The organism is Streptococcus sp. CM6 (assembly GCF_000526095.1).
Taxonomy (GTDB): domain Bacteria; phylum Bacillota; class Bacilli; order Lactobacillales; family Streptococcaceae; genus Streptococcus; species Streptococcus oralis_BW.
Genome location: NZ_JATS01000006.1, coordinates 114,769 through 172,439 on the forward strand (window position 1 = coordinate 114,769; position 57,671 = coordinate 172,439).

A 57,671-nucleotide genomic window follows, 5' to 3' on the forward strand; every position below is an offset into this window, starting at 1 on the left:
ATACCTTCTGACTCAGCCAGTAATTCCTGCATTTTTTGGACAAAAGTTAAGTTACGCAGACCTAGAAAATCCATTTTTAAAAGGCCATTAGCTTCAACTGCATGTGCATCATATTGAGTGATCAGCATATCCTCACCGTATTTAAGTGGAATATAGTCTGTCAGGTCTTGGTCACTCATAACAACTCCTGCCGCATGGATAGAGGTCTGACGAGGATAACCTTCAATCTTTCGAGCAATCTCAAAAGCTTTTTGGTATTCAATCTTGCTATTGATAATCTGCCTAAACTGCAAATTCTTTTCATAGGCTGTCGTTAGCGTATCTCGGAAACTGATTTTTTTCGTAATATTTGTTAATTCGTACTCTGGAACGCCATAGCGTTTAAAAACATCACGAATTGCCTGTTTTGCTCCAAAGGTCGAATAAGTGACAATCTGTGCCACGTGTTGACTACCATACCGATCACGAACATAGCGAATGAACTCTGGTCTATAGAGGTCAGGAATGTCGATATCGATATCAGGCATGGTGTAGCGCTCACGATTTAAAAAGCGCTCGAAAATCAAGTTCTTTTCAACCGGATCAATCCCTGTGATATCCAGTGAGTAAGCCACTAGACTACCAACCGCAGAACCACGCCCCATTCCCATATAATATCCTTGGGAACGTCCAAAACGGAGCAAATCCCAAACTACAAGGAAATAGTCGTCAAAGCCCATATCATGAATCACAGCTAATTCCTCATTCAATCGCTCATGATAAATAGCTGAGGTTAGCCCCTTGTCACTCAAACCTTGCTTAGCCCTCTCTCGAAGTTCTTCTACTGCTGGTCTTTCAGGATTAAAGCGAGGAAGTTTTAAACTTGGGTCAACTTGATAGCTTACATTCTCTATCAAACCTTGAAGATTGGCAAGTGCCTGAGAGAAGCGATTTTTAAACCGAGCTTCTAAATCTGAGGCAGGTAAAAAAATCCCTTGTTGTGAATGCACATCCACTTCCCTAAGACTGACATTGTCCTTGACTGCCGACAAGATTTGCAAAACCTGTATATCTTCTTTTTCAAAAGAGTTGACTTGATAGAGTGGAAGAATGGATCTAGTAAAGACTTCTTGAGGAGTATCTGGACTGACACCGATATAATAGTCATAGCCTAAATCTAACTGTTCGACCCCATTAAAATAGGGAACAATAATAGCAACATCTTCGAGGTGGGAGGTGAAGTCAGACCAATTTTTCCGTCCAGTCATTTTTAAAGTGGATAACTTCATCAACTCTTGATAGCCTTTAGTAGATAGAGCTAGAAAGCGGAGAAGAATACTCTTCTCATCTTTGATCAAGGTCATTTCAAGACCAATTAAAGGTTGGATTCCATGCTTACGAGTTGCTTCTAGAAAATGATAGGCTCCATAGAGATTATCCACATCCATAATAGCAAGGTGAGAATAGCCATACTCTTTAGCCGTTTGAACGTATTTTTCAATCGAAACCACACTTTCCATAAAACTGTAAACAGTCTTGGTGTCGAGCTGCGCAATCATTTCTTCTCCTCCTTGCTTTCGTTTTACTACTATTATACCATTTTAAGTTGGATATTGAAGCAACTCGGATGCTTTCTTTTCAACATCAGCATTTACAACCTCTCCGTCTTTCTTCCCTTTAATTTTTAATATTATAAGATGGATTTGAATGTCATTTTAGACATTTTTATACTAAGTAAAGTATAATAAAGCCGGACTCTATATGCAATTTCACATATAAAAAATTCTAAGAAAAGGCTTTTTATTATAGTATTTATTCACTATTTTATAATAACTTACTAAATAGGTATTCCGCTTCACGAAATTTCTTGCATTAAAGTTTATTTATTCCATTTTTCCTTATTTTTTGATATAATAAATTCAGTCTGTTTTCAAAGGAGAGAACCATGCGTTTTAATCAATTTAGCTATCTTCCGACCTCTAGTTCTCAACAATTAGATGAATTAGCAAGTCTTGGTCTGGAATTGTCCCCTCAACTGCCCTTAAAAAAGCAATTTGAAGACTTCATCCGCTGGAGTTTTTTCACTTATTCTAACACGGATTATGTCTTATCCACTTTGGCTGCGGATAACGAAACAGATCTATTAACTTTTTTTCAATCAGAGCGTGATTTAACTGCTGATGTTTTCTACACGGTAGTTTTTCAACTTTTAGGGTTTAACTATCTTGTTGACTTTGAGGACGCCGAACAATTCCGTAAAGAAACTGGATTTCCTATTGTTTATGGAGATCTCATCGAAAATCTTTATCAGTTACTCAATACGCGAACGAAAAAAGGAAATACGCTCATCGACCAACTTGTTAGTGACGGACTCATTTCAGAAGACAATCACTACCACTACTTTAACGGTAAGAGCTTGGCAACCTTCTCTACTCATGATGTCATTCGTGAAGTCGTGTATGTCGAGAGCCGTGTGGATACTGATAAAGACGGTCTCCCTGACTTAGTCAAGGTCAGCATTATTCGCCCGTGTTATGATGGACAAATTCCTTCAGTTATGACTGCCAGCCCTTATCACCAAGGGACCAACGGCAAAGCTAGCGATAAAGCTCTCTACAAAATGGAAGGGGAGCTTGAGGTCAAACCTGCCCACACCATTCAGCTTGAGGAGCCCAAGCTGAATTTAGTCGAGCCTATCGGCCAAGCTGAACTCGTCTCTGAAGCTGAAGAAAAGTTAGCTCATATCAATAGCTCATACACCCTCAACGACTACTTCCTCCCACGAGGATTTGCCAATCTCTATGTATCGGGTGTTGGAACTAAAGATTCTCAAGGTCTCATGACCAATGGGGACTACCAGCAGATTGAGGCCTATAAAAATGTCATTGATTGGCTCAATGGCCGTTGTCGTGCTTTCACCGACCACACGCTCAAACGCCAAGTCAAAGCTGACTGGTCAAACGGCAAAGTCGCAACAACAGGTATTTCCTATCTAGGTACCATGTCCAATGGTCTCGCCACCACTGGTGTTGATGGCTTAGAAGTCATCATCGCGGAAGCAGGTATTTCCTCTTGGTACAACTACTATCGGGAAAATGGTCTAGTGACCAGCCCAGGGGGCTATCCAGGTGAGGATTTTGACTCACTTGCTGAGCTGACCTACTCTCGCAACCTCCAAGCCGGTGACTATATTCGTGGCAATGAAGCTCATCAAACAGACTTAGAAAAGGTTAAAGAGAAACTCGATCGCAAGACTGGTGACTACAATCAGTTTTGGCATGACCGCAACTATCTGCTCAATGCTCACAAGGTTCAAGCTGAGGTCGTCTTTACGCATGGTTCCCAGGATTGGAACGTCAAACCTCTTCATGTTTACCAGATGTTTCATGCCCTTCCTAGCCATATCAATAAGCACCTCTTTTTCCATCATGGTGCCCATGTTTATATGAATAACTGGCAGTCGATCGACTTCCGCGAGTCCATGAATGCCTTGTTAAGTAAGAAATTGTTAGGACTTGACTCAGGCTATCAACTTCCGACTGTCATCTGGCAGGACAATATCGCACCGCAAACATGGCAGAGACTTGATAACTTTGGCAAACAGGACGAACTGCATACCTTCTCTCTTGGAACTGAAGAAAAAGTGATTCAAAACCAGTATGATCAAAAAGATTTTGAACGTTATGGAAAGACTTACCAGACCTTCAACACTGAACTTTACCAAGGAAAAGCTAATCAGATCACCATTGACCTTCCAGTAAGTCAAGACATTCACTTAAATGGTCGAGTGGAGCTGAAACTTCGTGTCAAATCAAGTACGAATAAGGGATTATTATCTGCTCAAGTCCTCCAACTAGGACAACAGAAGTACCTTCAACCCTATCCAGCGGTTCAATCAGTCCGAACCATTGATAATGGTCGTTACCACATGTTAGAAAATCTCTGTGAACTGCCATTCAATCCAAGTTCCCAACGTGTCATCACCAAAGGCTACCTCAATCTTCAAAACCGAAATGATCTCTTGACAATCGAAGAAATTCAACCAAATGAATGGATGGACTTCAAGCTAGAGCTCCAACCAACTATCTACAAACTTAAAGAAGGAGACACTCTCCGCTTGGTTCTCTACACAACAGACTTTGAGATTACAATTCGAGATAATACAGACTATCACTTGACTGTTGATTTAGCACAGTCTACTATCACTATTCCCTCATAAAAGGAGCTATTAACACTTATGAACAAATCTGAACACAGACACCAACTTATTCGTGCCCTCGTTTCAAAAAACAAAATCCATACCCAAGCTGAATTACAAGCTTTGTTAGCCGAAAACGATATCCAAGTTACTCAGGCTACCTTATCACGCGATATCAAAACCATGAACCTTTCAAAAGTACGAGAAGAAGATAATTCTTACTACGTGTTAAATACAGGCTCTATCTCCAAGTGGGAAAAACGTCTCGAAAATTATATGGAAGATGCTCTTGTTATGTTGCGTCCTGTCCAACACCAAGTTATTTTGAAAACTTTACCCGGTTTAGCCCAATCATTTGGATCTGTAATTGATTCCTTGGACTTTCCAGATGTCATTGCAACGCTTTGTGGAGATGATGTCTGCATGATTATCTGTGAAGATGCTACAAAAGCGCAAGCTTGTTTTGAAAACCTTAAAAAATACGCACCACCATTTTTCTTTGGCGAATAACACAAATCCCGTGATCAAAAGATCACGGGAATTTTTTATTTCTTGGACTGTGTCTCTTCTTTCTTTGTACGTGCCAATCGAAGGGCACGTTTAGGGTTAAGACGATTAAATAATTCTTCTAGTTTCTTTTCATTCCATACGTCTGCTGCAGAAACAAAATTCCCATCTGCATCTCGGAATGATATCGGTTTATCTCCCATATCAATCTCCTAGTCTACAAATTCAAACTCAAATTTACCGATTCGGACCAAATCGCCATCTTTAGCTCCACGCGCACGAAGGGCTTCGTCAACCCCCATACCACGAAGCTGGCGGGCAAATTTCATAACTGATTCGTCACGGTCAAAGTTGGTCATGTTAAAGAGTTTCATGAGCTTCTCACCAGAAAGTACCCATGTCGCATCATCATCACGACTAATCTCAAAGACTTTTTCTTCCTCGTCAAAGCCGTAGTACGCCTCTTCTTCCATATCGGATTCATCATAAATCGGAAATTCTGGAGTCTTGTCTAACAATTCAGCTGTCGCATCCAAAAGAGTTGCCAAACCTTGCTTGGTCAATCCAGAAATAGGGAAGATGGCTGGAAGTTCCTCAAACTCGTCGTAGTTTACTGCCAACTTTTCCTTGAAAGTTTTAAGATTTTCCTGACTTTCAGGCATATCCATCTTGTTGGCTACGATGATCTGCGGACGCTCCATCAGACGAAGGTTATAAGATTCTAATTCCTTATTGATAGCAAGGTAGTCCTCATAAGGATCACGTCCTTCACTAGCTGACATATCGATGACATGGAGGATAACTCGTGTACGTTCAATATGACGAAGAAACTGGGTTCCAAGACCAACACCTTGACTAGCCCCTTCAATCAAACCTGGAAGATCTGCTACTGCAAAAGATTCACCTGACTGCGTACGAACCATTCCCAAATTAGGGACAATCGTCGTAAAGTGGTAAGCACCGATCTTAGGTTTAGCTGAAGTGATGACACTAAGCAAAGTTGACTTTCCGACAGATGGGAAACCGACTAGACCAACATCCGCTAGAATCTTCAATTCCAGTTGTAACTCACGTTCTTGACCTGGCTCTCCATTCTCAGAGATTTCAGGCGCAGGATTTTTTGGTGTTGCAAAACGGATATTCCCACGACCACCTCGACCGCCGTGAGCCACGATAAATTCTTGACCATGTGCAATCAAGTCTGTAATGACTTTACCTGTTTCTGCATCACGTACAGTAGTTCCCTGTGGCACACGAACACGAAGGTCTTCTGCACCACGTCCGTGCATTCCTTTGGTCATTCCTTTTTCACCGGAATCAGCCTTGAAATGACGGTTATAGCGGAAATCCATCAAGGTACGTAATCCTTCGTCTACCACGAAAACAACGTTACCTCCATGTCCACCATCACCACCCCACGGACCGCCATTAGGGACATATTTTTCACGACGAAAGGCAACCATGCCATCGCCACCATTACCAGCCTTGACCTTGATCTTGGCTGTATCTAAAAACATACTCATATTTTCTTCTCACTTTAAAAAGGCTGGGGAGAACCCAGTCATTAGTTATTGTTTCTATCCTCGTAGCTTGCTTAGAATCTGCTAAAAGCTCCAAGCGCAGTTGCAAAGATACCAGCAAGGGTTACAAACAACATGATGAGCACGACAACAAGTGTCACTTTCTCAAACAATGTTTTTTTACGTTTTCCATTATCTCCAAAAGCCATAACTTCTCCTTTTCACTTTATAATTCTAAATTAATAGTCTGTCGAAACCGGTGCAACCACCCATAAAATGATGTAAGCAAGGATTCCTGCTCCATAACAAAATGCAAGAACACCCCAAACAACACGAACAATTGTTGGGTCAATATCAAAATAGTGGGCAACACCTGCGCAAACTCCAGCAATTTTCTGGTCTTTTCCACTTCGCATTAATTTTTTCATAGTATTTTCCTCTTATTCTATTATTTGAATTCATCTTTCCAATAATCTCTGATGCTGGATAATTGCTTCCGAGAAGCCCGCAAAATACGCTTAGACTCTTTTACTGGGCTTGTAACAGCCTGTTGGGGTAGATATAAAATCGTTTTCAAAAAGCGCTGACTAACAGGTTTCCCATCATGTAATTCATGTTCAAAGTTATTGGAGATAATGGCATCAAGGTAAAACTCATGTACTCGTTTTCCAAAGTTTTCAGCCGAAATTTCGTACAACTTATCCGCCAACTTTTGTTCAGACATATCCGGAGTAGCGATTAAGGCTTCAAGGATGGCCCCTGCTAACTCCTGTTCTCCATAGTAGAGGGTTCCAAACATTTTGTCACTGATCAGGTTATCAAGATAAGGATTGCCATGAGCAATGACGGGTGTTCCACTGGCTAAACTCTCTAGATAAGTTAATCCTTGGGTTTCACTAGTAGAGGCAGAGATGAAGAAATCTGCAGCCTTATAGTATAAAGCTGTCTCACTTGGAGCAATCATCCCTGTAAAAATCACATGTTTTTGCAGGTTTAATTTCACTGCTTGCTCTTTCAGACTGTCCAGATAAGGACCATCTCCAGCAACGACCAGCTTTACTTTATCTTCTTCTTTCAATACTTCAGCAAAAGCATCTAGAACTGCTTGGATATTCTTCTCGTAAGAAATACGCGAAAGGCTCAGTAGCATTTTCTCGTCTTCCTGAATACCTAACTTCGAACGAAGTTCTTGCAAGTTTTCCTCTTTAATCTCAGGTCGTTCAAACTTAGCTAGCTCAATTCCGGTTGGAATGACACGTTTTTCAACCTTCACTTTGTATTTAGATAAAAGGTCCCGGACAATCTCGCTAGGACAGATTACTCCATCTACATCACGAAGGAAACCACGTACCAGATATTTTACCATACTAGGTCGAATTAACATCCCCTTAGCAATATAATGCACATAGTCTTCGTACTGGGTATGGTAAGTATGGATAACAGGAATTCTCAATTCTCGTGCAATCCAAATTCCTAATAATCCAAGTGAAAATTCTGTCTGGGTGTGAATGATATCGAGTTGATACTGCTTGGCGATTTCAAGTGCCTTTGTAAAACCTCGATAGGCAAATCGTCGATCCTTAAATGCAAAGAAAGGGACACTCGGAATTCGAATGATTTGCCAATCCTCGTAGCGGTTCACATCTTTATCTGTTGTTGTAAAGATAAAAACTGCATGGCCTTGCTTCTCAAGCTCTGTCTTCAAGGTTCGAATACTGGTCGCAACCCCGGAAACCTGAGGAAAATAGGTGTCTGTAAATAAACCAATTCGCATAGATTACCTCACTTTTTACCTAGAGCAGCCTGTTCCCGATAAAATTTTAACCAAATTCCCAGTAAACGCTCTTCTGAATACTGCTTGGATATCCTTTTAGCTTTTTCTTTCAATTCTTTCAACGCTTCAGGATTTTCTTTATATTCTAGGATTGCTTCTCTCATCTCAGAGACATCACTTGTAGCACGATAATCTCCCTCAAGAATGACCTTATACAGATCCAAATCCCTTAACATAATAGGAGCCTCGCAACTAGCTGCCTCTAAGATGGTCATAGGGAATAGTTCATTATAGCTAGGTAGTAAGAACAAATCAGCTAAAGCATACAGTTCCCGCATCCTCTCCGGTGACACAATACCTGGGAAAATTAGATTTTTAGGTGGATTGTCCATAATCTTCTTATAGCGTTCATAACCATCTGTTATTCCACCAAATGAAAAACCACCAGCCCAGATAAAGGTAATTTCTGGCAATTCTTCAGCAAGACGGATAAAGTCATCTATCCCTTTTCGTTTCTGAACCTGACCCGCACCAACCACGACAAACTGATCTTTGGCGAGATCCATTTCTTCACGAAGTTGTGCAACTTGTTCAGCTGGTAATGGATGCCATTTTTCTTTGTTTACAAAATTGGGAATATAAGTTATTTTTTCTCGTGGAATACCCGCAGCAACTAGATCCTCTATAAACATGGGATTAACCACAACCAGGTGTTCCATTCGGTTGTAAAAGGAAAAAACATAGCGTTTGACAATTCCTTTTAAGAAAAATGGAATCTTCAAACTCCCCTCAAGCGTATCAGGCAAAAAATGCACATAGCCAATTTTTCTCCCAGAGCGTTTCTTTTGGAAAGTAGATAAATAATAGGGGAAATCAATGGTATGAAAGTGGGTTACATCTGCCTCTACAGGAAGATTCTCCGTAACAATCAACTGATTTTTGGCATCACGATGAAGGAGACTCACCAATTCACGGTAGGCTCCTGACACTCCTTGACCAGCCACCTTTTCACTTGAACTTAGCATATTAATACGCAATTTTTTGTTTTCCATACTACTCATTATACCATTTTATTTCAAGAAAATCAGTAAAAGAAAGAAGAGACCAGAGGAAAATGGAGGAGCCCCTCTCTTTTCCAATCGTCTCTCGCAATTTTCCAATCGATTACTTAATTCCTAGGGCGATACGCGCATAGCGACTCATTTTTTCAACCGTCCATGCTGGATACCAGACCAATTTGACTTCGATATTGGTTACCTCAGGAACCTCTGTCATCGCATCGTGTATCTGGTCTGTTAAGAGGTCAGCCAGCGGGCACCCCATAGTTGTCAAGGTCATATCAATTTCCGTGTGACCTGTTTCACCATCAAAACGAATCTCATAAATCAAACCTAAGTTGACAATATCAATCCCCAACTCAGGGTCGATGACTTCTTCCAAGGCATTTAAAATGCGTGTTTTGATCGTTTCAATTTGCTCTTCTGTATAAGCCATGTTATTCCTCACTCTTAGTCTTCAATAAAATCACGAAGCGGTTTGCTGCGACTTGGTTGACGCAATTTTCTCAAAGCCTTAGCCTCAATCTGACGGATACGCTCACGAGTCACGTTAAAGACTTTACCAACATCTTCAAGAGTACGCATTTTTCCATCATCTAGCCCGAAGCGCAAGCGCAAGACGTTTTCTTCACGGTCTGTTAGAGTATCCAAGACTTCATCCAACTGCTCACGCAAAACGATTCGAGTTGTGTAGTCTACTGGATTTTCAATCACTTCGTCTTCGATAAAGTCCCCAAGATGGCTATCGTCCTCTTCACCAATCGGTGTTTCAAGCGATACTGGTTCTTGGGCGATTTTCAAGATTTCGCGAACCTTGTCAGGTGTCATATCCATACGCTCAGCGATTTGTTCAGGAGTCGGATCTTGCCCCAATTCTTGAAGGAGATTCCGCTGTTCACGGACAAGCTTGTTAATGGTTTCTACCATGTGAACAGGGATACGAATGGTGCGGGCTTGGTCAGCGATGGCACGAGTGATTGCCTGACGAATCCACCAAGTTGCATACGTAGAAAACTTAAATCCTTTTGAATAGTCAAACTTGTCAACAGCCTTCATCAAGCCCATGTTTCCTTCTTGGATCAAGTCAAGAAACTGCATGCCACGCCCTACGTAGCGCTTAGCGATAGAAACCACCAAACGAAGGTTGGCTTCTGCAAGACGTTGTTTGGCTTCGATATCACCAGCTTCAACTGCTAGGGCCAATTCTTTTTCCTCTTCGTTGGTCAAGAGAGGAACAACCCCGATTTCCTTCAAATACATACGGACTGGGTCATTAACCTTGGCAGAAGTTGAGCCAATCAAGTCCTCATCACTGAGTTCTGGTTCTTCTTCTGCACTAAGCACACGCGCACTTGGATTTCCTTCATTATCTGTGATAGAAATTCCAGCATCCTGAATCCGTTGCAAAAGGTCTTCAATGCCGTCTGCATCGAGGGTGAAAGGAATAACCAGACTTGAATTGATTTCGTCATCTGTTGCTGTTCCTGTTTTTTTGTGGTTACGGATAAAGTCTGCTACTTGCACATCAAATGTGGTTACTTCTTTTTGTTTTGTTGCCATTATTACTCCATTCTTCTCTTTTGGGAAATCAATCGTTGCAATTCTTCCAAGGCTGTGTCTGTATCTCCTACATGACTAGCTTCCTGCACTTTCTTTTTAATTCTTAAGTTATCCTTGCTGAGGAGGGCACGGTTTCGAGTCGCTTCGACTTCCGCTAGCTCTTGAGGCGACATCTCAACTGGCAAATCCAAGCTAAGCACGTGGTACCAAGCATTTTCAACCTCAGGCGTCTGATGAGAAAGCTCCTCTGAGCCGATTTCTCCCTGCTCACTTAATAATTCGTAAAGAATCTGAAATTCTGGGGTATCAAAGAAAAAATCTTCTCTTAATCGGTAGTCATTTAGAACAACTGGATTCTCAGCCATCCTATAGAGGAGATGAGCCTCTGCTCTCATGACTGCTGTCAGTTGCCGCGTTACAGGTAAACTAATCGCTGCTGGAGGTTGCTCCTCTTTGACTCTTTCCTGCCTCTGAACAATGCGACTTTCATTTACAATCTGCTCCACCTGCTGGTAATCAAAGGAAGGTAGATTATCCGCCAAAATGTGGATATAAGAATTCTGGGCAGTGATAGACTTTTCTTTGGCGATTAGGGGTGCAATCTTTTCAATGAATTCAATTTGCGCCTGTAAGTTATCACTATTTTCAGGCTTGAGCTGGTGAATATAGAACTCAATAGGACTAATCCGAGTCTTGGTTAAAAGGTAAGCCAGATCTTCAGCAGAATTCTTTTGCAAATATTCATCTGGGTCCATGGCATCAGGTACTCGAACAACCTCCACTGAGAAGTCTTTTAATTCCTCTAGAGCCTTGGCTGTTGCTGCCTGCCCTGCCTTGTCACCATCATAGCTGAGAACAATTTTTTTGGTAAAGCGTTTGAGGTGATCAACATGCTCCTTGCTTAAGGCTGTTCCCATGGAAGCTACAGCATTTTCTATACCAGCACGGTAGGCTGCAATCACATCCATGAAGCCTTCCATCAGATAGAGCTCTGTAATCTTACCTGTTCCCTTTTTTGCCTTGTCCAAATGATACAATTCGTAACTCTTGTTAAAAATTGCAGTCGAGCGACTATTTTTATATTTGGCAGTCTGACTGTCAGTTTCGTCCCAGATACGACCTGAAAAAGCAATAACCTGCCCCTTATCATTGGTCAAAGGAAAGATGATACGTCCAAAAAAAGTATCATAAAACTGATTGCCATCTGACAAGTAAAACAAGCCCGAATCCAATAAATCCTTTTCCTCAAACTTGTCAGATAAACGTTGGTAGAGATAGGTTCTCTCTGCTGGAGCCAGTCCAATTTGAAAGTGCTTCAGAACATCATCCGTCAATCCACGTTTGTAGAGATAAGCCCTTGCTTCTTCTCCCATCTTGGTCGTCATGAGAATTGCATGGTAAAAACGGGCAGCTTCTTCATGCATATCATATAAAGCTTGATGAGGCGAAACCTGTTGAGGACGAGACTGGACAGGCATGGCTAGTTGAATACCGACTCGCTCACCTAAGAGCTGAACAGCTTCCATAAAGGACACACCTTGGTATTCTTCGATGAACTTAAAGACGTCTCCTGAGCGCCCACATCCAAAACAGTGGTAAAACTGCTTATCTTCGACCACGTTAAAGGAAGGGGTCTTTTCACCATGAAAAGGACAGAGCCCTAAAAAGTTCCGTCCAGCCTTTTGTAAAGAAATCACTTCTCCTATGATTTCGACAATATTGGTATTGTTTTTGATCTCTTCGATGAGTCTCTTGTCAACCATAGACAATACCTCCATTTTATCACAGTTTACTCTAACTAGTATAGCTTATTTCTTAAAAAAAGTAAACCATTTCATACACTTTACATGAGACTATTTCATAAGTTTCCAGCTGTCATGAAAAAGTGAATCTTTTGAGCAAACCATTCTAATATTTGAAAGAAAAATAGAAAAAATTAAAGACTATTTCACTTGATTTTCGAGATTATTTTTTAATATCCTGCTAATATACTGACCATCTTTTCTACTGATGCAAGCCGTTGCATAAGTCAATGGTGCTTTGTATACCACTCCTCTATAGGATGGATCGGTCAATACAGGCATTGAATAATAGGCGTTCTTTTTATTTTTAAGGTCAATAAACCATTTACCACCTAGATGCTTGCGAAAGGTTTCGCCAATATAAACTGTCAGGTAGTCCAACATCTTGCGGTCTGCTATCAAAGCATGGTGGTCTTCATAGTGCGCTAAGATCCAAGCCTCTAAATCATCCAAGGATTGCATACTATAGTCTAAATTTAGCCCTTCTTTCTCCGCAAACTCCCTTGTAAAATAGTCCATCTTAAATCCAATCTGAAAAATCCATTCTTGAAAATCTTCTTGTGTGTATGGCATGTTTTATCTCCTTACTCTTATCAAAGTTTAAGATACTTAGATTGATTCTATTATAAAGTAAAATTGACGAAAAGAGAAATATAAATAATATTTTAAAACAACAAAAAAACTTAGAAGTAAAAATTCCACCTCTAAGTTTTTTATATCAATTATTTAAAATCAATTACTCAAACAACTGATAGTAATCCGAAATCTTCATTTTTGCTTTTTCTTCTTTGTTCAAATCTTGGATGATACGACCTTCCTTCATGACAATCAGACGATTGCCATACTTGAGGGCGTCTTCCATATGGTGAGTAATCATCAAGGCTGTCAGATGGTCTTTGCTGACAAATTCATCTGTTAACTCCATCAAGGCCACACTGGTCTTTGGGTCAAGGGCTGCTGTGTGTTCATCCAACAAGAGTAACTCTGGTCGTTTCAAGGTTGCCATCAAGAGACTCAGTGCCTGACGCTGACCGCCTGAAAGAAACTCAATCGGAGTGTCGAGATGTTTTTCAAGGCCATTTCCCACTTTTTCAATGGTTGCCTGAAACTCCTCGCGGTGACTTGATAGCCTTCTAGAAAGGAGGCCTCTCTTCTCACCACGAAACTTGGCAATCAAGAGATTTTCCGCCACCGTCATACGAGGAGCCGTACCCATTTTAGGATCCTGAAAGACACGAGACAAGTACTTAGCCCGCTTCTCAGGTGAAAAATGCGTCACATCCTCCCCCATGATACGGATACTTCCACTTGTTAAAGGTAGGGTACCTGCAATAGTGTTAAAAAGCGTTGACTTCCCTGCTCCATTTCCACCTAGGATGGTAATGAAATCATGTTCAAAAATTTCAAGAGAAACATCATTTAGAATGATTTTTTCCTCGTCAAAGCCATTCGTGATGACTTTGGTAGCATTTTTTAATTCTACAATTGCTGTCATTTGCTAAACTTGACTCCTTTCAGGTATTTGCTTTTGAAAGTTGGAATCATAAGACAAACTGCCAAAATCAAAGCGCTGTACAAACGCAGATAACTTGTATTAAATCCAAGAGCAATCACTCCCCATACGAGGAACTGATAAGCGATAGAACCTACAACGATGGTCATGAGTCGCTCCGCTAGGGTCAAACTCTTGAACAAAACCTCACCAATTATCAAGCTAGCAAGCCCTACGACAATCACACCGATTCCTCGAGAAACATCTGCATATCCTTCTTGTTGAGCAATTAAGGCTCCTGCAAGCGCGATAATCCCATTTGAGAGAACCAAGCCCATGAGTTCCATTCGTCCCGTATTGATACCAAAGCTACGAGCCATATCAGGATTGTCACCTGTAGCGATGTAGGCTTGACCTAGTTTGGTATCAAGGAAAAAGAGCATGAGACCAATAACAAGAGCTACAAAGATTAATCCAGTCAGAAGTTGGTTAAGGTCTGAATCCAAAGGCAAGACATCCTGAATTTGCTTGGTTCCAAGAAGCCCCAGATTGGCACGTCCCATAATCATGAGCATGATGGAATGGCAGGAAGTCATGACCAGAATCCCTGATAAGAGGGTTGGGATTTTTCCTTTGGTATATAAGAGACCTGTCACCATTCCAGCTAGACAGCCCGCCCCTACTGCAGCCAAGGTCGCTAAAAATGGATTCACCCCTTGTGTTATCAAGGTTACAGCTACTGCTCCCCCAAGAGGAAAAGAACCTTCAGTAGTCATATCAGGGAAATTCAAAATTCGAAAAGTCATAAAGATTCCCAAACCTAAAATCGCCCAGACCATCCCCTGAGAAATAATGGATAATATCATAATCTTTCACTCATCTCTTTCTTTAGTAAAAATGGGAGGAGATGTGTCCAGCTCCTCCTTTATCTTTATTCAATCACTTGTCCTGCTTCTTTTAGAACAGACTCAGGAATAGTGATTCCAAGTTCTTGCGCTAGTTTTTTGTTGATAACTGACTTACCAGTTGAAAAGACATTAACTGGCGTATCAGCTGGTTTTTCACCTTTCAAAACTTTGGCAATCATTTTACCAGTAGCCACTCCAAGATCGTGTTGGTCAACTACTACAGATGCTAATCCACCTGCTTCTACCATGGCAGTAGCACTTGGATAGATTGGCTTTTTAGCTGTTTGGTTGCTTGAAACAACTGTTGAGAATGCTGAAGCGATGGTGTTGTCAATTGGAACCCAAATCGCATCGACCTTGCTTGTCATAACATTGACTGTTGAAGCAATTTCGTTAGTCGAAGGAACGGCAAAGGTTTCGACTGTCAAACCTGCTTTTTCAGCATAAGCCTTGAATTCTTCTACCTGTGTTTTTGAGTTATCTTCGCTACTTGAGTAAAGAGCGCCGATTGTTTTGACATTTGGTGTCAAAGTTTTAATCAATTCCACTTGCTGTTCAGCTGGGTTATGATCTGACACCCCTGTGATGTTGCCACCTGGTTTTTTCAAATCTTTAACCAAGTTAGCACCGATTGGGTCTGTAATAGCAGCCATGATAACAGGTAGGTCTTTTGTAGCACTAGCAAGTCCTTGAGCAGCTGGTGTCGCAATCCCAACAACAACGTCGTTTCCATTTGCTACCAATTGTTTACTCATGGTTGCAACCTTGCTCTGATCACCTTCAGAGTTCATAAAGTCGATTTTTACTTGATCGTCCTTATAGCCTTCTTTAACTAATCCATCTTGAATCCCTTGGTAAATCAAGTCCAAGGATGGGTGACTAACAAATTGAAGGACACCAACCTTAGCGACCTTTTGCTCTTCCTTAGTTGCTGGCTTGTTCATTGATGAATAAATCAAGCTAGCCACCACCAATATAGCTAATCCAGCGATAATTCCAATCAAACGTTTATTTTTCATATTCTTTCTCCTTTTAAATCACTTGTATAATACTCTTTTCACTCAAAACAAGCGACGCCATCGTTTAAATTTCATAATCTTTCCTCCCATAGAAAAAATCCTCACACAAAAAACTTGTGTGAGGACGTCGATGCGCGGTACCACCTCAATTATAGGGAGTATCCCTATCGCTCTTTCTCGCAATAACGAGTTGCACTGTAAGGTGTGCTCACCGAATTTTTATGATTTCAAATTCTTAATAACATTCAGCCCAATTTCATCACTTTCATCTATCTGTTTTCACCAACCACAGACTCTCTAAAAAATGAGCATGATTACTTTCTGAATGTTTAAATTATATCATTTTTCAACTACTTGTCAAGGCTATTTTTAGAATTTTTTAAACAATTCAAAAACTTCCCCTTGAAAAAAGAGGAAGTTTGTAGAATATCAGCCTGAATTACGCAAACCGGTTGCAATACCGTTAATAGTTGTATGGATCAGTTTTTCTTCGTCAGCTGACAATTCGCTACGACGTTGACGTTTGATCAATTCCAACTGGATGTAGTTAAGGATATTAAAGTAAGGCATACGATAGTTTAGGCTGTCTTTTAGGTAAGAGTTTTCTGCCAAAAGTTCGTCATAGCCTTCAATAGCTAAAATAACATCCTTAGTCAACTGCCATTCATCTAAAATAGTGTAGTAGATAGCCTGCACTTCTTCATCTTCACAGAGCTTGGCATATTCAAAAGCAATGTTCATGTTAGACTTAGATAAGACCATGTCTACATTGGAAAGAAGAGATTGGAAGAAAGGCCAGTTTTGGTACATATCACGAAGGAACTCGATATTCTTCGGATCTTGATCTATAAATTCTTTAAAGCTTGAACCCACTCCGTACCATCCAGGGAACATGACACGGCTTTGTGACCATGAGAAGACCCAAGGAATAGCACGCAAACCACCGATTTCAGTGATGGTCTTACGAGCTGCTGGACGCGAACCGATATTGAAGCTGGAAATAGCCTTGATTGGACTTGATTCAAAGAAATAGTCATAGAAATGTTCATTTCCAAAGACCAAATCACGGTAGATATCGTAGCTACGGTCCACCACTTGATCCATAACAGCTTCATAACGATTTGACGTGTTGGTATCGCTCTTCTTCTTGGTAATCATACGGTTAATGGCTGCAGAAACCAACATTTCAAGATTATAGTAGGCAGCGTCTTTGTTTCCGTATTTGTTTCCAATGACTTCTCCTTGCTCAGTCAGACGGATACGGTCCTTGATAGACTTGAGCGGTTGAGATGTGATGGCTTCATAAGTTGGACCACCACCACGACCTACAGTACCACCACGTCCATGGAAGAAGGTAACCTTAACGCCAAATTCATCCCCGATAGCAGTCAGTTGTTGTTGTGCTTTATAGAGAGTCCAACATGATGATAAATAACCACCGTCTTTATTACTATCGGAGTAGCCAAGCATGATTTCTTGGTAGTTGTCTTTTGAAGCAATCCATTTTTTAGCCAATGGAAGAGAGAAATATCTTCTCATGGTTTCTTCCGAGTGATCCAAATCTTCAATCGTTTCAAAGAGGGGAACAATCTGAACGCGCGCTTTTTGAGCATCAACCAAGCCGACTTCCTTGAGCATGATGGCTAATTCTAGCATATCAGATACACTTGTCGCGTGAGAGATGATGGTTTGGCGAATGACATTTTCCCCCAGTTTATCCTTCAACTTGCGAGCAGTTTTGAAGATAGACAATTCTTTCTCAAGCAGTTCTGACTTTTCAGCATGAGTAGCTGAGAGGATACGAGGATCTTCTTCCAACTCTTTTAAGAGGAGGGCGCATTTTTCATCTTCAGAGAGATCGCTATAATGGTCGTTGATGCCAGCAGATGCTAACAATTCAGCCACACAGGCTTCATGAACACTAGAGTCTTGGCGCATATCGATAGAAGCAAGGTAGAAGCCAAAGATTTCAACGGCTTGCATCAGTTCAACAAATTCTCCTGAAATCAGGTATTCTCCTTTGTTCTCAAGGAGAGAATCTCGAATGGCCAACAAGTCTTGATAGAATTCATCTGCAGTAGCATATCTAGGCTGAAGATCCTTATCTTCAATGAGATAAGCTTTAGTTGCCTGCATCTTAGCTTGGATATCAAAAAGAGCACGACGATAGAGTTCTTTTTCACGATAAATGGAGTTATCTTGTGACTTAAGCGCCATCTCACGAACTTTATCACTGACATTCACAATACTGGTTGACAGTGAAAATTCACGATAAAGATTATAAATCTTTTCATCGTAGTAGTTCATGATGACTTCGCACTGGGTCAAAGCTGATTTATTGAGGGTTTCCGCTGTTACGAAAGGATTTCCATCACGGTCTCCTCCAATCCACATCCCCATAGTAATTGGTTTTGGATGTTGGAGCTCAATTCCTTGTTCTTTAGCTAGTTTCTTATATTCAGCCGTCAAACGCGGAACAGCATTCAGGAATGAACTTTGATAGTACTCCATCACGTTGGTGATTTCGTTAGTTACTTTCAACTTCTTCTCACGAATCATGTCTGTTTGCATGATAATTTCAATGTAACGACGGAGATCCATGTTCCATTTTTCTTTATTAATCAAGCCTAGTTTGACATCACGGTACTTACGCAAGAGCGTATGGATATGGTTGGTCAAGTCCAGCATACTCTTGCGTTGTACTTGCGTTGGATGGGCAGTCAAGACGGGAACGACATTTAACTTTTCTAAAATTTCAGCTGCATTTTCTTTTTCAGCTACCATCTTTATGGTTGTAGACAATTTCCCTAGATAGTCTTGGTCCACATTGTTCTGGTGGTTAATTTTATAGGCTAAGTCCACATCCTCAGATATATTAATCAAGAGTGGAAGGATAGAGAAATAACGAGAAATGTAAATCATTTCTTCATTGGAAAGGCTAGTCACCAGTTCATTGAGCCCTTGATAGTTTTCATTTGTTGATAATTCCTTCAACTGCATGATTTTTTCAAAGGTCTCTGGCGCTAGCATATTTTTTGTGATATCTTCTAGCAGCTCAGTCAAAATCAAGACTTCTTCTTGGATGACGGCTTTATTACTATAGTTTTCTAATTTCTGAAGAGACATATATTTTTCCTTTCCATTCAATCCTTACAGATTTTCATCGGTTTGATTCTCGTATTCTCTGATAAGTTTGGCACGTTTTTCACTTGCATCAATATTCAGTACAAGCGCGATGGCCACGGATAATACCAATAGACTGTTCCCACCTTGTGAAAGGAAGGGGAAGGTTACCCCTGTAGAAGGAATCAACCCTGAAATCCCACCAATATTGACAAAGACCTGAACAAGGATCATCCCTCCGACACCAATAGCAACCATGGAGTTAAAGGGATCCTTAGCTCGAATACCAACCAAGATGATTCGCAAAATTAAGAAGAAGAGTAAAGCCAAAATCATACTCGCTCCTACGAATCCAAACTCTTCGATGACAATCGAAAACACGAAATCCGTATGGGCTTCCGGCAGATAACCACGCTTCTCGATCGAATTTCCCAATCCCAGTCCGAACCAGCCTCCATTAACCATGGCATAGTAAGAATTTGCAAGCTGGTGTCCTGCACCCGCCAAGTCATTAAAGGGATTAAAGAAGGCACTGAAACGTTTAGCAACGTAACCAAATACCGGTATCTGAGAAAATTTTTCAACCCCAACGAGACGAATGACAGACAATACTAAAATTGAACTCCCTGCTAAGAGAGCTAGAATGGTCGAGAACCAACGATAGGCTATTCCACTAACGGTGTACATAATGAGCGCTACCAAGACCAAGATGGTCGCATTTCCCAAGTCGGGGAAAATCCCCAAACTACCAATCAGAACCAGCAGAACAAAACGCCAGTCGTTAAAAGCTCGAGGTAGCCATTGATTTTGGGTCAACACCTGGAAATCATAAACCGCAATCTCATCTTGCTGTTTTGAAAAACGATATGCCAGGTACCAGATGATGATAATCTTAAGGTATTCAGCCGGCTGAATCGTTACAGGTCCTACAGAAATCCATCCATATGCTCCATTGACAGGTGTTCCGACCAGACGCGCTAGGGCTAAAAGAACCATCTCCACAATCATCACGATAAAAATGAGACGTCCATTTCTCAGGAAACCTAATTTTAATTTATAGATTAAGGCAATCAAAACCAAACTAGCTACCCAGAAAATCCCCTGGTTACGTACCAATTGAAAAGCGCTTTTTCCTTCTTCAATTAGGGTTGCACTCGTTGTCGAGTAAACTACAATCAACCCCAAAATTGACAGAAGAAAATAAGGAATCAAAATGGAATAGTTTAGTAGGTGCCTTTTACTAATTTTCATATTTCACCACTCTAATAGGAACAGAGGTGGTTGTCCCTAATTCCGTTTTATTTTCTAGTTTTGATTGTTATTATACCACTTTTTCAGAAAGAAAAAAACTCTTATCCTTTAATCCTTCGAATTTTACTCATTTTCTAGTTTCAAGCAAAAAATACAAACCTCTCTTGAGATTTGTATTTTAAGTTCTTAGTTAGATGAAGAGCTGCTGCTTGAGCTTGAGTCACCACCACCGATGTATTGGGTGAAGATGTTTTGGAAGGCTTGGTCTTTGACTTTGATGTTTGCAGCTTGCAATTCTTTACCAATTACTCCTTGAACAAAAGCTGAATCATTTTGTTTTTGAGTCAAAATGATGGTCTTCAATTTTTCTTTGTAATCCTCTAAGTTAGAAGATTTTTCTGTCTTCTTCGTTACTTTAACGATGTAGAATTGATTGCTGTATGCTTGTGTTCCAGTAGCTGTAATCACATCAGAAATACCATTCACATCCAAGGCAAAGGCTGCTTTTTTGACTTGTTCTGGAAGTTCTGTAGAAGCAGAGTCAAAAGTGATTTCTCCACCATTTTCTTTTGTCTTATCGTCGTTAGAGTTGTCTTTCGCCAACTGAGCAAAATCTGCACCTTCTGCCTTGGCTTTCTCAAGCACTTCTTTTGCCTTGTCTTCATTGTCCATACGGATGATTTGAGCCGTTACATCTGGTGTGTAAGACTCAAAAGCTTTTTGGTAGGCTTCGTCTGTCAACTCACTCTCAGCAGCCTTCTTAACTGCCAATTCAACCAATTTGCTGGTGCGAATTTGAGCTTTACGAGTTTCAGCAGTCATACCTGCCCGTTGAAGTACGCTGTTGTAGCTATCACCGTATTTCTTTTGTTCTTCAGCAACGGCGTCATCCACATCTTTATCCGTTACCTCTGATCCATATTGTTGTTCGAATACTTTTTGGATGGTCATATTTAGCAAGACTTGTTGCGCAGTTGGATTATTCTTTACTTCTTCAAAGAATTGATGTTCTGTAATCACATCACCCTTCATGCTGATCAAATCTTTTCCTTCAGAACTGTTTGAACAAGCTGCAAGTGTTGCTACTGATAAAAGTGTGATGGCTCCTGCCATAAGTTTTTTCTTCATGTTTACTCCTTTTACGGTAAGTGTTACTTTATCTATTTTACTATAATTTCTTAAATTTTTCTGAAAATCATTTTTCATCAGGTAGCTGTACATCTGCTACATTTTTTCGTAGCATGAGAATACCGTCTCCAAGTGGAACTAAAGTTGCTGTTAGACCTGGATTGTCCAAAGTTGCGTCGAAAAGTCTTTGCAAACCACGATAAATGGTTCGTTGACCACGGCGGACTTCCATGATGTCCTTGGCAACATCTCCTCCTTGAAAAATATCATCCAAGACAACCACTCCACCAACTTCAAGTCGTTTGAGGATTTCAGGTAGAAAGACGATGTACTTGGACTTAGCCGAATCCATAAAGACAAAGTCATAAGTTTCTGTCAGGCTAGACAAAACATCGACGGCATCTCCCTCTAAAAGAGTGATTTGCTTACGACTGTCAAACTGGGCAAAGTTTTCCTTGGCAAAGCCTATCATCTCAGGATTACGGTCAATGGTTGTAATCTTGGCATCTGGCGCATGTTCCGCCATCAAGAGGGCTGAAAAGCCAATTGCCGTCCCAATCTCCAAAATGTTCTTGGGCTGTATGGTCTCCATGAGAAACCGGAAGTAGGCAACTGTTTCATGAGGAATGATAGGAATATTTTCCTTACGAGCAAAGGTTTCCAATTCTTTCAAAGAACCAGTCACCTGCTTTTGACGCTGGCGCATGAGTTCAACGATTTCTTCCTTGACGACGGGCCGGCGCATGTTATGGTTGGCATTTTTACTATAAGACTCTACCATCTTAAGCTAGTCCCAATTTTTCAACAAGGGCTTCAAACTCGTTCAAGCGACGTTCAAAGACTGCAAAGGCATCGTTGAGATAGTCTTCCTTCTCCATATCCACTCCCGCTTTTCTCATAACATTGAGCGGATAGTCTGACTTACCTGCCTTGAGGTAGTCGATATAGCGGTCACGGTCTTCTTGACTACCATGAACAATCTTTTCAGCCAAGGCTGAAGCAGCTGCAAAACCTGTTGAATACTGATACACATAGTAGTTATAGTAGAAGTGCGGAATGCGCGCCCACTCGTATTGGATTTGAGTATTGTCTTCCTTGCTGAGTCCATAGTACTCTTGGTTCAAGTCAGCGTAGAGTTTATTAAGGAAATCACTTGTCAAGACTTCTCCATTTTGATCTGCTTGATGGATAGCATGTTCAAACTCAGCGAATTGAGTTTGACGGAAGACTGTTCCACGGAAACCGTCTAGGAAGTTATTGAGAATAGCAAAGCGAGTTGCATCGTCTTCCACTTCTTCCAATAATTTCTCTGTCAAGATATTTTCGTTAGTCGTTGAGGCAATCTCAGCCAAGAAGATAGAATAATCTCCGTAAACATAAGGTTGGGTTTCACGAGTATAGCTTGAGTGCATACTGTGACCTGTTTCATGGACAAGGGTAAAGAGATTATCTAGATTGTCCTGCCAGTTGAGAAGCATAAAGGCATTGGTATCGTAAGAACCACCAGAGTAGGCACCAGAACGCTTGCCTTGGTTTTCATAGACATCAATCCAACGCTCACTGAAGGCACGTTTAACACGGCTCAAGTAGTCGTCACCCAAGACCGCCAAGGCTTCTTCTGCCTTTTTCAAGGCTTCTTGGTAGGTAAAGCTATAATCTACAGAAGAAAGTGGTGTGTAGACATCGTACATCTTGAGGTCGGAAATTCCAAAGATTTTAGAACGAAGGTTAAGGTATCGATGCAAGAGTGGCAAGTGCTTGCGAACTGCTGCTACCAAATTGTCATAGACACTCTCTGGAACAAAGTTTGCTGCGAGGGCTGCATGGCGAGCACTCTTATAGTTGCGAACTTTTGCGCGGTAGTTTTGCACTTTAACATTTGTCTGCAAAGTCTTAGCATAAGTGTGTTGGAATTGCTCGTATGTCGCATAAAGGGCTTCATAGGCACCACGACGCACTTCACGGTTTTTAGACTCCATCAAACGGATGTAGGTACCGTGTGAGAGTTGTACTTCATTGCCTTCGTCATCAAGAACGTATGGGAAGCTAATATCCGCATTATCCAAAATAGCAAAGGTTTCACTAGCAGCGCCAAAGATTTCCCCTGCTCCAGCAAGCAATTCTTCCTCACGTTGTGAAAGAACATGATCTTTCTTTTGCAAGAGCTTGTCAAAAAAGTGTTTGTAAACCTGGAGTTTTGGTTGAGCTTCTAGGAAGTCCGCATACTGCTCTTCACTAATCTCCATAAACTCAGGTTCATAGAATGAAAAGGCTTGTTCTAACTGACTGTATAGGGTCATTGCCTTAGCATAATACTCTTGATACTTGGCTTCACGCGTGTCCTGGTCATTTTTCATATGTGCATAGACATAAAGCTTTTCAACTTGGCGTTCCAAGTCAAGTGAAAATTCTGTAATCTCAAGCAAACTGTCTGCACTATCCAAGAGATGTCCCTCATACTGGGCTGCTGTTTGTACTTTTTCAGTTAAATCTTTCAAGGCTTCTTCCCAAGCCTGGTCTGTTGGGTAGATTGTCGAAAGATCCCATGTATCTTTTTCATTAATTTCATGTCGTTGTAATACCATAAGATTCCTCCATCCTTTCTATTTTACCACATTTTTTGAGAAATATAAGTGATAAAAGGCTGGTGGATAGAGCTTTTGGAGATTATTTTTCGGATTTTTTTGATAGTAAGCCTGAAAATTTCTATAATAGCTAGCCAAATCCGTTTCAATCTGCAAAAAATCACCTGACTCTATCGGTCTGACCTGGGGATACCAGTCGTCTAGTTGAAGGTTTAATAGATTGTCTCCTCGATGATAGGCCTCTTCTTGCTTCTTCATCCAGTAAGGGGTTTGGTAGTACAACTGCTGGCGAATGTAGTGACAGATAGTGTTATCTTGCACGACTGCAAAACGAGGCAGTTTTTGTTTTTGATAAGGAAATCGTAGAATTTCCAAGAGATTTCCTTTTCCATAGGGAAATTCTTTGACCTGAAAATGAAGCTTGCCACGTAGGTCCTGATGCAGAAGATATTTGAGTCTTAAAACTTGCTTTTTGAGATCTAGTTCCCAAGCATAGAATCCCATATTTTGACTAAAATAGAGAAATCCCCTTTGAAGTTGTGTAAGTCGCTCTTTTAACCAGAGTTTTTCTCCCAGTAGCCAGATAACCTGATAGCCCTGGCTACGGTAGCCTTGACTTCTATGACCTAAAAGCTTTTGAGACAAGGGGCTACACTGAACCTCCAGAGCTAGTTTCTCATTGACGAGAACATCCGCAACCTGCTGGATCCCGGGCAGACTGTATTCTAAGGCGACCTGATTGTCCTTCTTGGCCCAGTGATAGAGAGCCTCTTTATTGCCCAAGTGTTCTGGACTTTCATTTTCAAAAATAGCCATACAATCTCTTAAAGATTCATGAGCGAAATGCGTTCGAATGCTCTGTCCTTGACGTAATCGTAGTCCGCCTCCACAGGCTGGACAAGTATAAGCTTGCTTAGTCACGTCTTTTTCGAGTGCATTTACCAATTTTCCCTTGGCATCTCTGGCTACAAACATGGTCTACCTCCTTTTCTCATTTATTCGAAAAAGAAGTGAAAAAGGCTGGATTTCCAGCCTTTCATGATACTATTTCTTATCTTTTTTGTCTCTTAGAATATTTTTTTAGCATGGGAATGAGATTGGGAATCTGCTCACTTCTAATGACCAGCACGCCGTATTCCTGGCAGCGATTGGCATAAACAGGATTGATTTTCCCCGTACAGACAATTAACTTGAGGCAACTCTCCCCAGCAAAATGATTGGCGTAGACTTCTAGTTCATTGATGGCTTCGACTGATAAATCTGTCATTTTGCAGGAGATGAAGGTAATCGAGCGTCCCTTTCTCAGAATGACATCAATCTCATTTTGAACATTATCTGCCTCTGGAAAGATGCCATTCCAATCAATCTCACCGCCTATCATGCACTCATCAAACAGCTGAGATTCAAGCGCCAAGAGATAGAGATATACCTCTAAAATATGCCCCTTGTTGCGGCAAAAGACTTGAGCTTCTTGACTTGGAAAGCTGTAGCTTACTCGCTCTTTGTCCTCGCTTTCAATACGAATCATTCCAGCCTCCACTAGTAAGGGAATGAAGGATTCTGGATAGTGATAATACTTGCCGTTGTTTTCCAGTATTTTTTCGGTCTCAGAATGCAGGTCATTGGTCTTAGCTAGAGAGAAAAATTGGGTCACTTGATACCAGTGGGCAGGATTGGCAATGGCCGAGCTGGCTAGCTTTTTGATGGCTGCAATTTGCTGAGCTGAGTGGATAGGGCGTTTGGATTTGAGCATTTTTCCACCACGCAAGGCTATCAACTGTTGGATGCTTAGGGTTGGAATGTCCAAATCTTCTTTTTCCAGCTGACCGGCTACCCACTTGTATTGTTTTCCCCGCTCGACATCCATGGCAACAATGGAGAGGTCCCGATCCAAGCCATATTGATAGAGGGATAAGGCTAGTAGCGAATCCCCACCAAAAACATCGAGAAGGACTTGGTCATAGCCTGCTAGACAATAATCTAACTGGTCTGCTAGTTGTTCTAAGGATAACTGACGAAAGGACACTCGTTGAATATGAGGTACCTCTTCCATGATAAACTGACGGAGAGAGAGCTTCTCTTCATTGCTTATTTTCGTCAAAGATAGAAAGAGAATCTCGTCACAATCACTGATAAAGGCTTGGTAGACATTCTTTTCCAATACATGCCGATCATACAATTCCACCAAAAGACTCGTCATTCGACCACCTCCATCATAAACACTTTTTTGTGCTAAGAGTATCAGCAACACAGTTCTACTACTCAGATTTCCTACTTCTAGTATAGCATAAAATCCTGCTCGCCCCACTCTACCGTCGCAAATAAAAATGAATAGAAACCTTGTAAAGTGGTTTCTATTCGCTTGTAAAGATTTGATTTACTTGATTTTCTTGGCTAGCATAGTCGCAAAGCGTAGTTGAATGCGATTGCCATTTTCATCACGACGGTGCAGATGTCCTGGGTTTTCATTGTACTTGACCAATTCCCAATCCTTGTAGTAGTCCGCCAACTCCCCTTCTTTAAAGGTGAATGGGAAATTGACTGAGCAAGGATAATCCTCTGTATCCATAGCACAGACGATAAGGTTATAGCCACCGACCGTGGTGTGCTCCTGCATATTTTGGATAATAGCTGGAATGCGGTCCGCTTGTAGGAACATCAGAACAACTGTCGATACGATGAAATCATAGTCTTGGCTAATGCTGGCCGAATTGATATCGTATAGTCCTACAGGCATGTCTAGATCCTCTTGTTCCACAATGCTTTGCAAGATTTCAAGGGACAATTCATTCTGATCCACAGCTGTCACATCAAAACCATTCTGTGCGAGAAAGAGAGAGTTACGCCCCTGACCACAACCCAAATCCAAGGCTCTTCCTGGTTTCACTGTCTGCATAGCCTCTAGGACCTCTGAATGGACTGGATTGGTATTGTATTTCTTAGGGAAATAATCCTCAGGTTTACAATAAAATTCCAAATACCATTCTACATCATCAGTGGCAGCTTCCACTCGGTGCCAGGCTTGCGGTTGTGCCATAGGGTTGTCTGCTCCTGCCTCAAAGAGGTGCTCAGCTAGAACCTCACCATCTTCGGTTAATTCAATAAACTTGAGTACCCCTTTCAAGACAGTAATTTTTCCCCAAGTGCCGACCTTGGTATTGTGCTTTTGCTGAACTGCTTCAGGCATGGTCTGTTTATTCCACAAGGGCATCCGTTTATAGGCAATTAGTTTTTCCATTTTACTTCCTCTTCTTAACGCTGGTTGACAGCTTTCATCACACGCGCGATGTCGCGGTTTTGTTCACGTCGCTTGATCGACTCCCGTTTGTCATAGTCATGTTTCCCTTTGGCAAGTCCTAAAAGGAGTTTAGCATAGCCATCTTTGATATATACCTTAAGGGGAACAAGGGTCATCCCTGTCCCTTTGGTCTCTTGTTCCAATTTTTGAATTTGCTTCTTATGGAGCAGGAGTTTACGACGACGTTCAGGTTCCTGGTTCCAGATATTGCCCTCTTCGTAAGGGGCGATATGAACATTGCTCAGCCAGACTTCCCCATTTTTTACTTGGGCAAAGCCGTCCTTGAGATTGATTCGAGCTGCTCGAACGCTCTTAATTTCAGTTCCAGTCAGGACCATCCCTGCCTCTAGCGTATCTACGATTGTATAGTCGTGGTGCGCTTTTTTATTTTGTGCGACGACCTTTCCCTCGCCCTTTGCCATGCTTGGCTCCTTTCTTAGCTACTTCTTTGTAAAAAGGTTTCTTGCCTTTTTTCTTTTTATCTTTTTGTGAATGCTTGTGCTTATCATTTGAGCGCCCTGATTTTCTCTTGTCTTCCTTCTTGTCTGAACGGCGATTTGAACCACGACCTCTGTCTTTGCGCCCAGCTTGTTTCAAGCCTTTTTCGATGACATCAAACTCACTTGGGATATAAGAGAAGTCAATCTCACCTGTCATCTTATCCGCTCTTTCAACCCGAATGCGAATTTGCTGTCCTACACGGAAGGTTGTGCCTGATTTCTCCCCACGGAGTGTCAAGTCACGCTCGTTGAAATGATAAAATTCAGGCAAATTGGTAATGTGAATCAATCCTTCGACTGTATTTGGCAATTCAACAAAGAGACCGAATTTGACGATGCTGGATACAACCGCATCATACTCTTCGCCCACGTATTCTTCCATGTACTCAGCCTTTTTCATGGCTTCGACTTCACGCTCTGCCTCGATGGCACGGCGCTCACGGTTGGAAGACTGGGTCGCAATCTCTGGAATCACTTGTTCAAAATGCTCTGCTATTTCCTTAGAACGCCCATAGTCGCGAATCATCCGATGGACTAGAAGGTCAGGATAACGACGAATGGGGCTGGTGAAGTGAGTGTAATAGTCTGCAGCAAGACCATAATGACCATGATTGTGCTCTGAATAGCGAGCCTGTTGCATAGAACGGAGAAGCATCATGGATAATACATCCGCATAAGGTTCTCCCTCAACAGCACGCATGATGTCTTGAAGGGCCTCCTGGCTAATCTCACTAGCAGTCCCATAAATTCGCAAGCCAAAGCTCGAAGCGTAATCAATAAACTTCTGAACTTTTTCAGCCTTGGGCTCCTCGTGAATCCGATAGATAAAAGGTAGGTCCAGCTTGCTGAAGTGTTCGGCAACTGTTTCGTTGGCTATCAACATGAAGGACTCAATCATCCGCTCAGCAACGCCGCGTTGACGGAGGACAATATCCACAGGCTTGCCTTTTTTATCCACCAAAATCTTAGCTTCGCTGGTATCAAAATTCAGGGCACCACGTTTCTCACGCATGTTTTCTAGCCTTTCGTGAAGCTTGGCCATGAGCTCGATACTAGGAACAATTTTCTTAAACTCTTGTCTCTTCTCCTCATCGCCAGCTAGGATGTCATTGACAGCGCTATAGGTCATACGAAAACTAGTCTTGATAACCGTTTGGGTGATGGTGTAGTTGACTACACGACCATGTTTATCAATTTCCATAATAGCAGACTGGGTCAAGCGATCGACTTGAGGATTGAGAGAGCAGATGCCGTTTGACAAACGCTCTGGAAGCATTGGCACCACTCGGTCTGTCACGTAGACAGAAGTCGCGCGGTTAAGAGCTTCCTTGTCAAGGGCAGAACCCTCGGTCACATAGTAGGAAACATCTGCGATGTGAACTCCAAGCTCGATATTGCCATTTTTCAAAGCCTTGATGTGTACTGCGTCGTCCAAGTCCTTGGCATCCGCACCGTCAATGGTAAAGGCGATTTCATCTCTCAGGTCCAGACGACCTTCCATATCCTTTTGAGACGGAGCTTCTGGCACACTTTCTGCTTCCTTGAGAACAGCTTCTGGAAATTCTGAAACAATATCCATGGATTCCAAGACTTCAAGAACGTCAATTCCGACATCCGTTGAATGCCCAACCACATCTAGTACACTCGCAACAAAGAAATCATGTTTCTTGCTTGGGTATTTATCGATAAAGACCTTGAGAACCTCTGTTCCTTCTAGTTTTAGAGCTGGTTTCTTAACATAAACCGGTTGACTGATTTTCTGATTTTTCGAACGGATGTAGCCAGCATACTTGGGCTTTTCCTGATCCAGAACGATTTGCCCGACAACGGTTGTCAGGCTGTGTTCTAAGATATCAATAATTTTGGCTTCTGCAGCAGTTCCCTTGTTGCGGTCAGCGACTTTCTTGATGACCACCTCTACGGTATCACCATCAATGGCATAGTTGACATCGTTTTTTCCTACAAAAAGGTCGTCCTCTTCGCCTTCTATACTGACAAAGCCAAAGCCGTTTTTATGGGCATGAAAAATCCCTTTGAGGGTGATTTCATGTTTCTTCTTTTGGTCCAGACATAAACTGCCATCATCTTCAAAGCGAATCTGGTGCTTTCTTTCCATCAGAGACAGGGTTTTAATCAACTCACGGAAATCCTTGGATCTATCCTTTCCGAGAGCCTGAGCTAGGTCATTTACCGTCACTCGCCCCTTCTCTTGCAAATAATCTTTAATTTTATCTTTCATGTTTTCTTTCTAGATTTTTATAATTTCTTTTTGAGTGATAACTTTCTAAGTGTCATTTAAAATAAAAATAGGCTAAGACCTAGTCTCGCCCATTTCTTATCTACTTGATAATACCGTCAATGCTAAGGCAATGGCTAGCCAGAAAAAGACTAAAATACCTGTCAAACGTTGCATCACAGCTTCAAAACCACGCGCCTTACTACGTTCAAACAAATCACCTGAGCTGGCATCAAATACATTGCTGGATTGGTTCTTAGTTGGTTGCATGAAAATCGCAATCACAATCACAACAGATAATACTAATAAAATGGTTAACAATAGGTTATACATATCAAACTCCTTAAAATCCCTATTATTTTACCATAAAATCTACTTAGATTCAAGATGTAGGGTTACTTTTCTTTCCTTGGGACAATACTTTAACACCTCAATCTTGTCTGGATGAGTTTTGGAGTTCTTACTGGTTAGATAATTCATGCTGCCACAAGAGGAGCACTTGAGATTGATTTTTACTCGCACTAGATTTCCTTTACTTTTAATAACGATCTAAATTGCACTAAGTTACATAAACAACTGAAAGCCACACAAGCTGCTGTCGCATAAAAGACAGCATGGTAGCCCAAATATCCTGCAACTGCGGATCCCGCCATAGGTCCGATCACTCCACCAAGGTAAAAAAAGACTTGGTTGAAGGCGAAAATCCTTGAAATACCTGATTTTGGAGTCATTTTGCTAAGAAGGGCATTGACTCCTGGTATGAGAGCTCCCGTTCCCAAACCAAAGAGAAAACGATACAAGCCAAGTTGAAGGGGGCTGGTTGCATGGGCACAAAGAAGGTAAATGATGACGGAATAAATCTGCGCTGCAACTAACAATCTATGATTCCCTACCTTATCGCCAAGTTTTCCTAGAATTCCTGCACTCATCATGCTAGAAAATCCCATGCTAGATACGATCAATCCTGATACAAAGAGAAGATTCTCAGTCTGCCCTAAGTCCCGCACATAGAGAGCTAGAATGGGACCAATTGATTGAGCTGAAAATTGAATGACAAAGCTAGTCAAAAATAGATTCACTAAAAGCCTAGGATACTTGAAAGAAGAAAATACTTCTTTCGTTGGGATAGCCTTCTCCTTAGCCACTGGCTGAAAATCTTCCTTGATAAAGAAAATGGTTAGGATTGCAGCTAAAAATAAGAAAGCACCTACCAATAAAAAGACATTACGAATGCCAAAAATTTCAGCAATAAAGCCTCCAACAAAGGGACCCGTCAGTGTTCCTGCAACAACACCTGTAGATAGAGTTCCCAGAGCCGCTCCCGACTTATCTTTAGGTACCTGACTGGCAATCAAGGCCGTTGCATTGGGGACAAAACCAGTAAATACACCATTGAGCAAGCGCAGAAAGAGTAGCCAATAGATATTTGGCACGAAGGCCAAACCTCCCATCGTAATGGTCATGGCAAGACCCGCTCGAATCATCATGGGTTTTCGACCATATTTGTCAGCAAGAATACCCCAGATGGGAGAAACTAGAGCTGCTGAAACAGCCGAAACTGAGATGGCTAATCCAGCATAGAAAGCAACTTGGTCTCCTTCAATTCCCAACTGCTCTACAAAGATAGGCATGAAAGGGACGGCCAAGGAAATACTAGCTCCCGTTAAAAAGCTACCGAACCAGGCGACACGAAGATTCTCTTTCCAACTAATCTCTTGCACAGCTATCGCCTCCTTCAAGTAACTTCACTACTTGAGTCACAAGCTGATCGCGACTGCCATTATTATCTAATATATGGCTCGCCAATTTTTTCTTTTTTTCTAAAGACCACTGGGTTGCCAGACGGGACTCTGCTACTTCCTTAGAAAGATAATCCCGTTTCATGAAACGTTCCACCTGAACATCACGGTTCACATAGACCAGCCATGTTTCATCAAACCAGGCACTGTAGTCCTGTTCAAAAAGCAGGGGAATATCCATGAAAAAAATCGTTTCTGTCTGGGCTAACTGTTCTCTCAGTGCAGCCAATTCCTCACGAATAATCTCTCCTTGAGTTATCCTAGACCATTCACGTTCTTCAGGATTTGAAAAGATGAGACTAGCTAGGAGAGAGCGATTGAGTTCTCCATTTTCAAGGATGATTTCCTGCCCAAAGTGCTGAACTAAGAGCTGATAAAGACGACCACCAGGTTTTTGTAGCTGGTGGACGACTGCGTCAGCATCCACCACTTGAAAGCCTTGTTCTCTTAGGAAATTTGTCACAGTTGACTTACCAGAAGCAATTCCTCCTGTAATTCCAATGATTTTTCCCATCAGCCCCTCCTTTGACACTGAGGACAAAAATGAGTTCCCCGTCCACCGAGCTGGAATTTCTCAATCACTGTCCCACAGCGCGAACATGCTTGTCCAGTCTTATCATAGACCTGATGGAAGTCCTGCATGGTTCCGTCTTCCCCAAAGGCATTGGTATAGGTCCGAATGGTGGAACCGCCCTTTTCGACTGCCTGTCCCAAAACAGCAATGGTCTGGTCATGAATAGCTGTCGCTTCTTCTGCTGTCAAAGTCTGGGAAGGTCTTGCTGGATGAATCTGAGCTCGCCAGAGAACCTCATCCACATAGATATTGCCAAGGCCAGCTACCAAGGTCTGGTCTAGGAGATGGGATTTGATAGGCTTTTTGGACTTAGCTAGGGCAGCTTGAAAGACCTGTAAATCAAAGTCTTCTTCGCTTGGTTCAGGCCCTAGTTTTTTAGATACAAAGTAGGCATCCAAAAGGTCGGGTGCCAATAGTTCCATAGTACCAAACTTGCGTACATCCTCATAAACAAGCGTCCCACCATCCTCAAACTGGAAGAAAACATGGGCATGCTTGCGTTCAGGAACCTGGTCCGGATAGTAAAAATATTTGCCCTCCATGCGCAAATGGGAAATCAAGACCTTGTCTGTCAAGTAAAAAAGCAAGTATTTGCCACGACGTCCCATTGACTCAACAATCTGACCAGGTACTTCCTTTTGAAACTCGTCCAAATCCGTCTTAATCATCTTGGAATAAGCAATCTCTATATTAGAAATCTTCTTTCCCAAGATCAATTTTTCTAAGCCACGACGAACCGTTTCAACCTCAGGTAATTCAGGCATAGTTCCTCCTTCTGTAAAAACAAGAAGCAGGCATGAGCCCACCTCTACTTAGTATTCTTTTTCATTATAGCCAAAGTCAGCCAAATCTAGCTTTTTATCACGCCAGTTTTTCTTGACCTTGACCCAAGTTTCTAGGAAAACCTTATCCCCTAGCATGAGTTCGATATCACGACGGGCCATGGTCCCAATTTTCTTAAGCATGGCGCCACCTTTACCGATGATGATACCTTTTTGACTATCACGCTCCACCATGATGGTTGCACGGATATGAACCTTGTCTGTCTCTTCATCACGCTTCATGGAGTCAACTACCACTGCAACTGAGTGAGGAATCTCTTCTCGAGTTAGGTGCAAGACTTTCTCACGAATCATTTCTGAAACCAAGAAACGCTCAGGATGGTCTGTGATTTGATCAGATGGGAAATACTGGAAACCTTCCTCTAGATTTTCACTCAAAATATCGATTAGTCGAGAAACGTTATTTCCCTGAAGGGCTGAGATAGGAACAATTTCCTTAAAGTCCATCTGGTTACGGAAGTCATCAATCTGAGCCAAAAGCTGGTCTGGATGGACCTTGTCAATCTTATTCACCACCAGAATCACAGGAACCTTGGCGGCTTTCAGACGCTCGATAATCATGTCGTCGCCCTTACCACGTGGCTCATCAGCTGGTACCATAAACAGAACAGTGTCTACTTCACGAAGGGTGCTGTAGGCAGATTCCACCATGAAATCCCCAAGAGCTGTTTTGGGCTTGTGAATTCCTGGTGTGTCGATAAAGACGATTTGCTCCTTATCTGTGGTGTAAATCCCCATGATTTTATTGCGCGTTGTCTGCGCCTTGTCACTCATAATAGCAATCTTTTGCCCCATGACGTGATTCAAAAAGGTCGACTTCCCAACATTAGGACGTCCCAAAATAGCTACAAAGCCTGATTTAAATGTCATATTTTCCTCTTATTGTTTAAAAAAGTATATCCCAAATACGTGGGATAAAGATAAGTGCACCTGTCACTGCAGCAAAAAGAGAGACCACAAGCACGGCACCTGCTGCCATGTCCTTGGCTTTCTTTGCCAACATAGAAAAGTGATAATGACTGGCTAAATCCACCACATTTTCGATAGCGGAGTTCATAATCTCAAAGGCTACTACCAAGAAAATGCTCATTAGGAGAAAGAGCCATTCAATCCGTGACACCTGAAAAACAAAACCTGCAAGGACGACTACTAGTGCCGTCACTGCATGTTTGCGCATATTACGTTCGTCCTTGATAGCGGTAAAAATACCTGTCAAAGCAAATTCTAAACTAGATACCAGGTCACGATTTTTCCATTTTCGTTTATTGTCTTGTGAGTCCATAGGCTGTCAAAATTTCTTCTTGTAAACCGAACATCTCCGCTTCTTCTTCCGGAGTGTAGTGATCATAGCCGTTAATGTGTAAAAAGCCGTGTACTGCCAAGAAGCCCATCTCACGCTCAAAGCTGTGACCGTATTCTTCAGCCTGCTCATGCGCTTTATCGATAGAGATAAAAAGCTCCCCAATGTAGGCATCAAACTCAGACATCATTTCTGCCAATTCTGGATTTTCCAGCAAATCCTCTTCGTCAAAGGCAATGTCCAACTCTGGCTTATACTCAAGGCTGATGACATCCGTCGGACGATCGGTATCACGGTACTCGAGATTGAGTTCGTGGCTACGCTCGTTGGTCACAAAAGTGACTGCCATCTCCTTGTCTTCTTTTCCTATTTTTTGGGCTGCAAATTCCAAAATTTCTTGGGTTTGTTGTAAGATTTCTTGTGAAACTTGACCAGTTTCATCTACCATTTCAATATACATGTACTTCTCGATTCTCTTTACTTGGCTTTATTATACCACATTTCCATGATTTTATTCTACCTTTTTGATATAATACTATGGAATACAATCACAAGGAGAGAACAATGTCATTTGACGGATTTTTTTTACACCACATGATTGAGGAATTGCGAAGCGAGTTGGTCAATGGTCGCATCCAGAAAATCAATCAACCTTTTGAACAAGAGTTGGTCTTGCAAATCCGCAGCAATCGCCAAAGCCATCGCCTGCTCCTCTCTGCCCATCCTGTTTTTGGGCGCATCCAGCTAACCCAAACGACTTTTGAAAATCCAGCCCAACCTTCGACTTTTATCATGGTTTTGAGAAAGTATTTGCAGGGTGCCCTGATTGAGTCGATCGAGCAAGTCGAAAATGACCGTATTGTGGAAATCACGGTTTCCAATAAAAATGAGATTGGGGACCATATCCAGACTACCTTGATTATCGAAATCATGGGTAAACACAGCAATATTCTCCTCGTGGATAAAAGTAGCCATAAAATCCTCGAAGTCATCAAACACGTCGGCTTTTCACAAAACAGCTACCGCACCTTGCTACCAGGCTCGACCTATATCGCTCCGCCAAGCACCGAATCTCTCAATCCTTTTACTATCAAGGATGAAAAGCTCTTTGAAATTCTGCAAACACAGGAACTAACAGCAAAAAATCTTCAAAGTCTCTTTCAAGGTCTGGGACGTGATACGGCAAATGAATTGGAAAACATTCTTGTCAGTGATAAACTGTCTACTTTCCGAAACTTCTTCGGGCAAGAAACCAAGCCTTTCCTAACGGAGACTTCTTTCAGCCCAGTTCCTTTTGCGAATCGTGTAGGAGAAACTTTTGCCAGCCTTTCTGACTTGCTGGACACCTACTATAAGGACAAGGCTGAACGGGACCGTGTCAAACAGCAAGCCAGTGAACTGATTCGTCGCGTTGAAAATGAACTTCAAAAAAATCGCCATAAGCTGAAAAAACAAGAAAAAGAGTTACTGGCGACAGACAATGCGGAGGAATTTCGCCAAAAAGGAGAGTTGTTGACAACCTTCCTCCACCAAGTTCCGAATGACCAAGACCAGGTTATCCTAGACAACTACTACACTAATCAACCTATCATCATTGCTCTTGATAAGGCACTAACTCCCAGTCAGAATGCCCAACGCTATTTTAAACGTTACCAGAAACTCAAAGAAGCTGTCAAATACCTTACTGAGCTGATCGAAGAAACCAAGGCAACTATTCTCTATCTGGAAAGTGTGGAGACTGTGCTCAACCAAGCTGGGCTGGGGGAAATCGCTGAAATACGTGAAGAATTGATCCAAACAGGATTTATCCGTAGAAGACAACGGGAGAAAATTCACAAGCGCAAAAAACCGGAACAGTATCTGGCGAGCGATGGGAAAACCATCATCTATGTTGGTCGAAACAATCTACAAAATGAGGAACTAACCTTTAAAATGGCTCGCAAGGAAGAACTCTGGTTCCACGCCAAGGACATTCCAGGAAGCCACGTCGTCATCTCAGGAAATCTTAATCCTTCTGACGAAGTTAAGACAGATGCGGCCGAACTGGCTGCCTACTTCTCCAAAGGGCGCTTGTCAAATCTCGTGCAAGTGGATATGATTGAAGTCAAGAAACTCAACAAACCAACTGGTGGCAAACCTGGCTTTGTAACCTACACAGGGCAAAAAACCCTCCGCGTTACACCAGACCCAGAAAAAATCGCATCTATGAAAAAATCCTGATTTCACTTGAAATCAGGATTTTTTATTAGATTTTAGTCTGCAATCAAGTTTTCCAAGCCGACCTTCATCATATCAGTGAAGGAGTTTTGATTTTCTCAGCCAGTTTTTAATAACTCTCAAAGAGCGAGATAGTGGTCAGTAAATGAGATAGTTTTCACTTTCAAGTAACAAGGTTTTGTTGCTATCTTCTAAAATCCTTTTATTGACTCAATTTCGAAAAGACTTCCCCAATCTTGCCTTCAATGACCAATGTAGCTTGGCTGTCTTGTGGAATACTGGTTTTATTGATAACAACCAGATTTGTTCCAGAAAAATAGTTTACTAGGCTAGCTGCAGGATAAACAACCAAGGAAGTCCCACCAATAATCAGCAAGTCTGCTTGCCGAATTGCTTGTGCAGCTTGACTAAAAACATCCATGTCAAGTGATTCTTCATACAAGGTCACGTCAGGCTTGACCACCTTGCCACAGTCTAGGCAGTGGGGAACAGGTCCCTCGAGGGCCAGAAAACCAGTTAAGTTATAGAAACGTTGGCAACCTAGGCAGTAATTGCGGTCCGCACTCCCATGCAATTTAAAGACCTTTTGGGAGCCAGCCATTTCATGAAGACTATCGATATTTTGTGTCACAACTGCCTTTAGCTTACCTGTCTTTTCCAAAGCAGCCAGATAAGTGTGAGCAGCATTAGGCTTTGCTTCTGGATAAATCAGGTATTTCTTATAAAAGTCAAAAAAATCTTCTGGATAGCGCTCAAACATGGTCCGAGAAACGAGTTGCTCTGCCGTAAAATGACGGCCTAACTGATGACTATAAACACCATCTGAACTACGAAAATCTGGGATATTAGACTCGGTTGACACTCCTGCCCCTCCGAAAAAGACTATTCTGTGGCTTTTATCAATCAAATCTTGTAATAGTTCTATTTTATCCATCACATCTCTCCTTAAGCTGGGTTCTAAAAAAGTTGAAAATCAATAGTTCCAGCAATCTGATTTTCAACTCTTCCTTTATCATTACTGATATATTTGAGATTAAAGCATTTGAATCAATCTTAGAAATAACCTTATCTCAAAGTAATACGATGTTTAGTCTGCAATCAAGGTTTCCAATCCAACCTTCATCATATCGGTGAAGGTGTTTTGGCGTTCTTCAGCTGTTGTGTCTTCTTCTGGATTGACCAAACTATCAGAAATGGTCATGATAGCAAGTGCATCAACGTGGTGTTGGGCAGCAAGATAGTAAAGAGCTGCTGCTTCCATTTCCACAGCCTTGACTCCCCATTTACCAAGCTCGATGTTCTTTTCAAAGTAGTTTGAGTAAAAGACATCTGATGACAAAACGTTCCCAACGTGGGTGGTCATACCAAGTTCTTTGGCGATATGATAGGCCTTATCCAGCAAATCAAAGCTAGCGATTTGTGGGAAATCGTACTGTGGCCAGTCATTACGGATGATGTTTGAGTTAGTCGCAGCAGCTTGCGCCAAGACCAATTCACGGACATGGACATCTTCGTTTAAGGAACCTGCAGTTCCTACACGGATCAATTTTTTCACTCCGTAGTCAACAATCAACTCACGCGCATAGATAGAAATTGATGGCATTCCCATCCCAGTTCCCATGACAGATATACGGTGACCCTTGTAAGTCCCAGTGTAACCAAACATGTTACGCACTTCGTTAAAACAAACAGCATCTTCAAGGAAATTCTCCGCAATAAATTTCGCACGAAGAGGATCCCCAGGAAGAAGAATTTTATCAGCAATTTCACCCTGCTGAGCAGCAATATGGATAGACATAGTTAAGATATAAAGGGCGACAGAGAACAAAGTAAAAATAGGAAACTGACGACGCATCGCAGATGCTAGACAGTTTATCTTTTTTACATAGTTCTCCGCCCGTATTCAGTTCAGCAAATACGGTTTACCCATCCTTTCTTTTATTGTTGTTATGAAAAGTTTTCCGCTCGTGTTCAAATAAAAACACACGCTCTACCTTTCTTTTTTATTTAGTTTGTTAGTGAATCCAAAAATGCGTACAATTTTGCATTCATTTCTTGATAATCGTAAGCACGAATAGCTTCAGGTTTTTCGACCAATGGCAATTGTTTACTTTGCTCTTCCAAAGCAGCTGCTCCGTCAGCCGCAATCAAGAGATCGACTGCTTCTGGATCGAATTCCAAGTGGGCTTGGAAGGCATAGTGCTTGGGAGAAAAACGGACAATCTGACGTGGACAACCTTGACTGGTCGCAAGGACAACGGCATCATCCGTCAATCCCGGCATATCACCATGCCAGTGACCAGAATCAAAGCTGGCGCCAAACAAGCTGACATGCGGATCCGCCAATCCTTCAGGCGTTAAATCCACAGGATACACTCCAATTTCCCGCTCTGGACTGTGTTCATACTCCGCGCCATAAGCAACAGACAGGAGCTGCGCACCCAGACAGACACCAACGATGTAGCAATCCGCCTTCATTGCTTTTTGAATAAGTTTAATCTCAGCTTGCGGATCATAGTAAGGGAAGGTTGCGCGATCCTCATCTGGTGATTGTGGTCCTCCCATGACAATCAAAAAATCGATCTCATCCACTGTCTCAAGTAGAGCTTCTCGCTCGTAGACCTTGGACATCGTCACCTGATGACCACGCTCCTGCGCCCACTTTAGATAAGCACCCGGTACTTCAAAAGTTTCGTGCAAGACAAAATGCACTCTCATCGTTTATTCTCCCATCTATTTTGAATCACATAAGACATACTAGCAGCTAGTGCTAGTGGTAGAATCAAAGCCCAGCTCTGTCCTGTAAAACCAAGACTTAGGGCAATGGCAGTCAAGGGAGCTTGTAAGGTCGTCCCTAAAAAGACGGTCGCTCCAAGCAACATTCCTAGAGCAGGATCTAGGTGAATGCCAACGACTGTCAAAAGCAAACTCGCTAAGTAGCCAGATCCAATCCCCAAGGCAAATGACGGTGTCAAGGTCCCTCCGTAAGCCCCATTTCGTAAGAGGAGATAGGTTAGGAACCCTTTTACGGCCAAGGTCAAGGCTAGACTAGAAAGTGGCTGGCCTGATAAGAGGGTTTGGGCTAGAACCTGTCCATTTCCCATAAAAATCGGGTAAAAGATCACAATGCCAGCGAACACCACAAATGCTAAAGGCAGAGCCAAAAGAATGGTCCAATCCTTCCGCCGTTTGCGACTAGCCCGATTGGCTAGAAAACGAAAGGCCAGTGCCAAAGGAGTAAGCAATAGAGCCACTATGACAGCCTGGATAAAACTACTGGCTGACCAATGAACTGGCGACATATGATATATAGCACCATGTCCAACGATTGGCTGGGCAATCCAAGTCGCCAAATAAGAACTAGACAAGACCAGTAAGATATTTTTCCAGTGATAGGCCAACCCTAATGTCTCAAAGACAAACAAGCTACTTGCAAAGGGAACCTGATAAACCGCAGCCAAACCTGCTCCAGCTCCACAAGCAATCAAAACTCTTCGCTCTTTGATCGTCAAGGACAAGACTTTCCCCAAACGACCAGCTAGAAGAGCCCCAACCTCACGTGGGGCTCCTTCTTTTCCGACCGAAGCGCCAGCTCCAACAATCGCAACCTGCATAGTTGCATGAAGGAGGTGGGCTAGGGGCGCTGGATCTCTATCTCCAACCAGGTCGATTTGCCTGCGAATAGAGAGAATTTTATAACGCTCTTGTAGAATATACCAAAAACCAGCTGCCAAAGTCCCTGTCACACATAAGACAAGAAATCTACGAAGTCCTCCAGCTTCTTGAAATTGCTGGAGCAGATCAGATCTCTCTTGGCCAAAAGCCAACATTTGCACGCCTTCTAGCAGATAATGACAGGCAATTCCGACTAGACCCGTACCTACTCCCAAAGCAAGAGTTGCAAAAAGCAAACGCCATTCGTAGGGCAGTCTTTGGAGTCGTGCTTTCATAGGATTACAATTCTGCAAGAATAGCTTTAACCAAGCCTTTGAAGTCACCTTTGACACGTTCAGTCACTTCTACAACTTCTTCGTGGTTGAGTTCTTCTTGGAAACCTGCAGCATGGTTAGTAATACATGAAATACCGAGAACTTTCAAGCCAGAGTGGGCTGCCACAATAACTTCAGGAACTGTAGACATACCAACTGCATCTGCACCAAGTGTCTTATAGGCACGAATCTCTGCTGGGGTTTCATAAGTCGGACCTGTTACACCAATATAGACACCTTCATCAAGCTTGATACCAAGTTTCTTAGCCACTTCATGGGCAATAGCACGGTATTCTGGTGTGTAGGCTTTAGACATATCAGGGAAACGTGGACCAAAGTCATCCAAGTTTTCACCCATCAATGGATTTTGCCCCGTCATATTGATATGGTCTGAGATAGCCATCAATGTACCAGGACCAAATCCAATACCTCCAGCTGCATTGGTTACAATGACACCTTCACATCCGATAACTTTCATCACACGTACTGGGAAAGTCACGATTTCAAGAGGATTTCCCTCGTAGAAGTGGAAACGACCTTGAAGAGCCAAGACTTTTCGACCTGCAAGGTCACCATATACCAATTTACCAGCGTGACCAACTACTGTAGAGCGACCCCAGTTTGGAATCTCAGCATAGTCTACTACAACTGGATTTTCGATTTCTTCTGCCAATTCTCCAAGTCCTGATCCAAGGATTAGACCGAACTCAGGCGCTTGGATTCCCTTGTCTTTCAGGAAAGCAGCTGTTTCCTTGATTTTATCTAAAAATGTCATTGTGTATCTCCTTTATTATTTTTTAGCATTTGACCGATTTTGTCAAAGGTTTTGGCATTGCGAATGGTGATTTGGCGGTAGAAAGGCATCTTGAGTAAGTATTTGTGATAGGCTGTTTCGTAGTATGATTCTTCGGAGTATTTTCCCCAGAAAATACCAAGTTTTCCAAAATGAACCACTTCATCTTCCAGTTCCAAACTTTCAACTTTCTCAATGACTTGAGCCTCATCCAAGCCTTCTGTATAAAAGAGAACATCTTTTCGAGCCAGATCTTTGGTCCACCATTCAGGCAGATTTTCAAGTTCCGTTTCAAAATCCTCTTGACTCAGCAACGAAAAGCTCTGAATAAATGGATAATGGACTTCAAAGAATGCCTCTAACTTTTCAACCAATTGGACTTTGGGATCTGTCGAAGTAAAGAAAATATTGCCACTGTTGATGTAGGTATCAACTTTTTCCAGTCCCAACTCTGTCAATTCTTGACGAAGTTGCGCCATGACAACCTTATTTTTTCCACCAACATTGATACCTCTCACAAGCAAAGCATAGCGTTTCATCTTATACCAATTTATCTAAGAAACTTTCCCCAATCATGGCAGTTTCAACACCAAAGTTATCCGCAACTGTCGCTGAGATATCTGCAAAATGTCCGACTGGAATGACACCATTTCCCTTAAAAGCAGGGCTGTAGGCTAAAAGTGGAATGTATTCACGAGTGTGGTCTGTTCCTGCATAGGTTGGGTCATTTCCATGGTCCGCTGTAATCAAGAGAAGGTCATTATCTCTCATGGCTGCGATAATTTCAGGCAAGCGTTCATCAAACTCATGCAAGCAATCACGGTAACCATGAGCATTGCGACGGTGGCCGTAAAGAGCATCAAAGTCTACCAAGTTTGTGAAGGAGAACCCTTTTTCAAATTCAGGAAGTCCCATCGTTTTCAAAAGTGTATCAATCCCATGGCTATTTGACTTGTTGTGGCCCATGTCATGATTGATACCAGCTCCGTTAAAGATATCGTTGATTTTACCAACAGCGTAAGTATCGATACCAGCTTCGTTCAATTTATCTAAAACAGTTGGTGCAAATGGAGATACTGCCAAGTCACGACGATTTGCTGTACGAGTGAAGTTACCAGGTTCACCAACATATGGACGGGCAATGATACGACCTAAAAGGGCAGGACGCTCAAGGGTAATCGAACGAGCGTATTCACAAATACGATAAAGTTCATCTAAAGGAATGATATCTTCGTGGGCAGCAATCTGCAAAACAGGGTCAGCTGAAGTATAGATAATCAACTCTCCAGTTTCCATTTGACGTGGTCCGAAATCATCGATAACAGCCGTACCTGAGTAAGGTTTGTTGGCTTCACGAATGACCTTGCGTCCTGAAAATTCTTCGATTTTTGTCAGGATTTCTTCTGGGAATCCGTTCCAGAAAGTATCGAAAGGCTCGGTAATGTTGAGTCCCATGATTTCCCAGTGACCAGTCATGGTATCCTTACCAAGGGAAACTTCTTCCAATTTTGTTGCATAACCTGTTGGATTGCTTTCAGCTGGTACAGTCTTAAGAGGCGTTTCGCGAGGAATATTTCCAAGACCAATTTTAGCCATGTTTGGCACATTCAAACCAACTGTTTTTGAAATGTGTCCTAGTGTGTCAGAAGCACCGTCTGGCACCCCTGCATTGACAAAGTTATTGGCATCTGGTGCAGCACCGATTCCCACAGAATCGAGTACTACCAAGTGAATACGATTAAATTTTGACATAGTGTGTCTCCTTTTATTTTCTATTTTCCTTTTGTTGAAGTTAAAATCTGAACCCCGTCTCGTCCAGCAACAATGACCTTATCCACCATTTGGTTGAACAAGCCATGCTCTACGACACCAACGACATGGTCCAATTCTTGCCCAAAAGCAATTGGATCTTCGATGACATCCAAGGCTAGGTCAATGATAAAGTTCTGCATATCGGTCACAAAACGTTGACCGTCTTTTTCACGGAAACTTGGTTTGTAGCCAGCTCGCTCAAACCGACGAAAGACCTGTTCCGCACCATACTGAACCACTTCTACTGGCAATTTAAAAGCACCTAGTTTCTCTACCAGTTTGCTTTCATCCACCACCCAAATATATTCTTTTGAGGGCGTTGCGACAACCTTCTCCATCAGAAGGGCACCACCACCGCCTTTGATTCCGTTAAACTGGCTATCTACTTCATCCGCCCCGTCAACCGTCACATCGACAAAATCCACTTGATCAATCGACTTGAGCGGGATGTTTAGTTCTTCAGCCTGTTTACTGGTCACACTGGAAGTTGTCACAGCAGTAATCTGCAAACCTTCTTCCTTAATCTGACGACCAATTTCTTCGACAAAATAATAGGCAGTAGAGCCAGTTCCCAGACCGACTACCATACCATCCTTGACAAACTCAGCAGCCTTGATACCTGCCATCTTTTTCAGATTCTCCACTTAAACACCTCCATTAAAGAGCTACTTTTATTATAACATGTATCCGTTTTTATTTCATGAATACACTTGAAAAACCCGAACATTTTTATTTCGGGTTTTGGTGTCCTATTTAACCATATCGGGATCGTAATCATAGAATCCTGTGTCGAGGAAACGGTTTTTAGGGTGTAACTTGCGCACTTCCTCATCTAACAAGAAGGCTTGGTCATGGCTGAAATTTCCCTCTTGGATTAAGCCACGCGCTTGAATAAAGAGTTTTGCAATCTCCACAAAGTTTTGACCTGGGGTGTAGAGACCTTCTAGCTTCCAGTGAGTAAAGCCGTGATCCACCAACTCTGTCAATTTGGTCATCAAATCAAGGTCATTGTTGGCAAAGATATGGGTACCATGATTGTCTTCAAAGATAGAGTAATGGCTCTCTGGGTCACTTGGCTCTGCCAAGAAGAGGTCACGTTTACGCGTCTTTTCGTCATCGATATGCGTAAAGTTATAATAGTTTTGCAAAAGTGGTCGCTTAGAATGGTGAATGACACTAGCTCCGTAAACCAACACTTCAGCCGGAATTTCCAAAATCTCAGGCATCTTGAAGAGTTCAGCAGATGGAATTTCACGCGCCAAAACAGCCTCAGAGGCGCCTGCCTTTTGACCCCAGAAGTTAATCTGACGACTGCTTGTCACCATGGTTGAAGCATCGTAGATGGTCTTAAAGGAATAGCCATCACGGTTGACTACGTAAAAAACGCCTGCATCCCCAACAGTAATATAGTCTGTCTTGATTTCTTCCAAGAAGTCTAGGAAAGGCTTGATACGGTTCATCATATCTTGGTGCATGAGGGCATTAACTGCAACAATCAATTCCTTGCCTGCTTCATGAACCAACTTAGCAATCTCACGCAATTGGTCATAACTAAAGGTTGTTGGCAGACGAAGACCAAAATCTTTCTCACCGACATAGATACGGTCTACACCAGCTTCAAGCAGTTGTTCAACTTGTTCAATACTTTCAGCAGTTGCTGTAATGATAATCTTTTCCATAAGAAAAATTATACCACATTTCTCAAAAATCAGCTATGAATACTAGTAGTTTTATAAAAAGTCAAAGTCATTTTTTAAAGGTTGCAATCAAAAAAGTGAACAGTAACTTGTACCATTCACTCTTTTTTATGCCTGTGTTTCTTCAACTAGGTGGCCATCGTTCATAACATAGATACGGTCGACCTTATCAAGAAGGCGTGTATCATGTGTAATCATGACAACTCCTCTACCTTGTTCATGGGCAATGGCAGCCAGCATTTCTGTTACTTGGTAAGCACGCTGGGTGTCAAGACTGGCTGTCGGCTCATCTGCAAGCACAATGCTCGGATTGTTATAGAGCGCTCTAGCAATCGCGGCACGCTGACGTTCGCCACCCGATAGAGCTTTGGGATAATGATTTTGAACTTTTTCCAAATCCAACAAGTCAAACAGCTCTTTTCGGTCACTTTTGCTATTTTTTCCCTTATCCAGTCTGTCAATCAAATCCAGCTGTTCCTTGACCGTTAGAAAAGGAATTAAGTTTGAAGCCTGGAGAATGAAACCAAACTCTCTAAAACGGAGATCTGTTTTTTCCTTCTCCGTCAAACTGCCTGTTTCCTTCCCTTTGACTAGAATCTTTCCACTCGATGCTTCCTGAAGTTGTCCTAGAGTTGTTAGAAAGGTCGTCTTTCCAGAGCCAGAGGGCCCAACGATAGCTACGAACTCTCCCGCATTTAGCTGAAAATTCGTCTCATGTAGGGCAACGACTTTCATCTTTCCTTCCCCGTAGGTTTTTGTCGCTTGAGTCATTTCAATCAATGCTGTCATACTATTCTCCTTATCATTCTGCAATTGCAGTAATCGGGTCCACCTTTAGCAAGCGTGGAAGTGAAATGACACCACCTAAAAGGGCCATCAAGGAAATTACCAAGCTTAGGACAGAGTAGGCAATCCAACTTGGATAGAAAAAGAAGGTAGCTGGTAAGACCAAAATCACTCCACCAATAGCAAGCAAGGCTAAAGCAATCCCCATACCAGCTAGGAGGAAGATTTGACAGAATAGAGACCATACAATGGTTTTGATTTGTATTCCCTGAGCTCGCATTATTCCATAAAGACCTAGTTTTTGGATGGTAATGATATAAACAAAAATCCCCACAATCAAGCCTGTGATAACAATCATAGCGAGAATCATCCCTGAAAATACATTAACCTGAGGTGTGTAACCAGGAATTTTTGATATCATTTTTGGAATGGAAATCTGTTTCAGTCCATCGCCAGACACTTCTATGTCATTTTTCAAAACTAAGGCAGAGATGGAACGATTGGCTTTCAAGGTTCCTTGTAAGGTCCAATAAGTTGTCAGACTCGTAAAGACAACAGGCTCGGTGAAAAATTTATTTCCTTGAGTCAGGCCTACAATCTTGTAGCTTGCCTCGCTTCCATTGAGTTGAATGGCATCACCTAGCTTCATCCCATAGTTCTCAAAAGACTGATCCACGACAACCTCATCATATCTTTCAGGATAACGACCCTCCGTCAAACTAGGAGAGATAAAAGAGTCCCAGTTTTGAGCAAAGATGGAAACATTGACCTTTTCACTACCATCGACTAGATTGGTTACAGCGAACATATAGCCCAATGGAGCAGCCTCTTCTGAATTCTTATCCTTGTAGTCCTTTTCAGGAATAAAAGATGCTGTCAAATTATCATTTGCGTAGTCAGATAAAACCACACCCGTCGCCTGCCAATTATCAATAGCTGCCCGGTTGTTTCGCACAAGACCAAGAGCTAGACTGGTCATAAAAAAGACCATAAAAGCGATAAGAAAAATGGTAGTTAGAATCAAACTATATCGAAGTTTATTTCGTAGTATTTCTTTGATAGCAAGATACATGCTTATCTCCTTTAACTTTTCCCCAGAGGTAGTTTAAAAGCCACCCAGACCAATAGACAGAATCTCTGTCCTTCCATCCATTCAAAACAACTCCTACCAATACTCTTCAAAAGTATCCAGGTAGCAACTTAACAAATCATCTTAGGAAAAAGCCTCAGCTTGCTATCAATTTATATAAGTTATCCTTTCCTTTCTCAGTATATTTATAATAGAGAAAGTCAGGTCATCTGTTTTAAGTGTAACATCCATGCTATCACTTTCTCTAGTGGGTGTCAAGAAGAGTGACTTAGAAGATGATAAGAGACTTTAGTAGTTTTGTAACAATCCTGTAATAATTCTCTGCATAAAAAATGATAAAATAGTTATGTACTGTTAAGGAGAGAATCATGCCCGCAAGAAAATTAGAAGCTTATGAGTTTGAACAAACTTCCGAATCGAATCAAACTCCGCTTTATCAAGACTATACACTGGAAGCTCCTGTTAGCTCGAATTTAAAAGAGATTTTATTTTTTGTAAATATTGCTTGTTTTTGTATTTTTATGGTGTTTTTTAGTTTTATCTTTTTAGCCTTAAAATTGAACACAGCTTTATCATTTGTTGCTGCTATAGGGGCAAGCTTGGCACTCCTCCAACTCCAACGAAAGATCATTAAACGAAAAATTTCAAAATAAAGGTTGGTAGTGGTACCAACCTCTTTTCTAGTTATCAAAAAAGACAGTTTTAAAACTGTCTTTTTATTTATTCTTACGTTTGGGAGGAGATTGGATAGCAATTTTAACTTCAAAAATCGTTCCTCTAGGTTTGTTATCTTTAACGGTAATCGTTCCTCGTAAGGCATCTACGATCTGCTTGGCCAAAGATAGTCCAAGACCAAACCCACCTTTCTGACGGGTTCTCGCCTTGTCTACACGATAAAAGCGGTCAAAGATTTTCTTCTTATCGGCAGCTGAGATCCCAATTCCGTTATCCGTTACTGATAGATAGAGGTGGCGATCCGTAGCATGGACCACAAACTCAATTTTTCCATCTTCTTCAGTATACTTGATAGCATTATCAAACAAGATAGTCATGAGCTGTTTTAGGAGCAACTGATCGGTCATGAAGGAACGATAAATCCGATTTTCATATTCAAAAACACGATCATTTTCAGAAGCAATCAACTCATAGTTAGCAAAGGTTGTTTTAAAGAATTGCGGAGAAACTTCTGCTATTTCAGGTTTGATTCCATCATCTCGACGTGCAAGATTGAGAAGATTTGTCGTGAGGAAACGCATGTTGCGAACTTCTTCAAGACTAGAAGCAATGCTTTCGCTGGATTCCATAATCGTCGCTTCTGGTTTTCGAAAGAGAGTCTCTAAACGATTTTGTAAAACAGCCAAAGGCGTTCTCAGTTCGTGGCTCGCATTTTCAACAAAGGACTTCTGCTTTTGCATACTTTCCAGCAGAGGTTTGACACTGACACGTGCCAGGTAAACACTGGCAATTAAAGATAGGAGCCAGAAACTAGCCATGACCACTACGATTAAATGCTCGTGGTTTTGGCTGATTTGCTCAAGCTGGCTAGTATTGATTAAAACCGCTGCATATTTGACATTACTTGAAACAGTGGATGAATTGGTTTCCATCAAGATCATTCGGTAGGTTTCTTCCTGACCGTAGCTATTGACAACTTGAATTTGACGAATGTGATTCAACTCTTTCTTGTCCAGCTTGATCTTGTCCAAACCTAAAAAACGATTGCCCAGTAAGAGTTGGTTAAAATCCTTGTCAAAGAGCAAGACTTCCGTATTGGAGCTGACATTGGGTTTGATTTCAGCCTTGCTGGCATCCGCTGTTGCTGGTTGAATATCCTTGACTTCCTCAGTTGCCCGATTCAGGGCTAACTGGATAACCGCTTGGGGACTACTACTAAGGGCTTGGAGTTTTTCATCTACAGAAGTGTAGAGACTCGAGTGCATGACCTGGAGGATAATCAAGGTCATAGCAGAGAAGATTAGTGTGAACACTCCAAAGTTTCGAATGAAATAGCTGAAATCATCCGCATACCATGTTTTTTTTAGTTTATTGAACATCTTTTAAAATATACCCGACACTACGTAAGGTTTGAAGATTTTCAGCAAAGGCTGTTCCCTTCAATTTCTTACGAACTTTTGAGACATAGACTTCTACAACGGAAATCGTCGTATCGCTATCAAATCCCCATAGGCGGTCAAAAATTTGCGTCTTGGGAAGAATAACATTTTGATTTTGAAGGAAATAAACCAATAACTCAAACTCTTTTCCGAGTAGTTCCACAGGAGTATCTTCCACCTTCACTTCATTCGTTGAAAGGTTGACGACAATATCCCCATAAGTCAAGGTGTTTTCGTTAAACTTACCTGAACGTTTGAGAAGGGCTTGGATCCGCATTTTGAGTTCTTCTAGATAGAAAGGTTTGGTCAGATAGTCATCCGCTCCCAACTCAAAACCATGTCCCTTGTCATCCAAACTTTCCTTAGCTGTCATGATAAGGACTGGTGTCGTAATTCCTTTTTCACGCAATTCTTTCAGAACTTGGAAGCCATTTTTTTCCGGCAACATCAGGTCAAGCAAAATCAAGTCATAGACGCCACTTTCTGCTTCGTAGAGACCTTCTTCTCCATCAAAAACCTGCATGACATCTGCAAAATCATCTAAAAAGTCAAATACTGAGTTTGACAGACCCAGGTCATCTTCTACTAATAAGATTTTTATCATCAGAAACTCCTCCTTGTTATGATTATTATACCAAAATTGCCTTAAAAAAAACTCAACTCTCTCTTCTTTTCAGATAGAAAGTTGAGTTTTTGTTTACATAAACGAATTAAGCTTTAGCATATTGGGCTACAACAGTTTCTACTGCTGCTTTCTCACGCTTAATCAAGTCAACACGCGCTGCGATATCCTTGATTCCCATGCGGATGTTACGGCTAAGAGCTAGGTCAGAAAGTTGTGGTTCAAAGAATTCCTTGTACTCTGCCAAGCGTTGCTCAGTCTTAAATACATGGGCAGGTAGGATAACAAAGCTATCAAAGCTCATATCCCCACCAAGAGCTGCCTTGATCCAATCCCAGTTTTCACGCGCCCATACCCAAACAGTTTCTTGAGTTGTTTGATGATCTAGGAACTGGTAATACCAAGCAGACAAGTCTTGTGGTTTCACCACAAATTTATCCTTCCATGAACGAATCAAGGTTTGGATATTGTCAGCATCTGTACTGTAGGCTAGAGCAGCTGCCAACTGGCGTTTGAAAACAGCATCTGTGGCATGAGTGTAGAGGTCCAGATAAGTTGCCACCAAGTCCTTGGTCTCATGGTGCTTCATTTCATTGATGAGAACTTGTGCACGGATGGCTGCTGGAAGTCCTGCAAGGTTTTCCTTATGAGCTGCAAAGATTTGGCTAGCGACTTGACTAGCTTCTGCATCATTGGAGCGAATCATCATGGAAATGGTCAACTGACGAACCAATTCATCCTCATCTGATTCTCCATCTTTGGCTTCAAAGCCAAGACGGTCATAGTTGTGACGAGCCAATTTAGCAACCAGTGCTTTGAAGGCTGTTTCTGCTTCTGTTCCTTCATCGATAAAGCGCTCAAGGGCAGAAATCACTTGAGAAACAGCTGAAACGACAAGGTAAGATTCTTCCTTAGCAAGTTTATCAAGGACTGGGAGCAAGTCTGCATAAGAAATGTGCCCTGCTTCAGCAAGCAGACGACGTTCTTGAACGATTTGCAGTTTGCTTGTATTATCAAGTGTCTCTAGCTCAGCAAGAACGGCATCTAACAAGTCTCCTTGATAGTCTGTAATGTAGTGGGCAGTATTTTCAGTGTTAAGACGAAGAGCTGTTTTATTTTCAGCAAGAAGGGCTGCGTAGCCAGGGATTTCGATACTTTCAGTTTCGAGTGTGTCTGGCAAACCTTTCCAGTTGCTGTTGAGTGGCACCACCCAGAGACGGTTCTTGTCTTCGTGCTCACCGATGAAGAATTGTTTTTGCGAAATCTTCAAGACATCATTTTCAACTTTGACAGTGAGAACTGGATATCCAGGTTGTTCCAACCAAGAATCCATGAAGGCTGCAACATCACGTCCTGATGCCTGACCAAGGGCATTCCAAAGGTCACGACCAATGGTGTTGCTGTACTGGTGCTTTTCAAAGTAAGCATGCAAGCCTTTAGCGAAATCCGCATCACCGAGCCAACGGCGAAGCATATGCATGAGACGGCTTCCTTTAGCATAGACGATAGCGCCATCAAAGAGCGTGTTGATTTCATCTGGGTGTTTAACTTCAACGTGAACAGACTGAACGCCATCCGTCGCATCTCGTTTAAGCGCCGCTGGAACACCGCCTGTTTGGAAGTCTTCAAAGATATTCCAACTTGGCTCGATGGCATCCACACAGACGTATTCCATCATGTTAGCGAAGCTTTCATTGAGCCAAAGATCATCCCACCATTTCATAGTCACGAGGTTCCCAAACCATTGATGGGCAAGCTCATGTGCCACAACAAGGGCAACTTGTTGACGGCTAGCAAAGGTTGAGTTCTCATCCACAACCAAGTAAACTTCACGGTAAGTCACAAGACCCCAGTTTTCCATGGCACCTGCTGAGAAGTCAGGAAGGGCGATGTGGAGTGATTGAGGAATTGGATATTTAACTCCGTAGTAATCTTCGTAAAACTCAATCGAGCGAACGGCGATGTCCAGTGAGAAATCAAGGTTAGATAGTGGGTGGGCTTTGGTTGAGTAGACACCTACGAGGGTACCGTTTTTAGTTTTAGCGGTCACACCTTGTAAATCACCAGCAACAAAAGCTAACAAGTAAGAAGACATGCGAGGTGTTGTCTCAAACTTCCAGATGCCTGTTTCCTTACGGTTTTCCACATCGATTTCTGGCATGTTCGACAAGGCTAACTCACCTTCTGCCTGGTCAAAACGGAGAGCGAGATCAAAGGTTGCTTTGGCTTCTGGCTCATCCACACATGGGAAGGCTTCGCGTGCGAAATGGCTCTCGAACTGGGTAGACAAGACTTCCTTCTTGACACCATCCACTGTGTAATAAGAAGGGTAAATACCTGTCATGTTGTCTGTGATTTTTCCTGAAAAGGCGATGACCAATTCAACTTGACCAGCCTCAGCCACTTCGACATGAAGGGCTTCATTTTCATGGTCAACTGTAAATGGACGAGCTTGACCCGCAACTTCTACAGAAGTGATTTCCAAGTCTTTTTGGTGAAGGGAAATACGGTCACTCTGTGCTTGACCAGTAATGGTCACCTTCCCAGAAAAGGTCTTGGTCTCACGACTCAAGTCTAAAAATAAATCATAGTGTTCAGGAACAAATTGCGCAATAAAATGTTCAACTGCTTGCATAGTTTTCTCCTATTCTAAGTTTAAGAGTTTTACTCTTCTTCAAACAAACTTATTATATCATGTTTTGCTTAAGAAAAAAGGATTGGACGGTGATTTCCAAAACTTTCTTTCTACTAGCGGTCTACAGAGGGTAGACCTTGCGAAATTCTTCTAATACAACCTTGCTGTCAGGTGTAAAAGTTAGTCCAGCCTCTCTCATCCACTCGGTGAAACAGTCCTCATGAACCTGGCGCCAATAGGCTAGGGATTTATCACCTTCCCCTTCCTTGTAAGCATGGTCAGCTGAAACTTGATGAAAGGGCTGAACGGAAACCTTGGTAATTTCGACAATACAGACAGCCTGATTTTGACTGTCTAAAATGACATCGAAGGTCCCTTCTTGTGGAAGAGATTCGTCCTCTACTGCGTAAAGATCGTAGGCTGAGGCAGTTGCTGTCTTTTCGCCTCTTAGTACCAAATCTGCCAAGGTATCGGCTTCCACTCCAAAAGCCCAGGCATCTATCTCATCTCCAATCGAGGGGTTAATTTGCTTGTATGCATTCCACATTTCTTGCGGTGTCATGGGTACTCCTTTTCATTTACTTTTTTATTTAAAGGGATAGAGTTGCTTAAATCCATTTATTAAGATATAGTCACGAAGAATTAAAATCGTGCTTTGAATCTCATTATTAACTAAGTCCCGCTCGATTTCCAATTCATTGGAAAAAGCTTTTAAATACAATAAATGAAATAAGATTCCCATTCTTTTATTCATTTGCGAAACTTCATCCTTGACTTTCTCTAAATCTGTTTGTAGAGAGTTTAATCTAAAACCTATCAAAAAACGTTTGTGTACCTTTCTTTTCCCAAATACACTCGCTTCATCACCATAATTTAATGCATAGAGAATCCTATCTCTTACTTGTGTTAGATATTTTTCTTCATCTATCAGAATAGCCAGTAAAGCAGAATTTTGCACAGGTTCCCCATAGCGATAATCACCGTCAAAGTCAACTTGAACCATTTTATCAATCATTGACTGAGCTAAAGCAGTATTATCGGACAGATACAAGATATAACTTAAGCGATTGAGAACATGCATAGCATCCATCTGAGTTTTCTTATTCTTTTTGGGGACCAGGTTTAAATACGATACTAACTCAGCATCATTTTCAACCTCTTCGATTAGTTCTTTAACATTCATGTATCTACTCCTTTTAATACTTACAATAAGCCTTTACTCTATCCCATCATCTTTATTATATTCTATCATGCAGTTGACTGCATATTCTCCCCATTCCCAAAAGTCATTAAACTCTTCCCGTTGCTCCCAGCCTTCTGCAGCAAAGTCATGAATGAGTTGAACCCTATTGCTCTTTCCTATTTCAAAACAAGCTGTATCATCACAATCTCCTCTTTTAGCGAATGGAATCAACTTTCTTGTTGGGTACCTTTCCTGCAAGCCCTTGTACAGAGATAACGCCCATTCTGAATCTAAAAAATACCAAATATCAAAATCAACTAAATTGAGTTCTACCATTTTTTAAATGATTCAGGATACTGAAATATACTTTCATCCATTGAATAATTTTTCATCTCTCACCTTCCAATTCATATACAAGGTCTTGTCCAGCTCTGGAAATCCTAGTAACTCTGTCTTAGCCTTCAAAACTAATGGCGATGCATTTTCTTCTGTGATTTTCTGAATATCCATCCAAATATATCCGAGTGAATCATTCGCACCATCAGAGACAGCTTCCGAAATCGTAACCTGAGGTGCACTCTCATTCATTTCAACATCATACAAGGCCATGACATGGTGAACCATAAAATTTTTTAACTCTTCCCTGACGAAAACATCGTAGATTCGAGGATTGGAGTAGCTTCTAACAGTAAATCCTGTCTCTTCCATAACTTCTCTAATCAGCGTTTCCGTCAGTCCTTCACCAAGTTGCTGACTACCACCAGGTAGATCATAACGATGTTGATAAGGGCCTCTCGTTTTTTCAATGCAGAGTAACTTCCCGTTTTCAAAGCAAACAGCATAGACTCCAAAGTGTTTTTTGATTTCCATCTAACTCCTCCTACTTCAAAGACCAACCACCATCAATCGTGAGGATTTGCCCTTGCATGGCGCTCGCTTTTCCGCTTGCTAAGAAAAGGCTAATCTCTGCTACTTCCTCTGGCTCAATCCAGCGCTTGATTGGCGTTTCACTAGCCACCCAGTCAGCCAATCCACCTGGTTCAAAGTCGGCAGCAGTCATGGCTGTCTTGACTGCCCCTGGAGCAATTCCAAAAACCTGAATACCAGCCTCAGCATAGTCTAGAGCCAACTGCTTGGTAAAGCCAGCTAAGGCGTGCTTAGACGAGGTATAGGCGTGACCACCTCCGCCAGCTAGACTTGAAGCAATCGAACACATATTGATGATGATTCCTTTTTTATTTTCCAGCATTTGCGTCAAATAATAACGAGTCAACTCGACAGGAGTCATATAGTTGATTTCAAAAATCTCTTGAATTTCCTGGGCTGATTGTTCCAATAGGGGTTTGTAAGCATCCAAAACTCCTGCAGTATTGCACAAAACATCCACCCGAGGGCACCAGTCAAAAACAGGTTTCAAGTCCAAGGTCAAATCTCTCTGTAAAAAGTAGAAATCACCCTCCAAGAATGGATTTTCACCTTGATCAACTCCATATACTTGATAACCCTTCTCTAAAAAGAGGCGGGCTTGAGCCAGACCAATCCCTGAACTTACTCCCGTAATCAATACACGTCTAGTCATGGACTTCTACCCAGTCCGTCGCTAAAACATCACAAGGTGTCGGGCTCCACATGGAATAACCTTCCCCTTCTCCTGACACGTTGATGAGGAAATAAGGCGTCACTTCAAGTTCAACCCCGTTTTGTTCGATAGTGTCAAAGAGTTGGACATAGTTTTCAGCTCCTCCCCAACCAGTTCGTACATATTTTTTCTTGGCCTTTAATCCAGGCAGGATTTCTTCAAAAGTCATGGTGTTCTCCTTTAATTCTACATTCTTCAATTAATTATAACAAAAAACCGTTTTCCAACGGCTTTTTGACTGTGTCTCAGTTCAATAAAACAAATAGCTATCCAATTTTTTTATTATTTTAGTTCAATTAATTTATTGTAGATTTTCTCAGTCAGTTCTTTCTGTTGCGTTCCTGTTAAATGGTGCGAAGTGCGAATTAATACAGTTCCATAAACATAGTGTGATCCCGGATTCAAAGCAGTTCCATCAAAAGCACTAATATAAGTATTGCGTTTCTCTGCATCTTCTTTTGTCTTATAAACTTCTATATTTCCACCAGCATCATTACCTTTTTGAACAATATCTGAGCCTTCTACAGATTCATTCACTTGCTTGTCAACGAAATATACAGACGCTGTATATCCTCCTTGTTTATTTAATTTTTTATTAGGGTCATTATCCTCCGTAACAGATTGTACTCCAGTAATTGATTCAATTTCTTTGAGTCTTTCTTCAATAAAAGAACTAGAAGGATTTGTAATTTGTTTTAATTGAAGAATGCTATTTTGATAGTGAGTCAATTTTTCAGACAAATTCTTTTTTGTTTCACTATAATCTAATGGTTGACTTAATTCTTCAATTTGCTTCTCAATCTTAGCAGTCACTTTCTCCATTTCTGGTACTTTACGAAGTGAATCTTTGCTATCCTTTATAGTTGATTTCAATTCTTCCAATGTCTTAGAATCAAGAGGTTCTTCATCATTATCAACAACCTTTTCAGCCTCAGCTATTTGATTTTCAACTTCTTTATTCTTTTCATTTAAATCCTTTACTACATCTTCAAACTTAGTTACAGCAGCTTGATAAGGCGCATAGGATAAGAAATAGTATCCCAGACCAGAAATTCCTATGATGAGACACATTGACAATATCATTATTTTTTTCTTCATTTCAATCTCCAAAAAGTATTTAATATCTTTACAATTTTACTATAATACACCAAAACAAGCAACAAAAAAACCGTTTCCCAACGGCTTTTTGACTGTGTATCTACTAAATTCTTCTTACCACTGCAATCCGGCTTCTCTAATTTCTTTCTTGGAAGCGAATTTACCATTTGGTCTGTGCCATCTTCCTTTTCTATCTCTAAAGTAGCCACCTGAATTTGTTGATTGCGAGTTTGATTCCTGGCTTTCTTCCTTTTCTTGTGTGGCTTGGCGAGCTTTTTCTTGCTCTTCTTCTTTTGCTTTCTTTTCAGCCGCTTCTTTTTCTTCAGCCTCTTTCTTGGCTTTTTCCTCAGCTTCCTTCTTAGCCTTTTCTTTTATCTTTGCATCTTCAACTGTATTTTTAGCAGTACCATCCAAATAATTGATTTCCGCATTAGCTGAAACATTGTCTAAAATAACATGCGTCACAGAATACTGATCAACCTTTTCCTTACTACCACCCAACTTGATTTCCAAGAGTTTGCCGTTTTCATCTATTCCCACATACTGCAATTCAATTTGTCTCGGAATCAATTCATCTTTCTGATAGATTGGGGTCACCTTGTAGTCAAGATAGTAGTTCGGATGATTGGCTAACCAAGAGTCCAATCGATTCTCATAGTAAAGCATACTTTCTTGATTAGTATTATCTGTACCATAATAATTTCCAGCATTTAGCCAGTTAGTCATTGGAACCAGATTCCTCTTTTCATCGTTTAATCCGCTAAACTGGTACCCGATCAGATGGCCTCGACTCATCAACCAAGCTTCTTTTTTACCATCACCATAAAAAAATTTATAATTGTGCCATCCAACTGGATCATAAGTCAACTTGGACTCTCTCTTCTCTTTTGGTTCATCACCATCCTTAAGTTGAATATGAGCACCTGTTGCGCGTGATTTAGAGTCCAATTCCCCAAGTTCTAGTTGTTTCTCATTTTTAAAAGGCAAGAGTCCAGCTTCTTTAAACAACTTTTCATCGAACTTGATTTGCTTCTGTTCAATTTTTTCTTCTGGGACCTTTGATTCCGCCTTATGTCCAGAACAAGCAACTAGTGTTGTGATTGAAAGCAAGGCAATTGAGAAGGATAGTAGCTTTTTTCATAAAAGTCTCCTCTTTATATAGTAATTAGATTAATATCTCCTATTACATTTTACTATCATTTTGTTAATTGTTCAAGAATAAAGAGACTGTTATTATACTATTTCTCCTCCAATGTTTAAAACAAAAACGATAACCACTTCTCAGTAGTTACCGTTGATTTCTTTTGATTAGTCTTTCCCACCAAGTTTGCTGTTAATGGTCATCATGATACTGGCTATCTTCTCACCCCAGTATGGATCAGAAGCATAGCGAACATTCATTCCGGTTGCTTTATTTCCAAGGTGGTCTCTGCCGTAGTCAATGTAATTTTCACGAATCCACTTGGCCGCTCCAAGGATTCCTTTATCCACATTATCAAAACTCTTGGCTGAGAGATATGGGCTAGTATCATAAGCAGCAATA

At 41.6% G+C, this 57,671-nt stretch carries 59 protein-coding genes and 1 other annotated feature (2 of these 60 only partly in view); of the genes, 4 read left to right on the forward strand and 55 right to left on the reverse strand.

Features of this window, described 5'->3' with window-relative positions; all coding sequences use genetic code 11:
• Nucleotides 1-1,538, reverse strand: partial view of a DNA polymerase III subunit alpha gene (locus HMPREF1516_RS01840; protein ID WP_033605660.1) — the 5' end (the start) only. The gene continues 1,564 nt to the left of window position 1, outside the view; only the first 1,538 of its 3,102 coding nucleotides appear in the window; its start codon is at nt 1,536-1,538; its stop codon lies off the left edge, out of view.
• Between the two features lie 386 nt (nt 1,539-1,924).
• Between HMPREF1516_RS01840 and HMPREF1516_RS01845 the strand changes: the two genes are divergently transcribed.
• Nucleotides 1,925-4,198, forward strand: a complete 2,274-nt coding sequence (locus HMPREF1516_RS01845; protein ID WP_033605661.1) for a Xaa-Pro dipeptidyl-peptidase — start codon at nt 1,925-1,927, stop codon at nt 4,196-4,198.
• An 18-nt stretch (nt 4,199-4,216) separates the two neighbouring features.
• Entirely contained in the window at nt 4,217-4,687 is a 471-nt protein-coding gene (locus tag HMPREF1516_RS01850) for an arginine repressor (protein ID WP_033605662.1), read from the forward strand.
• Nucleotides 4,688-4,722: 35 nt separating this feature from the next.
• Here HMPREF1516_RS01850 and HMPREF1516_RS01855 read toward each other — a convergent pair whose 3' ends face one another.
• The 31 genes from HMPREF1516_RS01855 to ybeY all read right to left on the reverse strand — a co-directional run bounded on the left by HMPREF1516_RS01855 (nt 4,723) and on the right by ybeY (nt 34,913).
• Nucleotides 4,723-4,887, reverse strand: a complete 165-nt coding sequence (locus tag HMPREF1516_RS01855; protein ID WP_000502578.1) for a hypothetical protein — start codon at nt 4,885-4,887, stop codon at nt 4,723-4,725.
• 9 nt (nt 4,888-4,896) lie between these two features.
• Nucleotides 4,897-6,207, reverse strand: a complete 1,311-nt coding sequence (gene obgE, locus HMPREF1516_RS01860; protein WP_033605663.1) for a GTPase ObgE — start codon at nt 6,205-6,207, stop codon at nt 4,897-4,899.
• A gap of 71 nt (nt 6,208-6,278) precedes the next feature.
• Complete coding sequence (locus tag HMPREF1516_RS01865; RefSeq protein WP_000863851.1) at nt 6,279-6,413, reverse strand: DUF4044 domain-containing protein; 135 nt, start codon at nt 6,411-6,413, stop codon at nt 6,279-6,281.
• A gap of 30 nt (nt 6,414-6,443) precedes the next feature.
• Nucleotides 6,444-6,632 carry a PspC domain-containing protein gene (locus HMPREF1516_RS01870; RefSeq protein WP_198014356.1) on the reverse strand — a complete coding sequence of 63 codons (189 nt, stop codon included), beginning with the start codon at nt 6,630-6,632 and terminating at the stop codon, nt 6,444-6,446.
• Nucleotides 6,633-6,652: 20 nt separating this feature from the next.
• Nucleotides 6,653-7,978 carry a glycosyltransferase family 4 protein gene (locus HMPREF1516_RS01875; RefSeq protein WP_033605664.1) on the reverse strand — a complete coding sequence of 442 codons (1,326 nt, stop codon included), beginning with the start codon at nt 7,976-7,978 and terminating at the stop codon, nt 6,653-6,655.
• A gap of 8 nt (nt 7,979-7,986) precedes the next feature.
• Nucleotides 7,987-9,030, reverse strand: a complete 1,044-nt coding sequence (locus HMPREF1516_RS01880) for a glycosyltransferase family 4 protein (protein WP_033605665.1) — start codon at nt 9,028-9,030, stop codon at nt 7,987-7,989.
• A gap of 112 nt (nt 9,031-9,142) precedes the next feature.
• Nucleotides 9,143-9,472: a metal-sulfur cluster assembly factor gene (locus tag HMPREF1516_RS01885; RefSeq protein ID WP_000331931.1), complete on the reverse strand. Its 330-nt coding sequence runs from the start codon at nt 9,470-9,472 to the stop codon at nt 9,143-9,145.
• 14 nt (nt 9,473-9,486) lie between these two features.
• The gene (gene rpoD, locus HMPREF1516_RS01890; RefSeq protein WP_000201892.1) at nt 9,487-10,596 is read right to left on the reverse strand and encodes an RNA polymerase sigma factor RpoD; all 1,110 of its coding nucleotides are present in this window, start codon (nt 10,594-10,596) and stop codon (nt 9,487-9,489) included.
• A gap of 2 nt (nt 10,597-10,598) precedes the next feature.
• Nucleotides 10,599-12,359: a DNA primase gene (gene dnaG, locus HMPREF1516_RS01895; RefSeq protein WP_033605666.1), complete on the reverse strand. Its 1,761-nt coding sequence runs from the start codon at nt 12,357-12,359 to the stop codon at nt 10,599-10,601.
• A gap of 180 nt (nt 12,360-12,539) precedes the next feature.
• Nucleotides 12,540-12,971 (reverse strand): hypothetical protein, encoded by a 432-nt coding sequence (locus tag HMPREF1516_RS01900; protein ID WP_033605667.1) that lies wholly within the window; start codon nt 12,969-12,971, stop codon nt 12,540-12,542.
• Between the two features lie 163 nt (nt 12,972-13,134).
• Nucleotides 13,135-13,893: an ABC transporter ATP-binding protein gene (locus HMPREF1516_RS01905; protein WP_033605668.1), complete on the reverse strand. Its 759-nt coding sequence runs from the start codon at nt 13,891-13,893 to the stop codon at nt 13,135-13,137.
• Nucleotides 13,890-14,756 carry an ABC transporter permease gene (locus tag HMPREF1516_RS01910; RefSeq protein ID WP_033605669.1) on the reverse strand — a complete coding sequence of 289 codons (867 nt, stop codon included), beginning with the start codon at nt 14,754-14,756 and terminating at the stop codon, nt 13,890-13,892. Before HMPREF1516_RS01910 ends, HMPREF1516_RS01905 begins: the two co-directional genes overlap by 4 nt.
• A 65-nt stretch (nt 14,757-14,821) precedes the next feature.
• A complete protein-coding gene (gene trpX / locus HMPREF1516_RS01915) occupies nt 14,822-15,817 on the reverse strand; it encodes a tryptophan ABC transporter substrate-binding protein (RefSeq protein ID WP_033605670.1) in 996 nt (331 codons plus the stop codon).
• A gap of 117 nt (nt 15,818-15,934) precedes the next feature.
• Nucleotides 15,935-16,150: a binding site (T-box leader), on the reverse strand.
• 96 nt (nt 16,151-16,246) lie between these two features.
• Nucleotides 16,247-18,943 (reverse strand): phosphoenolpyruvate carboxylase, encoded by a 2,697-nt coding sequence (gene ppc / locus HMPREF1516_RS01920; RefSeq protein ID WP_033605671.1) that lies wholly within the window; start codon nt 18,941-18,943, stop codon nt 16,247-16,249.
• Nucleotides 18,944-18,967: 24 nt separating this feature from the next.
• Nucleotides 18,968-20,191, reverse strand: coding sequence for a cell division peptidoglycan polymerase FtsW (gene ftsW, locus HMPREF1516_RS01925; protein WP_033605672.1), 1,224 nt, complete (start codon nt 20,189-20,191; stop codon nt 18,968-18,970).
• A 186-nt stretch (nt 20,192-20,377) separates the two neighbouring features.
• Nucleotides 20,378-21,319 (reverse strand): peptidylprolyl isomerase PrsA, encoded by a 942-nt coding sequence (gene prsA, locus HMPREF1516_RS01930; protein ID WP_033605673.1) that lies wholly within the window; start codon nt 21,317-21,319, stop codon nt 20,378-20,380.
• A 67-nt stretch (nt 21,320-21,386) separates the two neighbouring features.
• On the reverse strand, nt 21,387-22,100 hold the full coding sequence (locus HMPREF1516_RS01935; RefSeq protein ID WP_084647625.1) for an O-methyltransferase: 714 nt from the start codon (nt 22,098-22,100) through the stop codon (nt 21,387-21,389).
• Between the two features lies 1 nt (nt 22,101).
• On the reverse strand, nt 22,102-23,904 hold the full coding sequence (gene pepF, locus HMPREF1516_RS01940; RefSeq protein ID WP_033605674.1) for an oligoendopeptidase F: 1,803 nt from the start codon (nt 23,902-23,904) through the stop codon (nt 22,102-22,104).
• 18 nt (nt 23,905-23,922) lie between these two features.
• Nucleotides 23,923-24,879: a competence protein CoiA gene (locus HMPREF1516_RS01945; protein WP_033605675.1), complete on the reverse strand. Its 957-nt coding sequence runs from the start codon at nt 24,877-24,879 to the stop codon at nt 23,923-23,925.
• A 76-nt stretch (nt 24,880-24,955) separates the two neighbouring features.
• Nucleotides 24,956-26,104, reverse strand: coding sequence for a hypothetical protein (locus tag HMPREF1516_RS01950; protein WP_033605676.1), 1,149 nt, complete (start codon nt 26,102-26,104; stop codon nt 24,956-24,958).
• A 177-nt stretch (nt 26,105-26,281) separates the two neighbouring features.
• Nucleotides 26,282-27,142, reverse strand: a complete 861-nt coding sequence (gene tehB / locus HMPREF1516_RS01955) for an SAM-dependent methyltransferase TehB (protein ID WP_033605677.1) — start codon at nt 27,140-27,142, stop codon at nt 26,282-26,284.
• 14 nt (nt 27,143-27,156) lie between these two features.
• A complete protein-coding gene (gene smpB, locus HMPREF1516_RS01960) occupies nt 27,157-27,624 on the reverse strand; it encodes an SsrA-binding protein SmpB (RefSeq protein WP_001051742.1) in 468 nt (155 codons plus the stop codon).
• Nucleotides 27,587-29,941, reverse strand: coding sequence for a ribonuclease R (gene rnr, locus HMPREF1516_RS01965; protein WP_033605678.1), 2,355 nt, complete (start codon nt 29,939-29,941; stop codon nt 27,587-27,589). Before rnr ends, smpB begins: the two co-directional genes overlap by 38 nt.
• 96 nt (nt 29,942-30,037) lie before the next feature.
• Entirely contained in the window at nt 30,038-30,271 is a 234-nt protein-coding gene (gene secG, locus HMPREF1516_RS01970) for a preprotein translocase subunit SecG (RefSeq protein ID WP_000282517.1), read from the reverse strand.
• Nucleotides 30,272-30,310: 39 nt separating this feature from the next.
• Nucleotides 30,311-30,460 carry a 50S ribosomal protein L33 gene (gene rpmG / locus HMPREF1516_RS01975; protein WP_007519517.1) on the reverse strand — a complete coding sequence of 50 codons (150 nt, stop codon included), beginning with the start codon at nt 30,458-30,460 and terminating at the stop codon, nt 30,311-30,313.
• A complete protein-coding gene (locus HMPREF1516_RS01980) occupies nt 30,460-31,659 on the reverse strand; it encodes a multidrug efflux MFS transporter (RefSeq protein ID WP_033605679.1) in 1,200 nt (399 codons plus the stop codon). Before HMPREF1516_RS01980 ends, rpmG begins: the two co-directional genes overlap by 1 nt.
• Complete coding sequence (coaE, locus tag HMPREF1516_RS01985) at nt 31,646-32,251, reverse strand: dephospho-CoA kinase (protein ID WP_033605680.1); 606 nt, start codon at nt 32,249-32,251, stop codon at nt 31,646-31,648. Before coaE ends, HMPREF1516_RS01980 begins: the two co-directional genes overlap by 14 nt.
• A complete protein-coding gene (gene mutM, locus HMPREF1516_RS01990) occupies nt 32,251-33,075 on the reverse strand; it encodes a DNA-formamidopyrimidine glycosylase (RefSeq protein ID WP_001114610.1) in 825 nt (274 codons plus the stop codon). The genes coaE and mutM overlap by 1 nt, the downstream gene beginning before the upstream one ends.
• A gap of 48 nt (nt 33,076-33,123) precedes the next feature.
• Entirely contained in the window at nt 33,124-34,023 is a 900-nt protein-coding gene (era, locus tag HMPREF1516_RS01995) for a GTPase Era (protein ID WP_000143275.1), read from the reverse strand.
• A 16-nt stretch (nt 34,024-34,039) separates the two neighbouring features.
• Nucleotides 34,040-34,435, reverse strand: coding sequence for a diacylglycerol kinase family protein (locus HMPREF1516_RS02000; RefSeq protein ID WP_000378177.1), 396 nt, complete (start codon nt 34,433-34,435; stop codon nt 34,040-34,042).
• Nucleotides 34,416-34,913, reverse strand: coding sequence for an rRNA maturation RNase YbeY (gene ybeY, locus HMPREF1516_RS02005; protein WP_000275169.1), 498 nt, complete (start codon nt 34,911-34,913; stop codon nt 34,416-34,418). Before ybeY ends, HMPREF1516_RS02000 begins: the two co-directional genes overlap by 20 nt.
• A 104-nt stretch (nt 34,914-35,017) precedes the next feature.
• On the opposite strand from ybeY, the gene pavA reads away from it, so the two are divergent.
• Nucleotides 35,018-36,673: an Rqc2 family fibronectin-binding protein PavA gene (gene pavA / locus HMPREF1516_RS02010; RefSeq protein WP_033605681.1), complete on the forward strand. Its 1,656-nt coding sequence runs from the start codon at nt 35,018-35,020 to the stop codon at nt 36,671-36,673.
• A 199-nt stretch (nt 36,674-36,872) separates the two neighbouring features.
• Here the strand turns inward: pavA and HMPREF1516_RS02015 are convergent, their stop codons facing one another.
• The 11 genes from HMPREF1516_RS02015 to HMPREF1516_RS02065 form a co-directional block, all read right to left on the reverse strand.
• A complete protein-coding gene (locus HMPREF1516_RS02015) occupies nt 36,873-37,604 on the reverse strand; it encodes an NAD-dependent protein deacylase (RefSeq protein ID WP_000357674.1) in 732 nt (243 codons plus the stop codon).
• A gap of 153 nt (nt 37,605-37,757) precedes the next feature.
• Nucleotides 37,758-38,468 (reverse strand): purine-nucleoside phosphorylase, encoded by a 711-nt coding sequence (gene deoD, locus HMPREF1516_RS02020; RefSeq protein ID WP_025169557.1) that lies wholly within the window; start codon nt 38,466-38,468, stop codon nt 37,758-37,760.
• Nucleotides 38,469-38,677: 209 nt separating this feature from the next.
• Entirely contained in the window at nt 38,678-39,388 is a 711-nt protein-coding gene (locus tag HMPREF1516_RS02025; RefSeq protein ID WP_001263740.1) for a glutamine amidotransferase-related protein, read from the reverse strand.
• Nucleotides 39,385-40,620: a chloride channel protein gene (locus tag HMPREF1516_RS02030; RefSeq protein WP_000647567.1), complete on the reverse strand. Its 1,236-nt coding sequence runs from the start codon at nt 40,618-40,620 to the stop codon at nt 39,385-39,387. The genes HMPREF1516_RS02025 and HMPREF1516_RS02030 overlap by 4 nt, the downstream gene beginning before the upstream one ends.
• Before the next feature lie 4 nt (nt 40,621-40,624).
• Nucleotides 40,625-41,434, reverse strand: coding sequence for a purine-nucleoside phosphorylase (locus HMPREF1516_RS02035; RefSeq protein ID WP_033605683.1), 810 nt, complete (start codon nt 41,432-41,434; stop codon nt 40,625-40,627).
• A complete protein-coding gene (locus HMPREF1516_RS02040) occupies nt 41,431-41,991 on the reverse strand; it encodes a DUF1697 domain-containing protein (protein WP_033605684.1) in 561 nt (186 codons plus the stop codon). Before HMPREF1516_RS02040 ends, HMPREF1516_RS02035 begins: the two co-directional genes overlap by 4 nt.
• Nucleotide 41,992: 1 nt before the next feature.
• Nucleotides 41,993-43,204, reverse strand: a complete 1,212-nt coding sequence (locus HMPREF1516_RS02045; protein ID WP_033605685.1) for a phosphopentomutase — start codon at nt 43,202-43,204, stop codon at nt 41,993-41,995.
• 20 nt (nt 43,205-43,224) lie between these two features.
• Nucleotides 43,225-43,908 carry a ribose-5-phosphate isomerase RpiA gene (gene rpiA / locus HMPREF1516_RS02050; RefSeq protein WP_000429257.1) on the reverse strand — a complete coding sequence of 228 codons (684 nt, stop codon included), beginning with the start codon at nt 43,906-43,908 and terminating at the stop codon, nt 43,225-43,227.
• A gap of 105 nt (nt 43,909-44,013) precedes the next feature.
• Nucleotides 44,014-44,943 carry a peptidase U32 family protein gene (locus HMPREF1516_RS02055; RefSeq protein ID WP_000411176.1) on the reverse strand — a complete coding sequence of 310 codons (930 nt, stop codon included), beginning with the start codon at nt 44,941-44,943 and terminating at the stop codon, nt 44,014-44,016.
• Nucleotides 44,944-45,069: 126 nt separating this feature from the next.
• A complete protein-coding gene (locus HMPREF1516_RS02060; RefSeq protein WP_000125734.1) occupies nt 45,070-45,750 on the reverse strand; it encodes an ABC transporter ATP-binding protein in 681 nt (226 codons plus the stop codon).
• A 13-nt stretch (nt 45,751-45,763) separates the two neighbouring features.
• Nucleotides 45,764-46,819, reverse strand: coding sequence for an ABC transporter permease (locus tag HMPREF1516_RS02065; RefSeq protein ID WP_000280275.1), 1,056 nt, complete (start codon nt 46,817-46,819; stop codon nt 45,764-45,766).
• Between the two features lie 386 nt (nt 46,820-47,205).
• Between HMPREF1516_RS02065 and HMPREF1516_RS02070 the strand changes: the two genes are divergently transcribed.
• Nucleotides 47,206-47,490, forward strand: coding sequence for a DUF3270 domain-containing protein (locus tag HMPREF1516_RS02070; RefSeq protein ID WP_001111515.1), 285 nt, complete (start codon nt 47,206-47,208; stop codon nt 47,488-47,490).
• Between the two features lie 63 nt (nt 47,491-47,553).
• On the opposite strand, the gene HMPREF1516_RS02075 is transcribed toward HMPREF1516_RS02070, so the two are convergent.
• From HMPREF1516_RS02075 to HMPREF1516_RS02130, 12 genes are all read right to left on the reverse strand, one after another.
• A complete protein-coding gene (locus HMPREF1516_RS02075) occupies nt 47,554-48,891 on the reverse strand; it encodes a sensor histidine kinase (RefSeq protein WP_033605686.1) in 1,338 nt (445 codons plus the stop codon).
• Nucleotides 48,881-49,555, reverse strand: a complete 675-nt coding sequence (gene ciaR, locus HMPREF1516_RS02080; RefSeq protein WP_000590630.1) for a two-component system response regulator CiaR — start codon at nt 49,553-49,555, stop codon at nt 48,881-48,883. Before ciaR ends, HMPREF1516_RS02075 begins: the two co-directional genes overlap by 11 nt.
• A gap of 106 nt (nt 49,556-49,661) precedes the next feature.
• Nucleotides 49,662-52,208 carry a M1 family metallopeptidase gene (locus tag HMPREF1516_RS02085; RefSeq protein WP_033605687.1) on the reverse strand — a complete coding sequence of 849 codons (2,547 nt, stop codon included), beginning with the start codon at nt 52,206-52,208 and terminating at the stop codon, nt 49,662-49,664.
• A 121-nt stretch (nt 52,209-52,329) separates the two neighbouring features.
• Nucleotides 52,330-52,770 (reverse strand): ASCH domain-containing protein, encoded by a 441-nt coding sequence (locus tag HMPREF1516_RS02090; RefSeq protein WP_033605688.1) that lies wholly within the window; start codon nt 52,768-52,770, stop codon nt 52,330-52,332.
• A gap of 24 nt (nt 52,771-52,794) precedes the next feature.
• Nucleotides 52,795-53,391 (reverse strand): DUF6707 family protein, encoded by a 597-nt coding sequence (locus HMPREF1516_RS02095; protein WP_001101062.1) that lies wholly within the window; start codon nt 53,389-53,391, stop codon nt 52,795-52,797.
• A gap of 33 nt (nt 53,392-53,424) precedes the next feature.
• The gene (locus HMPREF1516_RS02100; RefSeq protein WP_002877185.1) at nt 53,425-53,727 is read right to left on the reverse strand and encodes a hypothetical protein; all 303 of its coding nucleotides are present in this window, start codon (nt 53,725-53,727) and stop codon (nt 53,425-53,427) included.
• Between the two features lie 33 nt (nt 53,728-53,760).
• Nucleotides 53,761-54,261: an NUDIX hydrolase gene (locus HMPREF1516_RS02105; protein ID WP_000403327.1), complete on the reverse strand. Its 501-nt coding sequence runs from the start codon at nt 54,259-54,261 to the stop codon at nt 53,761-53,763.
• A 10-nt stretch (nt 54,262-54,271) separates the two neighbouring features.
• Nucleotides 54,272-54,970, reverse strand: a complete 699-nt coding sequence (locus tag HMPREF1516_RS02110; RefSeq protein ID WP_033605689.1) for a 3-oxoacyl-ACP reductase — start codon at nt 54,968-54,970, stop codon at nt 54,272-54,274.
• Nucleotides 54,963-55,199: a DUF2829 domain-containing protein gene (locus HMPREF1516_RS02115; protein ID WP_000141916.1), complete on the reverse strand. Its 237-nt coding sequence runs from the start codon at nt 55,197-55,199 to the stop codon at nt 54,963-54,965. The genes HMPREF1516_RS02110 and HMPREF1516_RS02115 overlap by 8 nt, the downstream gene beginning before the upstream one ends.
• Before the next feature lie 113 nt (nt 55,200-55,312).
• On the reverse strand, nt 55,313-56,128 hold the full coding sequence (locus HMPREF1516_RS02120; protein ID WP_033605690.1) for a hypothetical protein: 816 nt from the start codon (nt 56,126-56,128) through the stop codon (nt 55,313-55,315).
• 114 nt (nt 56,129-56,242) lie between these two features.
• Nucleotides 56,243-57,244, reverse strand: coding sequence for a DNA/RNA non-specific endonuclease (locus tag HMPREF1516_RS02125; RefSeq protein ID WP_156916948.1), 1,002 nt, complete (start codon nt 57,242-57,244; stop codon nt 56,243-56,245).
• A gap of 192 nt (nt 57,245-57,436) precedes the next feature.
• A protein-coding gene (locus HMPREF1516_RS02130; protein ID WP_033605692.1) for a glucosaminidase domain-containing protein crosses the window boundary here: on the reverse strand, nt 57,437-57,671 show its end. It continues 2,018 nt past the right edge of the window; only the last 235 of its 2,253 coding nucleotides appear in the window; the start codon falls outside the window, past its right edge; it ends in the stop codon at nt 57,437-57,439.

Excerpts from the sequence above, each read along its gene's own strand:
- HMPREF1516_RS01875 (WP_033605664.1), bottom strand. The coding sequence starts at position 7,978 with ATGCGAATTGGTTTATTTACAGACACCTATTTTCCTCAGGTTTCCGGG.
- secG (WP_000282517.1), bottom strand. The coding sequence starts at position 30,271 with ATGTATAACCTATTGTTAACCATTTTATTAGTATTATCTGTTGTGATT.
- HMPREF1516_RS01845 (WP_033605661.1), top strand. The coding sequence starts at position 1,925 with ATGCGTTTTAATCAATTTAGCTATCTTCCGACCTCTAGTTCTCAACAA.
- HMPREF1516_RS02030 (WP_000647567.1), bottom strand. The coding sequence starts at position 40,620 with ATGAAAGCACGACTCCAAAGACTGCCCTACGAATGGCGTTTGCTTTTT.
- pavA (WP_033605681.1), top strand. The coding sequence starts at position 35,018 with ATGTCATTTGACGGATTTTTTTTACACCACATGATTGAGGAATTGCGA.
- era (WP_000143275.1), bottom strand. The coding sequence starts at position 34,023 with ATGACATTTAAATCAGGCTTTGTAGCTATTTTGGGACGTCCTAATGTT.
- HMPREF1516_RS02065 (WP_000280275.1), bottom strand. The coding sequence starts at position 46,819 with ATGTATCTTGCTATCAAAGAAATACTACGAAATAAACTTCGATATAGT.
- HMPREF1516_RS02120 (WP_033605690.1), bottom strand. The coding sequence starts at position 56,128 with ATGAAGAAAAAAATAATGATATTGTCAATGTGTCTCATCATAGGAATT.
- HMPREF1516_RS02000 (WP_000378177.1), bottom strand. The coding sequence starts at position 34,435 with ATGGACTCACAAGACAATAAACGAAAATGGAAAAATCGTGACCTGGTA.
- ftsW (WP_033605672.1), bottom strand. The coding sequence starts at position 20,191 with ATGAAAATTAGTAAAAGGCACCTACTAAACTATTCCATTTTGATTCCT.
- ybeY (WP_000275169.1), bottom strand. The coding sequence starts at position 34,913 with ATGTATATTGAAATGGTAGATGAAACTGGTCAAGTTTCACAAGAAATC.
- HMPREF1516_RS01855 (WP_000502578.1), bottom strand. The coding sequence starts at position 4,887 with ATGGGAGATAAACCGATATCATTCCGAGATGCAGATGGGAATTTTGTT.
- HMPREF1516_RS02060 (WP_000125734.1), bottom strand. The coding sequence starts at position 45,750 with ATGACAGCATTGATTGAAATGACTCAAGCGACAAAAACCTACGGGGAA.
- HMPREF1516_RS02075 (WP_033605686.1), bottom strand. The coding sequence starts at position 48,891 with ATGTTCAATAAACTAAAAAAAACATGGTATGCGGATGATTTCAGCTAT.
- HMPREF1516_RS02105 (WP_000403327.1), bottom strand. The coding sequence starts at position 54,261 with ATGGAAATCAAAAAACACTTTGGAGTCTATGCTGTTTGCTTTGAAAAC.
- rpoD (WP_000201892.1), bottom strand. The coding sequence starts at position 10,596 with ATGGCAACAAAACAAAAAGAAGTAACCACATTTGATGTGCAAGTAGCA.
- HMPREF1516_RS01885 (WP_000331931.1), bottom strand. The coding sequence starts at position 9,472 with ATGGCTTATACAGAAGAGCAAATTGAAACGATCAAAACACGCATTTTA.
- HMPREF1516_RS01870 (WP_198014356.1), bottom strand. The coding sequence starts at position 6,632 with ATGAAAAAATTAATGCGAAGTGGAAAAGACCAGAAAATTGCTGGAGTT.
- HMPREF1516_RS01865 (WP_000863851.1), bottom strand. The coding sequence starts at position 6,413 with ATGGCTTTTGGAGATAATGGAAAACGTAAAAAAACATTGTTTGAGAAA.
- dnaG (WP_033605666.1), bottom strand. The coding sequence starts at position 12,359 with ATGGTTGACAAGAGACTCATCGAAGAGATCAAAAACAATACCAATATT.
- HMPREF1516_RS02055 (WP_000411176.1), bottom strand. The coding sequence starts at position 44,943 with ATGGAAAAGATTATCATTACAGCAACTGCTGAAAGTATTGAACAAGTT.
- HMPREF1516_RS02070 (WP_001111515.1), top strand. The coding sequence starts at position 47,206 with ATGCCCGCAAGAAAATTAGAAGCTTATGAGTTTGAACAAACTTCCGAA.
- HMPREF1516_RS02100 (WP_002877185.1), bottom strand. The coding sequence starts at position 53,727 with ATGGTAGAACTCAATTTAGTTGATTTTGATATTTGGTATTTTTTAGAT.
- HMPREF1516_RS01910 (WP_033605669.1), bottom strand. The coding sequence starts at position 14,756 with ATGATATTATCCATTATTTCTCAGGGGATGGTCTGGGCGATTTTAGGT.
- prsA (WP_033605673.1), bottom strand. The coding sequence starts at position 21,319 with ATGAAGAAAAAACTTATGGCAGGAGCCATCACACTTTTATCAGTAGCA.
- HMPREF1516_RS02095 (WP_001101062.1), bottom strand. The coding sequence starts at position 53,391 with ATGAATGTTAAAGAACTAATCGAAGAGGTTGAAAATGATGCTGAGTTA.
- ciaR (WP_000590630.1), bottom strand. The coding sequence starts at position 49,555 with ATGATAAAAATCTTATTAGTAGAAGATGACCTGGGTCTGTCAAACTCA.
- trpX (WP_033605670.1), bottom strand. The coding sequence starts at position 15,817 with ATGAAAAATAAACGTTTGATTGGAATTATCGCTGGATTAGCTATATTG.
- mutM (WP_001114610.1), bottom strand. The coding sequence starts at position 33,075 with ATGCCTGAATTACCTGAGGTTGAAACGGTTCGTCGTGGCTTAGAAAAA.
- HMPREF1516_RS01900 (WP_033605667.1), bottom strand. The coding sequence starts at position 12,971 with ATGCCATACACACAAGAAGATTTTCAAGAATGGATTTTTCAGATTGGA.
- HMPREF1516_RS01850 (WP_033605662.1), top strand. The coding sequence starts at position 4,217 with ATGAACAAATCTGAACACAGACACCAACTTATTCGTGCCCTCGTTTCA.
- deoD (WP_025169557.1), bottom strand. The coding sequence starts at position 38,468 with ATGTCTATCCATATTGCTGCTCAGCAGGGTGAAATTGCTGATAAAATT.
- HMPREF1516_RS02090 (WP_033605688.1), bottom strand. The coding sequence starts at position 52,770 with ATGACACCGCAAGAAATGTGGAATGCATACAAGCAAATTAACCCCTCG.
- HMPREF1516_RS01945 (WP_033605675.1), bottom strand. The coding sequence starts at position 24,879 with ATGTTTGTAGCCAGAGATGCCAAGGGAAAATTGGTAAATGCACTCGAA.
- HMPREF1516_RS01880 (WP_033605665.1), bottom strand. The coding sequence starts at position 9,030 with ATGGAAAACAAAAAATTGCGTATTAATATGCTAAGTTCAAGTGAAAAG.
- HMPREF1516_RS02115 (WP_000141916.1), bottom strand. The coding sequence starts at position 55,199 with ATGACTTTTGAAGAAATCCTGCCTGGATTAAAGGCCAAGAAAAAATAT.
- HMPREF1516_RS01950 (WP_033605676.1), bottom strand. The coding sequence starts at position 26,104 with ATGACGAGTCTTTTGGTGGAATTGTATGATCGGCATGTATTGGAAAAG.
- tehB (WP_033605677.1), bottom strand. The coding sequence starts at position 27,142 with ATGGAAAAACTAATTGCCTATAAACGGATGCCCTTGTGGAATAAACAG.
- pepF (WP_033605674.1), bottom strand. The coding sequence starts at position 23,904 with ATGGTATTACAACGACATGAAATTAATGAAAAAGATACATGGGATCTT.
- HMPREF1516_RS02035 (WP_033605683.1), bottom strand. The coding sequence starts at position 41,434 with ATGACATTTTTAGATAAAATCAAGGAAACAGCTGCTTTCCTGAAAGAC.
- HMPREF1516_RS02045 (WP_033605685.1), bottom strand. The coding sequence starts at position 43,204 with ATGTCAAAATTTAATCGTATTCACTTGGTAGTACTCGATTCTGTGGGA.
- HMPREF1516_RS02040 (WP_033605684.1), bottom strand. The coding sequence starts at position 41,991 with ATGAAACGCTATGCTTTGCTTGTGAGAGGTATCAATGTTGGTGGAAAA.
- coaE (WP_033605680.1), bottom strand. The coding sequence starts at position 32,251 with ATGGGAAAAATCATTGGAATTACAGGAGGAATTGCTTCTGGTAAGTCA.
- rnr (WP_033605678.1), bottom strand. The coding sequence starts at position 29,941 with ATGAAAGATAAAATTAAAGATTATTTGCAAGAGAAGGGGCGAGTGACG.
- HMPREF1516_RS01935 (WP_084647625.1), bottom strand. The coding sequence starts at position 22,100 with ATGGTAGAGTCTTATAGTAAAAATGCCAACCATAACATGCGCCGGCCC.
- HMPREF1516_RS02110 (WP_033605689.1), bottom strand. The coding sequence starts at position 54,970 with ATGACTAGACGTGTATTGATTACGGGAGTAAGTTCAGGGATTGGTCTG.
- HMPREF1516_RS02025 (WP_001263740.1), bottom strand. The coding sequence starts at position 39,388 with ATGAGAGTGCATTTTGTCTTGCACGAAACTTTTGAAGTACCGGGTGCT.
- HMPREF1516_RS02085 (WP_033605687.1), bottom strand. The coding sequence starts at position 52,208 with ATGCAAGCAGTTGAACATTTTATTGCGCAATTTGTTCCTGAACACTAT.
- smpB (WP_001051742.1), bottom strand. The coding sequence starts at position 27,624 with ATGGCAAAGGGCGAGGGAAAGGTCGTCGCACAAAATAAAAAAGCGCAC.
- HMPREF1516_RS02015 (WP_000357674.1), bottom strand. The coding sequence starts at position 37,604 with ATGGATAAAATAGAACTATTACAAGATTTGATTGATAAAAGCCACAGA.
- ppc (WP_033605671.1), bottom strand. The coding sequence starts at position 18,943 with ATGTCTCTTCAGAAATTAGAAAACTATAGTAATAAAGCCGTCATCCAA.
- obgE (WP_033605663.1), bottom strand. The coding sequence starts at position 6,207 with ATGAGTATGTTTTTAGATACAGCCAAGATCAAGGTCAAGGCTGGTAAT.
- HMPREF1516_RS01905 (WP_033605668.1), bottom strand. The coding sequence starts at position 13,893 with ATGACAGCAATTGTAGAATTAAAAAATGCTACCAAAGTCATCACGAAT.